The organism is Nocardia sp. NPDC005746 (assembly GCF_040630785.1).
Lineage (GTDB): Bacteria > Actinomycetota > Actinomycetes > Mycobacteriales > Mycobacteriaceae > Nocardia.
This window is the reverse complement of sequence record NZ_JBEXYE010000005.1, coordinates 1-57537: the sequence shown is the minus strand read 5'-3', so window position 1 is coordinate 57537 and position 57537 is coordinate 1. Positions and strand designations below refer to the sequence as shown.

General features: G+C 68.4%; 51 protein-coding genes, 1 pseudogene and 1 riboswitch. Of the genes and pseudogenes, 28 read left to right on the top strand and 24 right to left on the bottom strand.

The window, feature by feature from the left end; all coding sequences use genetic code 11:
• Positions 1-161: 161 nt before the first annotated feature.
• Both ABZ412_RS11195 and ABZ412_RS11190 read right to left on the bottom strand, forming a co-directional pair.
• Complete coding sequence (locus tag ABZ412_RS11195; protein WP_357279160.1) at positions 162-1583, bottom strand: short-chain fatty acyl-CoA regulator family protein; 1422 nt, start codon at positions 1581-1583, stop codon at positions 162-164.
• 217 nt (positions 1584-1800) lie between these two features.
• Positions 1801-3015: a DUF445 family protein gene (locus ABZ412_RS11190; RefSeq protein WP_357279157.1), complete on the bottom strand. Its 1215-nt coding sequence runs from the start codon at positions 3013-3015 to the stop codon at positions 1801-1803.
• 107 nt (positions 3016-3122) lie between these two features.
• Here ABZ412_RS11190 and ABZ412_RS11185 point away from each other — a divergent pair, with 107 nt between their 5' ends.
• Positions 3123-4031, top strand: a complete 909-nt coding sequence (locus ABZ412_RS11185; RefSeq protein WP_357279155.1) for a helix-turn-helix domain-containing protein — start codon at positions 3123-3125, stop codon at positions 4029-4031.
• Between the two features lie 12 nt (positions 4032-4043).
• Here ABZ412_RS11185 and ABZ412_RS11180 read toward each other — a convergent pair whose 3' ends face one another.
• The 6 genes from ABZ412_RS11180 to ABZ412_RS11155 form a co-directional block, all read right to left on the bottom strand.
• Positions 4044-4220, bottom strand: coding sequence for a DUF1737 domain-containing protein (locus ABZ412_RS11180; protein WP_357279153.1), 177 nt, complete (start codon positions 4218-4220; stop codon positions 4044-4046).
• A gap of 33 nt (positions 4221-4253) precedes the next feature.
• Positions 4254-4793 carry a hypothetical protein gene (locus ABZ412_RS11175; protein ID WP_357279151.1) on the bottom strand — a complete coding sequence of 180 codons (540 nt, stop codon included), beginning with the start codon at positions 4791-4793 and terminating at the stop codon, positions 4254-4256.
• A gap of 147 nt (positions 4794-4940) precedes the next feature.
• The gene (locus ABZ412_RS11170; RefSeq protein ID WP_357279148.1) at positions 4941-6464 is read right to left on the bottom strand and encodes a serine/threonine-protein kinase; all 1524 of its coding nucleotides are present in this window, start codon (positions 6462-6464) and stop codon (positions 4941-4943) included.
• 186 nt (positions 6465-6650) lie between these two features.
• The gene (locus ABZ412_RS11165; protein ID WP_357279146.1) at positions 6651-7841 is read right to left on the bottom strand and encodes a hypothetical protein; all 1191 of its coding nucleotides are present in this window, start codon (positions 7839-7841) and stop codon (positions 6651-6653) included.
• Positions 7838-9088 carry a hypothetical protein gene (locus ABZ412_RS11160; RefSeq protein ID WP_357279143.1) on the bottom strand — a complete coding sequence of 417 codons (1251 nt, stop codon included), beginning with the start codon at positions 9086-9088 and terminating at the stop codon, positions 7838-7840. The genes ABZ412_RS11165 and ABZ412_RS11160 overlap by 4 nt, the downstream gene beginning before the upstream one ends.
• A gap of 4 nt (positions 9089-9092) precedes the next feature.
• Positions 9093-10280, bottom strand: a complete 1188-nt coding sequence (locus tag ABZ412_RS11155) for a hypothetical protein (RefSeq protein WP_357279141.1) — start codon at positions 10278-10280, stop codon at positions 9093-9095.
• 345 nt (positions 10281-10625) lie between these two features.
• Here ABZ412_RS11155 and ABZ412_RS11150 point away from each other — a divergent pair, with 345 nt between their 5' ends.
• From ABZ412_RS11150 to coaD, 7 genes are all read left to right on the top strand, one after another.
• Positions 10626-14030: a pyruvate carboxylase gene (locus tag ABZ412_RS11150; RefSeq protein ID WP_357279138.1), complete on the top strand. Its 3405-nt coding sequence runs from the start codon at positions 10626-10628 to the stop codon at positions 14028-14030.
• Positions 14027-14590: a 16S rRNA (guanine(966)-N(2))-methyltransferase RsmD gene (gene rsmD / locus ABZ412_RS11145; RefSeq protein ID WP_357279135.1), complete on the top strand. Its 564-nt coding sequence runs from the start codon at positions 14027-14029 to the stop codon at positions 14588-14590. The genes ABZ412_RS11150 and rsmD overlap by 4 nt, the downstream gene beginning before the upstream one ends.
• A gap of 92 nt (positions 14591-14682) precedes the next feature.
• Positions 14683-15807: an FAD-dependent oxidoreductase gene (locus ABZ412_RS11140; protein ID WP_357279132.1), complete on the top strand. Its 1125-nt coding sequence runs from the start codon at positions 14683-14685 to the stop codon at positions 15805-15807.
• Complete coding sequence (locus tag ABZ412_RS11135; protein WP_357279129.1) at positions 15804-16709, top strand: hypothetical protein; 906 nt, start codon at positions 15804-15806, stop codon at positions 16707-16709. The genes ABZ412_RS11140 and ABZ412_RS11135 overlap by 4 nt, the downstream gene beginning before the upstream one ends.
• A gap of 104 nt (positions 16710-16813) precedes the next feature.
• A complete protein-coding gene (locus ABZ412_RS11130) occupies positions 16814-17554 on the top strand; it encodes an SDR family oxidoreductase (protein WP_357279127.1) in 741 nt (246 codons plus the stop codon).
• 45 nt (positions 17555-17599) lie between these two features.
• A complete protein-coding gene (locus ABZ412_RS11125) occupies positions 17600-18724 on the top strand; it encodes an RNA polymerase subunit sigma-70 (RefSeq protein ID WP_357279125.1) in 1125 nt (374 codons plus the stop codon).
• Between the two features lie 144 nt (positions 18725-18868).
• Positions 18869-19360: a pantetheine-phosphate adenylyltransferase gene (gene coaD / locus ABZ412_RS11120; protein WP_357279122.1), complete on the top strand. Its 492-nt coding sequence runs from the start codon at positions 18869-18871 to the stop codon at positions 19358-19360.
• Between the two features lie 342 nt (positions 19361-19702).
• On the opposite strand, the gene ABZ412_RS11115 is transcribed toward coaD, so the two are convergent.
• Entirely contained in the window at positions 19703-20800 is a 1098-nt protein-coding gene (locus tag ABZ412_RS11115; protein WP_357279120.1) for a hypothetical protein, read from the bottom strand.
• A 222-nt stretch (positions 20801-21022) separates the two neighbouring features.
• Positions 21023-21580, bottom strand: coding sequence for a GtrA family protein (locus tag ABZ412_RS11110; RefSeq protein WP_357279117.1), 558 nt, complete (start codon positions 21578-21580; stop codon positions 21023-21025).
• Between the two features lie 222 nt (positions 21581-21802).
• Here ABZ412_RS11110 and ABZ412_RS11105 point away from each other — a divergent pair, with 222 nt between their 5' ends.
• The 6 genes from ABZ412_RS11105 to ABZ412_RS11080 all read left to right on the top strand — a co-directional run bounded on the left by ABZ412_RS11105 (position 21803) and on the right by ABZ412_RS11080 (position 26123).
• Positions 21803-22570 (top strand): DivIVA domain-containing protein, encoded by a 768-nt coding sequence (locus tag ABZ412_RS11105; RefSeq protein ID WP_357279115.1) that lies wholly within the window; start codon positions 21803-21805, stop codon positions 22568-22570.
• A gap of 276 nt (positions 22571-22846) precedes the next feature.
• Entirely contained in the window at positions 22847-23506 is a 660-nt protein-coding gene (locus tag ABZ412_RS11100) for a DUF177 domain-containing protein (protein ID WP_357279113.1), read from the top strand.
• 2 nt (positions 23507-23508) lie between these two features.
• Positions 23509-23691, top strand: a complete 183-nt coding sequence (rpmF, locus tag ABZ412_RS11095; protein WP_033088742.1) for a 50S ribosomal protein L32 — start codon at positions 23509-23511, stop codon at positions 23689-23691.
• Positions 23692-23708: 17 nt separating this feature from the next.
• On the top strand, positions 23709-24482 hold the full coding sequence (gene rnc, locus ABZ412_RS11090) for a ribonuclease III (RefSeq protein WP_357279110.1): 774 nt from the start codon (positions 23709-23711) through the stop codon (positions 24480-24482).
• Complete coding sequence (gene mutM / locus ABZ412_RS11085; protein ID WP_357279108.1) at positions 24483-25340, top strand: bifunctional DNA-formamidopyrimidine glycosylase/DNA-(apurinic or apyrimidinic site) lyase; 858 nt, start codon at positions 24483-24485, stop codon at positions 25338-25340. It begins immediately after the preceding gene.
• A gap of 201 nt (positions 25341-25541) precedes the next feature.
• Complete coding sequence (locus ABZ412_RS11080; RefSeq protein ID WP_357279105.1) at positions 25542-26123, top strand: dihydrofolate reductase family protein; 582 nt, start codon at positions 25542-25544, stop codon at positions 26121-26123.
• Between the two features lie 3 nt (positions 26124-26126).
• Here the strand turns inward: ABZ412_RS11080 and ABZ412_RS11075 are convergent, their stop codons facing one another.
• From ABZ412_RS11075 to ABZ412_RS11050, 6 genes are all read right to left on the bottom strand, one after another.
• A complete protein-coding gene (locus ABZ412_RS11075) occupies positions 26127-26579 on the bottom strand; it encodes a DUF350 domain-containing protein (RefSeq protein WP_357279103.1) in 453 nt (150 codons plus the stop codon).
• Between the two features lie 21 nt (positions 26580-26600).
• Positions 26601-27764 (bottom strand): glutathionylspermidine synthase family protein, encoded by a 1164-nt coding sequence (locus ABZ412_RS11070; protein ID WP_357279100.1) that lies wholly within the window; start codon positions 27762-27764, stop codon positions 26601-26603.
• Positions 27764-28765: a hypothetical protein gene (locus ABZ412_RS11065; RefSeq protein WP_357279098.1), complete on the bottom strand. Its 1002-nt coding sequence runs from the start codon at positions 28763-28765 to the stop codon at positions 27764-27766. The genes ABZ412_RS11070 and ABZ412_RS11065 overlap by 1 nt, the downstream gene beginning before the upstream one ends.
• Positions 28766-28792: 27 nt before the next feature.
• The gene (locus tag ABZ412_RS11060) at positions 28793-29074 is read right to left on the bottom strand and encodes an acylphosphatase (protein WP_357279096.1); all 282 of its coding nucleotides are present in this window, start codon (positions 29072-29074) and stop codon (positions 28793-28795) included.
• A complete protein-coding gene (locus ABZ412_RS11055; protein WP_357279094.1) occupies positions 29071-29535 on the bottom strand; it encodes an OsmC family protein in 465 nt (154 codons plus the stop codon). Before ABZ412_RS11055 ends, ABZ412_RS11060 begins: the two co-directional genes overlap by 4 nt.
• A gap of 71 nt (positions 29536-29606) precedes the next feature.
• Entirely contained in the window at positions 29607-30266 is a 660-nt protein-coding gene (locus ABZ412_RS11050) for an HAD family phosphatase (protein ID WP_357279091.1), read from the bottom strand.
• Positions 30267-30394: 128 nt separating this feature from the next.
• On the opposite strand from ABZ412_RS11050, the gene ABZ412_RS11045 reads away from it, so the two are divergent.
• Positions 30395-31588: a cytochrome P450 gene (locus ABZ412_RS11045; RefSeq protein WP_357279089.1), complete on the top strand. Its 1194-nt coding sequence runs from the start codon at positions 30395-30397 to the stop codon at positions 31586-31588.
• Between the two features lie 219 nt (positions 31589-31807).
• On the opposite strand, the gene ABZ412_RS11040 is transcribed toward ABZ412_RS11045, so the two are convergent.
• Positions 31808-32509: a response regulator gene (locus ABZ412_RS11040; protein ID WP_357279086.1), complete on the bottom strand. Its 702-nt coding sequence runs from the start codon at positions 32507-32509 to the stop codon at positions 31808-31810.
• Positions 32506-35022, bottom strand: coding sequence for a sensor histidine kinase KdpD (locus ABZ412_RS11035; RefSeq protein WP_357279084.1), 2517 nt, complete (start codon positions 35020-35022; stop codon positions 32506-32508). The genes ABZ412_RS11040 and ABZ412_RS11035 overlap by 4 nt, the downstream gene beginning before the upstream one ends.
• Before the next feature lie 88 nt (positions 35023-35110).
• Between ABZ412_RS11035 and ABZ412_RS11030 the strand changes: the two genes are divergently transcribed.
• From ABZ412_RS11030 to ABZ412_RS11015, 4 genes are all read left to right on the top strand, one after another.
• Positions 35111-35299 carry a recombinase family protein gene (locus tag ABZ412_RS11030; RefSeq protein WP_357279081.1) on the top strand — a complete coding sequence of 63 codons (189 nt, stop codon included), beginning with the start codon at positions 35111-35113 and terminating at the stop codon, positions 35297-35299.
• Positions 35300-35761: 462 nt separating this feature from the next.
• Positions 35762-35931, top strand: a riboswitch (M-box (ykoK) riboswitch).
• Between the two features lie 353 nt (positions 35932-36284).
• The gene (locus ABZ412_RS11025; protein ID WP_357279079.1) at positions 36285-37070 is read left to right on the top strand and encodes a hypothetical protein; all 786 of its coding nucleotides are present in this window, start codon (positions 36285-36287) and stop codon (positions 37068-37070) included.
• A 36-nt stretch (positions 37071-37106) separates the two neighbouring features.
• The gene (locus tag ABZ412_RS11020) at positions 37107-38864 is read left to right on the top strand and encodes an ABC transporter permease subunit (RefSeq protein WP_357279077.1); all 1758 of its coding nucleotides are present in this window, start codon (positions 37107-37109) and stop codon (positions 38862-38864) included.
• 26 nt (positions 38865-38890) lie between these two features.
• Positions 38891-40177: a nitrate/sulfonate/bicarbonate ABC transporter ATP-binding protein gene (locus tag ABZ412_RS11015; protein WP_357279074.1), complete on the top strand. Its 1287-nt coding sequence runs from the start codon at positions 38891-38893 to the stop codon at positions 40175-40177.
• A gap of 240 nt (positions 40178-40417) precedes the next feature.
• Here ABZ412_RS11015 and ABZ412_RS11010 read toward each other — a convergent pair whose 3' ends face one another.
• Positions 40418-40570 carry a hypothetical protein gene (locus ABZ412_RS11010; protein ID WP_357279072.1) on the bottom strand — a complete coding sequence of 51 codons (153 nt, stop codon included), beginning with the start codon at positions 40568-40570 and terminating at the stop codon, positions 40418-40420.
• A 266-nt stretch (positions 40571-40836) separates the two neighbouring features.
• Here ABZ412_RS11010 and ABZ412_RS11005 point away from each other — a divergent pair, with 266 nt between their 5' ends.
• The 6 genes from ABZ412_RS11005 to ABZ412_RS10980 all read left to right on the top strand — a co-directional run bounded on the left by ABZ412_RS11005 (position 40837) and on the right by ABZ412_RS10980 (position 48497).
• The gene (locus ABZ412_RS11005; RefSeq protein ID WP_357279069.1) at positions 40837-41490 is read left to right on the top strand and encodes a hypothetical protein; all 654 of its coding nucleotides are present in this window, start codon (positions 40837-40839) and stop codon (positions 41488-41490) included.
• A 100-nt stretch (positions 41491-41590) separates the two neighbouring features.
• On the top strand, positions 41591-43348 hold the full coding sequence (locus ABZ412_RS11000) for a protein kinase (protein WP_357279067.1): 1758 nt from the start codon (positions 41591-41593) through the stop codon (positions 43346-43348).
• A gap of 312 nt (positions 43349-43660) precedes the next feature.
• Complete coding sequence (kdpF, locus tag ABZ412_RS10995) at positions 43661-43747, top strand: K(+)-transporting ATPase subunit F (protein ID WP_357279956.1); 87 nt, start codon at positions 43661-43663, stop codon at positions 43745-43747.
• The gene (kdpA, locus tag ABZ412_RS10990) at positions 43748-45424 is read left to right on the top strand and encodes a potassium-transporting ATPase subunit KdpA (protein WP_357279064.1); all 1677 of its coding nucleotides are present in this window, start codon (positions 43748-43750) and stop codon (positions 45422-45424) included.
• On the top strand, positions 45421-47571 hold the full coding sequence (gene kdpB, locus ABZ412_RS10985; protein ID WP_357279062.1) for a potassium-transporting ATPase subunit KdpB: 2151 nt from the start codon (positions 45421-45423) through the stop codon (positions 47569-47571). The genes kdpA and kdpB overlap by 4 nt, the downstream gene beginning before the upstream one ends.
• Complete coding sequence (locus tag ABZ412_RS10980) at positions 47571-48497, top strand: potassium-transporting ATPase subunit C (protein ID WP_357279059.1); 927 nt, start codon at positions 47571-47573, stop codon at positions 48495-48497. Before kdpB ends, ABZ412_RS10980 begins: the two co-directional genes overlap by 1 nt.
• 66 nt (positions 48498-48563) lie before the next feature.
• Here the strand turns inward: ABZ412_RS10980 and ABZ412_RS10975 are convergent, their stop codons facing one another.
• Positions 48564-50093 (bottom strand): substrate-binding domain-containing protein, encoded by a 1530-nt coding sequence (locus ABZ412_RS10975; protein ID WP_357279056.1) that lies wholly within the window; start codon positions 50091-50093, stop codon positions 48564-48566.
• A 142-nt stretch (positions 50094-50235) separates the two neighbouring features.
• On the opposite strand from ABZ412_RS10975, the gene ABZ412_RS10970 reads away from it, so the two are divergent.
• The 3 genes and pseudogenes from ABZ412_RS10970 to ABZ412_RS10960 all read left to right on the top strand — a co-directional run bounded on the left by ABZ412_RS10970 (position 50236) and on the right by ABZ412_RS10960 (position 53981).
• On the top strand, positions 50236-50571 hold the full coding sequence (locus tag ABZ412_RS10970; protein WP_357279055.1) for a hypothetical protein: 336 nt from the start codon (positions 50236-50238) through the stop codon (positions 50569-50571).
• On the top strand, positions 50568-51920 hold the full coding sequence (locus ABZ412_RS10965; protein ID WP_357279053.1) for a DUF2254 domain-containing protein: 1353 nt from the start codon (positions 50568-50570) through the stop codon (positions 51918-51920). The genes ABZ412_RS10970 and ABZ412_RS10965 overlap by 4 nt, the downstream gene beginning before the upstream one ends.
• Before the next feature lie 190 nt (positions 51921-52110).
• Positions 52111-53981: pseudogene (locus tag ABZ412_RS10960) on the top strand (potassium transporter Kup).
• Positions 53982-53985: 4 nt separating this feature from the next.
• On the opposite strand, the gene ABZ412_RS10955 reads toward ABZ412_RS10960, so the two are convergent.
• The 4 genes from ABZ412_RS10955 to ABZ412_RS10940 all read right to left on the bottom strand — a co-directional run bounded on the left by ABZ412_RS10955 (position 53986) and on the right by ABZ412_RS10940 (position 57089).
• On the bottom strand, positions 53986-54192 hold the full coding sequence (locus ABZ412_RS10955) for a hypothetical protein (protein WP_357279051.1): 207 nt from the start codon (positions 54190-54192) through the stop codon (positions 53986-53988).
• A gap of 144 nt (positions 54193-54336) precedes the next feature.
• Positions 54337-54807: a YbaB/EbfC family nucleoid-associated protein gene (locus ABZ412_RS10950; RefSeq protein ID WP_357279049.1), complete on the bottom strand. Its 471-nt coding sequence runs from the start codon at positions 54805-54807 to the stop codon at positions 54337-54339.
• A gap of 138 nt (positions 54808-54945) precedes the next feature.
• Entirely contained in the window at positions 54946-55155 is a 210-nt protein-coding gene (locus ABZ412_RS10945; RefSeq protein ID WP_357279047.1) for a hypothetical protein, read from the bottom strand.
• A 5-nt stretch (positions 55156-55160) separates the two neighbouring features.
• Positions 55161-57089: a hypothetical protein gene (locus tag ABZ412_RS10940; RefSeq protein ID WP_357279045.1), complete on the bottom strand. Its 1929-nt coding sequence runs from the start codon at positions 57087-57089 to the stop codon at positions 55161-55163.
• Positions 57090-57537 lie beyond the last annotated feature (448 nt).

The window sequence follows — 57537 nt, the reverse complement described above, 5'->3', positions numbered from 1 at the left end:
AAACGCCGGATTAATCCGGGTAACTCATGATTTTCCAGGTGCGCGATCAAGAATACTAGACAGTATTAATACCTTTCGGTATTTGATGAAATCGGGCGAAATGGATATCCAAAATGGATGAGGGCAAGCATGATGCACGCCTCGCTTCCGGCTGTCCGGACTCAGTGGGGCAGACGGGGGTACGGCAGATCCGAACTGGTGTGCTCGTCGATCGCCAGCGGCCGCCCGATCTGCGGGAAGGCGCGCTGGGCGCAGGACGGGCGCTCGCACACCTTGCAGCCCGCTCCGATGGGTACGGCCGCGGCGGGATCCTCGATCTCCAGGCCGCGTGAATAGACCAGGCGGTCCGCGTATTCGATATCGCAGCCCAGTCCGATCGCGAATTCCCCTCCGGCACCGCCGAACCCGCTCGGCGTGGGCGCGGTGGTGCGGGCCACCCACAGGTAGCGCCGCCCGTCGGGCATGGACGCCACCTGCGACAGCATCCGGCCGGGCTGGTCGAACGCCTCGTGCACCACCCACAGCGGGCAGCTGCCGCCGACCCGGGAGAAGTGGAAGGCGGTGGCGGACTGGCGTTTCGAGATATTGCCCGCCCGGTCGCTGCGGATGAGGAAGAACGGCACCCCGCGCTGCCCCTGGCGTTGCAGCGTGGCCAGGCGGTGGCAGACGGTCTCGAAGCCGACCTCGAAGCGCAGGCCCAGCAGGTCGATGTCGTAGTGCAGTTCCTCGGCCGAGCGCAGGAACTTGCCGTAGGGCAGGATCAGCGCCCCCGCGAAGTAGTTGGCCAGCCCGATCCGGGCCAGCGTGCGGGATTCGCCGCTGAGGGCGGGGTTCTCGTCGAGCACCTCGTCGAGCAGCGCGCCGTGCAGCAGGAAGGCCAGGGTGGTGGCGATCTGGAAGGCGCGCTGCCCCGGCCGCAGCCGGCGGGCCAGGGTGAGCGTGCGGGTCTCGGGTTCGTAGTGGCGCTTGGGGATGTTCGGGTCGGCCCCGTCGCCGCGCACCAGGACGGTGACGCCCGCGCGTTCCTCGGCCACCCGCGCCAGCTGGCGGTCCAGGGAGCCGATGGTCAGCCCGCTCTCCTCGAACAGCCGCTCGGCGGCCAGGTCCAGCTGGGCGATGTGATTGTGGTGATCGTAGAAGAAGTCGCGCACGTCCTCGTAGGGCATCGCGACGCCGGGCACGCCGGCGGGGGTGGCCACCTTGGAGGACAACAGATCCAGCTGGTCGGTCGCGGCCCGTAGTCGGCGATGCATGGCCACAACGATTTTCGCGACCTCGGGCATGCGGGTGGCCAGATCCTCGACCTCGGCCACCGGCGCGGCATTGCCGCCCGCGGCCTCCACCAGGATCTCGTGCAGGTCCGAGACCAGCCGCGCGTCGGAGTCCGCCGCGAAGAACTGCACGTCCAGGTCGAAGGTGGAATTCAGTTTGAGCAGCACGGGAATCGTGAGCGGTCGCTGATCACGCTCGAGCTGGTTGAGGTAGCTGGGCGACAGGTCCAGGGATTTGGCCAAGGCCGCCTGGGTCATCCGCCGTTCCTCGCGCAACCGCCGTAGTCGGGCCCCCGCATACATCTTGCGCACGTGGGGGATGGTACCGATTCGAATTCGCAAACATCGCAATTTGAGGAGACTCGCGGCGATTTCGCCGACGCTGCGTGGTACTTCACCGTGCCGTCCAGCATGCGTAGCATGCGAATTCGAGACTACCGGCGGTTTTGCGCGCGAGTGCCCATAGTACGACCAACGCCACGCCGACGGGCTGGAACGGCGGTCGGAAAGTGCCCCGAAATCGGCGGACTCACCCCAGAATCAGGTGAACCTGGAGTTCGCCGACCAGGAATCCGAGCACCGCGCCGATCGCGACCAGCTTCCATTCGTCCTGCTTGAAGGCGGGGCGCAGCAGGCCCTCGTACTCGTCGTCGGACAACTGCTTGGTCTTCTCGATGACCAGACTGCGGACATCGAGGGCCTCGATGGCGTGCTGGTCGAAACCGGAGTGGGCGGCGGCCTTGATGTGGTCGAGGACGAAGGTGACCGCGTCACGTTCGATGGCGGTGTAGCTGTCGCCCGCGACCATCATGACCAGCGGGCGGGCCGGGCCGGTCTGTAGTTCCAGGAACTCGCTGACGTGGCGGCTCAGCAGGGATGCCAACCGGTCGGCTCGTTCGCCATGGAGGACGGCCTCGAGAATGCGTGCGGGGGTGAGGATCTCGGTGGCGATCAGGTCGCCGTAGTCGGTGCAGACCTGCTCGCGCCGCTTGTGGAACAGGCCCTGCCACTTGAACGGTCCGATACCGACCGGACGGATCGGGCGGAAGATCATCTGCAGCGCCAGCCAGTCGGTGAGCAGACCGGTGAAACCGCCGAACGCCGGCATGAGCAACGGGTTGTGGGTCAGCGACCAGGTGAACATCTGCACGAAACCCAGCACGGTGCCGAAGATCAGCCCGGAGCGCACGATGAAGCGCAGCTCGTTGTTGCCGACCCGGCGCACCATCTCCACCAGCAGCGACTTGTCCTCGACCAGGGCGCTGATGGCCATGCCGCGCAGGTCCATCACCTGGTCGAGATTGGTGCGCAGGTCGAAGACGATGTCCTCGATCAGTTGCGGCAGATCCCGTTGCGCGCGTTCGATGATGGCGCGTTGCGCGGCCTCGGGCATGTTCACCCACAGCCGCGGCTCGTGCTTCATCATCATGGTGCGCACCATGTGGTCGACGCCCGCGTCGAGGGGTTCGCGCAGGCGCGTGGTGAGTTCGCCGATGTCGATGCGGGCGATGATGTCCTGCGGATCGATCAGCTTGCCGAACATGAGGTCCACGGCGATGGTGGCCATGCGCGGCGCGGAGCGGGGGATGACGCCCTGCCAGCCCAGCCACGGTGGGATGCCCTTGAACTCGAGCGGTTTCATGAGCATCTGCACGGCGACGATCTTGGTCACCCAGCCGATGAGCGCCGCGACGAGCGGGATGGAACAGTACAGCAGCCAGTGGTCGGCGAAATCCGCGATCACGACCCGCTCGGCCCCTGTGCCCTGGTTGCCATGCCCTGCTCCTCGATGCGACTATTCGTACCCAGCCGTACGGCTATTTGTGCCGCGGCTCAGGCTAGGAGACCGTGGTGCCCACAGGCAAGACCGAGAGTTCGCCCCCCACTCAGCGGGTGGTGGCCATCGTGGAACTGCTCGCCGCCCAACGCGACTCGCTCACCGCCGCCGAGATCGCCGACACCCTCGGCCTGAACCGCTCCACCGCGGGCTCCATCCTGGCGGCCCTGGCCGACCGCGGCTGGGTCCGCCGCCTCCCCGATCTCAGCTACGAACTGGGCGGCCGCCTCGCCGCCATCGGCGCCCGCGCCGCCGCCGGCCGCCACGATCGTGCCTGGTTGGAGCGCGAATTGGAGGAACTGGCCGACCGCGTGAACTGCGGCGCCGCCCTCACCGCGCTCAGCGGCGGCCACCTCAAATTCGTCGCCGTCACCCGCGACCGCCTCACCGTCGGCATGGAATCCGGCGTCCGCATCCCCCTGCTGGCCCCCGCCGGCGCCGCGATCATCGCCCACACCGGCAAGGTCCGCCAACGCGACTGGCTCGACACCCGCGGCACCGAACGACGTGACGAATATCGCGCCGTCCTCGATACCCTGCGCACCGCCGGCTACTGCGCCTGGCGCCTCGAACCCGACAGCCTGCCCGGCCTCCGGGTCCTCTCCGACGTGGCCACCCACCTGGCCGAACACCCCGGTGACAAGGACCTCCGCGGCCGAGTCCTCGCCCAGCTGGCCACTTTCGGCGGCAGCGCCTACGACCAGCCCACCTTCGACTCCGAAGCCACCCTCCCCCTCAGTTACATGAGCGCCCCGGTTTTCGACGACAGCGGCCACGCCGTCATGGAACTCCAGATCGGCCCCCTCCGCCCCGACGTCACCCGCCCCGAACGCCGCCACTACCTGGCCGAACTCTCGGCAGCCGCCCGCCGCATAGGCGACGGCCTCGAATCCATCCCCTCCCGAACCCGCTTCCCCTCCTGACCCGCCCCGCGGTCAGCCTTCGCCCCACACCACCGCCTGCGCGGCAATGACAGAGACCCCATTGAATGTGACGGCGGGCGAGCCGTGCAGGCGATACCCCTGCTCCAGCAACGCACTGATCCGCTCACAGAACGTCGCGTCATCGGGACCGGTGATCAGGCGGTAGCGCAACACAGGCTGGTCGGTCATCACGTCAGCCTAGGACGGCGCCTGTTCGGGCACCTATTGCAGTTCGCGGGTGGTGGCGATCAAGAAGGTGATGGTGTCGCGGACTTTGGCGTCGGTCATCTTCAGGGGGACCGAGCTGGTGGCGGCGATCTTGTCGTCGATCGCGATCATGCCTTCCCAGGTGCCGATTCGGGTGAGGAAGGAGTCGTCGGCGGAACGCCAGACTTCCTCGTCGAAGCCGTCGAGGCGGTGGTAGCGGCCGCCTTCGGGGTCGGTGTGGTCTGGTTTGCGCATATTGCGGAGGGTCAGCCAGGCCACGTAGGGGGCTCGGGGCTTGAGGTTGAGGTAGCAGGAGCCGTTCATGCCGATGGTGGCATTGATGGTGCCTTGGCTGAGCTCGGCCACCTGGGCTTCGGGGACACCCAACGTGGTGTGGAAGAAGTCGAGCATGCGGGTGCACACATCGCGGTTGGAGTGGGCGGAAGGGGTTGAGCCGGGGTCGGATTGGGATGCCGGGGACGAACCGCAACCCGCCAGCACGAATACGACTGCTACCAGCAGGTATCGGAGGATCCCCCACCGTCTTCCGAGCACCACGACCTCCTGTTCGGGCCGGAGCGTAACAGGATGGCGGGGGCGCGCCAACCGCAGTGGCGCAGTTGCGCCTGGCCGCCCAACGCTACGTGAGACGCGGATCACGCTGGCGCGCAGGGACTTCCGGGAAGCGGTGCGGGGGAGGGGTCAGAGGACCTTGGCGATGGCGGGGACGATCTTGGCTATCGCGACATCCGTGGAATTCGGGGTCCAGCTCTGGAAGGCCTGCGCGGTGGCCGGGTCGTCGACGATGACCAGACGAGCGTGGGTGAGGTTGGAGGACAGGAAGGAACTCGGCAGGCCCCGCAGGCCGCCGTTGCCGGCCTGCTTGTCGGTGCGCACGACGATGACCAGATCGACGTCGGGGACCATCTCGCCGGACGCGGACAACGGGCGCGGGGAGGCTTCGTCGGGTTTGGCGCGGAAGTCTGTGGCGTAGCGGAAGCCGATGTCCTGCAGGAACTTCGCCTGCTCGCTCGAATCCAGGTCGACGGACAGGGAGCTGTCGCCGAGGTTGTAGGCGGCCACCGTCTTGTTGAGGAACGACGGATGCGCGGCGCGGACCTGGGCCGGGGAATCGCTGGGGGTGGAGGTGGTCTGGGTGACGGGGTCGCCGCCGGAATCCTGGTGCGTGGCCAGGTAGACCGCGGTGCCGGAAACACCCAGCAGCGCAACGGCCGCCGCCACCGCGAGGGCGCGCCGGCGTGTGGTGCGGGCGCCGCGGGTCGTGGACAGGGTCCCCGAGCCGATCGGCTGTGGCCGGGTGATCCGCTCGGTCGGCCGCTCGGACTCGACGACCGGCGGCGCGGAGGGCATCCGGCCCTGCACGGCGAGCGCGGCGTCCTCGGTGAAGTCCCGGCAGGTGGCGTAGCGGTCGTCGGGATCCTTGGCCAGCACCTTCGCGATCACCGCGTCCAGCGCGGGCGGCAGATCGGCGCGCAGCGTGCCCAGCGCGGGCGGCGGATCCTGGAGGTGACCCAGCGTGGCCTGGGCGATGGAATTCACCGGGAACGGCGTACGCCCGGTGAGCAGCTTCACGAAAGCGCAGCCGAGACTGTAGATATCGCCGCGATGATCCAGTGGCCCGGCGACCAGCCGCTCGGGGGCCGCGTAGGCGAGGGTGGCCATCATGGCGTCGGTGGCGGTGAGTTCGCGGCCGTCGGTCACCGACTTGGCGACGCCGAAATCGGTGAGCAGCACTCGTTCCTCGCCCGGATGCGCGTCCTCGTCACGGGAGAGCAGGAAGTTGGCGGGCTTCACATCCCGGTGCAGCAGCCCGCGCCGATGCGCGTAATCCAGGGCCTTGCCCACCTCGGTCACGATGCGCAGCGCCCGCTGCGGCGTCATCCCCTCGGGGTGCTGCTTCAACTCCACGGAGGCGTCGGTGCCGGGGATGTACTGCATGGCGATCCACAGCCGCCCGTCCTCCTCCCCGCGGGCGTAGACCGTCACGATGTTCGGATGATCCAGCTCCGCAGCGAGATTCGCCTCGCGCGCGAAGCGCGCCCGATACACCTCGTCGTGCGACAGATCGTTGCTGAGCACCTTCAGCGCGTCGAGCCGCCCGGGGAACATGGGATCCTGCACCAGATAGACGGTCCCCATCCCGCCACTGCCCAGCACCCGGATGATCCGGTGGCCGCCCACAACAGTGCCGGGCCGCAACGGCATGCTTATCCGCCTCTCCGGGCCTGCAGTGGCCCGCTCATAGCCGTTGCCGGTTTCGTGTCCGTGCCGGCGGTCGGTGCCGAACCACGTTCGGGCGTACCCGGCGAGTTGCCCCGAACTCGCGAGATCGGTTGTCGCCCTTGTCCAGGCCCTTGGAATGTAGCAACGATTGCCGGACCCGGCCGAGCGTCAGATGTGGCCATAGGCGAGCAGCTGATATTGGGCCGACAGCCGTTGGCGCAGATCCTGGGACTGGTCGGCGTACACCTCGGCCACGTAGCGCTGGTAGGGCAGATAGCACATGAACTTCGCGCCGATGGCGTACTTCACGTCTTTCAACTGCAGGCAGCGTGCCGTCGCCAGGCCGGGCGGCGGGTCGACGGGCTTGTACCGGTCGAGCAGTTCGTCGACGAAGGCGGCGATGAAGCGCTGGGCGGCCCCGTCGTCCTTCGTCCGATAGATATTGCTGAGCGAACTTGCCATCACGTCGATTCCGGCGTCGGCGTACGCGCGGCGGGAGGCGGCCGGTCGATCGTCGTGGGTGAGGGCGGCGTGCGGGCCGTACAGCCCCTCGCTCGCCCGGACCTGGCCCTTGCCCGCGGGCAGCACGCGGCTGAGCAGATCGTCGGGATCGCTGAGCAGGCCCGCCAGCTGGTCGGGCGGGGTGGGGCGATAGCCCCGTATCGATTCGATGGCCTTGTCCAGCATTCGCTTCGCCACGTCGATCAGGAATGCGGGACCGTCGGGAACCGTCAGGTCGTCCTCGACGTGCAGCCAGTACAGGTACTCGCCCTGCGGGTACAGGGCCCGCACCCATTCGAGGGAGGTGAGCGCGGCCCGTGCGGTCGGATAGCCGGGGATCTGCACCGGACCCTTGTCCGGGTATTCCGGATTCGTCTGTGACGCAAGGAAATCCGCGGCGGTCGCGGCCTGCGCGGGTTTGCCGAAGCGCAGCACGGTGAGATGCACGTTCAGTCCGAGCGAGGTGTCGTACCGATGCCGCCCACCGGTCTGCCAGCCCGCGATCAGCCCCGGCGCGCGATCGTTGAACCCGTCGATCCCCATCGGCGGATAGTCCGCGGTGATCGCGCTCCCGGCGGACCCGTAGCCCAGTCGCTCGTCGATCTCCAGCGGCAGCGGGACGTGCTCGCCCAGCCGGATCGCCTCCTGCACCACGTCCCCGACGCTGATGTCGGGCTTCATGGTGGTGATCTGCCGCGGCACCACCGGATAGTTCCCCGGATCCAATTGCGACACATCGACGGTCGCGGCCGGTGACGCGGGCGCGGCGGGGTCGGTCGGGCCGGACCCGCAGCCCCCGGCCAGCACGGCCGCCACCGTGAGCGCCAGCAGCCGGGTTCTCGCTCGTGCGATCCTCATCGCTGTCCGCTCCTGGCCAGCATCGAATACTGCGCCGACACCCGCTGCTCGAACGAGCCGGGCGCGCCGCCGCTGAACCGGGCCTGTGCCCCGATCACCGCCACGTACCGGCCGTAGACCACCGCGCACAGATAGGTGGCGTCGCGGATCGGCTCGGGTTCGTCGAGCCGCACGCAGTGCGCGTCGGTGATACCGCCGGGGTTCGGGACCTCGTCGTCGTCGCGGCCCAGCCGGGTCAGCGCGGTCTGTAAGCCGAAGGCCGCCTGCAGATCCCGGGTGCGGTACACGGTCGCCCCGTTGCGGGCGACCAGATCCACCCCGGCCGCCTCGAACGCGGGCCGCGCCACCGCCGTGTCGCGCTCGAAATGCAGTGCGCCCGCGGGCGTGTAGACCCCACCCTGACCGCGACCCCCGGACCGGTCGGAGTCGGAGCTGTCGTACTGATTGGGCAGCGTGAGATCCAGGATCGTGTCCGGATTGCCGGGCAGGTCCGGAAGATCCTCGAGCGGTGTGGGTTTCAGATCCGCCATCGCGGTGAGCTGGGCGCGCAGCATCTCCCGCAGCCGGGTGCCGAGCGCCGCCGGATCGTTCTGCGGGATCACGGCATGGCCGATGATCACGTACACGCCGCGCGCCGCGACCACCTCGCCCTTCTCGTCGGTCCGGGAGGAGGCTCGCACACTGTCGTGGGTGTCGGCGGGCAGCTCGGCGGTGTCGATCGGAATCGGGTGCCGCCCAGGGGCGTTCAACGCCTCCCAGTACCCGTCGACGGCCGCGCGGGCGGCCTGCTCGGTCGGGAAGCGCTGGATCGCGAGGGTGATGTGCTTGCGCGCCCGCACGCTGTCGTTGTTGCGCCAGATGTAGGCGCCCGCGATGAGCCGATTGCGTTCCGCGACCGGCTGCCAGTTCTTCGGGAACGGCCCGTTGTCGTCGTCGAAATCGGCGCCGGAGCTGCTCAGCAGCCGGGCCCCGCCCAGATACCGGACGTCGGGATCGATGCGGTCGGGCCCGGCCAGATACGTCATCATGCGCCGCGATTCGATCGCGTACGCGTCGGCGACCGTGCCGTAGAACGGCACGAATTCCGCCGGGGCCGACGGATAGGGTCCGACCTTCAGTTTCGGCAGATCGGCCGCGGTCATGCCGGGTACCGCGTGTCCGGACACCGGCCACGACCCGACCGCGTACCCCGCGCCGAGCACCGCCACGGCTGCTGCCGCCAACGCCACCGTCCGCAGTCGTCTCATCCGCTCACCTGCTCGTCAACAGGACGTACTGGGCGGCCGTCTTCTGATAGAGCTCGGCCAGGTTGGACGCGCCGACCTGCACGGTGTACTTGTCCACGTGGAAGGTGCACTGGTGGAACATGACCCGCCCGTTCTCCAGATCCGCGAAGCAGCCGACATCTCCGGGGAAGCGTGGCGGCGGGTCGACGGCTCGATGCTTGTCGGAGGATTCCTTGGCCGGATTCCACTTGTCCCACAGGGCGCGTGCCGCCGCGCCGGTGCGGCTGTGGAACACCAGCGCGTCGCCGTAGCCGACCAGATCGACATCGCCGATGGTGAGGAACTCCAGGTCCGTGCCGTCGAGACTCTGCAACGAGCCGCGACCGGTGTACACCCCGTCCGGGTCCGGGCGCAGCGGCAGTTCCGGATTCGTCGGCAGGGTGCGGCCGAGAATGCCGTCCGGATCGAGCGGAATGTGTTCGAACTGGTCGGCCGGCGTGGGCTGGAACTTGTCGAGCAGCGGCAGCGCCACGTCGAGCATGCGTTCGGTGCGCGCGCTCAGATCCGCCAGATCCGGCGCGGCGGCCAGCTCGTCCACCAGCTTGATGTACACCACGTAGCGGTCGCGCACCGTCCACGAGCCCAGCGACGCCACGGTCGGCCGCCAATGCGCTGTGCTCGCAGGATATTTGGCCAGCCGCACCGGCTGATTGCCGGTGTTGTAGGTGAAGTCGTCGTGCTCGAGCACCGGCCCCACCGCCGCGGCGCGCCCGGCGTCGGGCAGTTCCAGCACCGCGATGCTGAGCCTGCGGTGCTTCTCCTCCCTGCCCGCGCCGGTGCACCAGGTGGTCACCCAGCCGCCGCGCAGATCGTGGGCGACCTCGTCGAAGGTGTCGTTGATGACGATGTCGCCCAGGCCCTTGTGGTTGGTCACGACGTGCGGGCGGACATTGTTGGAGCATTCGTAGGCGTAGTCGTGGTCGGCCTCGAACGGCAGCGCCACGTAGTCCGACAGCCGCTGTGACTCCCGGATCCGGGATTGCTTGCCGGTCTTCGCATTTCCCACCGTGCGCGGCGTGGTCTGGTAGTTGCCGACCTCCAGGCTCGCCGGATCGGTCGGCTGCCGCACCGGGTGGCCGGGAACATTGCTCGCGCAGCCGGTTCCGGCCGCGAGCGCCATCGTGAGGCCCATCAACGCCGCGAACAGTCGCACGTCCCCTCCTCCCGGGGCGGATTTTACCGTCGCTCAAGACTTCTCGCGCACCTTCGGCCCCGACTGCTCGCGCACCTTCGGACGCGCCGGGTGTGGTCTCGGACACGATCGCGCGGCAATCCGGGCACCGTGACGTCTCGGTCCGCGCGCCCCGCCCGGCCGCTGCCGGACCGGTCTCCGTTAGCACGGCGGCGAATTCCGTGGTCGGAGGCGCGTAACCCTCACCGGCAGGCATGTATCGCGGTGATTAACACAAATTCGCAAGCGGAGAGTCCGGCCTGTGAAGATTGCACCGAACGGGACTTCGATGCCCGATCCGTATCCCCGGGCAGGTACCTTCTACGCATGTTCTCCAAAGTCCTGGTCGCCAACCGCGGCGAGATCGCCATTCGCGCCTTCCGCGCGGCCTACGAACTCGGCATCGGTACCGTCGCGGTTTTTCCGTACGAGGACCGCAACTCCGTGCACCGGCTCAAGGCCGACGAGGCGTACCAGATCGGTGAGCCCGGTCACCCCGTCCGCGCGTATCTGTCGGTCGAGGGCATCATCGAGGCCGCCAAGAGCGCGGGCGCGGACGCCATCTACCCCGGCTACGGCTTCCTGTCGGAGAACCCGGACCTGGCCGCCGCCTGTGCCCGCGAGGGCATCACCTTCATCGGCCCGGCCGCCTCGGTGCTCGAACTGACCGGCAACAAGGCCCGCGCCATCGCCGCGGCCAAGGCCGCCGGACTGCCGGTCCTGAAGTCCAGCGAGCCGTCCGCCGACGTGGACGCGCTGATGACGGCCTCGGAGTCGATGGAGTTCCCGCTGTTCGTGAAGGCCGTCGCCGGTGGCGGCGGTCGCGGTATGCGCCGCGTCGCGGACCCGGCCCAGCTGCGCGAGTCCATCGAGGCCGCCGCGCGCGAGGCCGAATCTGCCTTCGGCGACGCGACCGTGTTCCTCGAGCAGGCGGTGGTCAACCCCCGCCACATCGAGGTGCAGATCCTCGCCGACCAGCACGGCAATGTCATCCACCTCTACGAGCGCGACTGCTCGCTGCAGCGCCGCCACCAGAAGGTGATCGAGCTCGCGCCCGCCCCGAACCTGGATCCCGCACTGCGCGACCGCATTTGCGCGGACGCCGTGGCCTTCGCCGAGCAGATCGGCTACTCCTGCGCGGGCACCGTGGAATTCCTGCTCGACGAGCGCGGCAACCACGTGTTCATCGAGATGAACCCGCGCATCCAGGTCGAGCACACCGTGACCGAGGAGATCACCGACGTCGACCTGGTGCAGTCACAGCTGCGCATCGCGGCGGGGGAGAGCCTCGCGGACCTCGGCCTGAGCCAGGACGCCATCCACATTCGCGGCGCCGCCCTGCAGTGCCGCATCACCACCGAGGACCCGGCCAACGGCTTCCGCCCCGACACCGGCCGCATCACCGGCTACCGCTCCCCGGGCGGCGCGGGCGTGCGCCTCGACGGTGGCGCGAACGTCGGCGCGGAGGTCGGCGCCTACTTCGACTCCATGCTGGTCAAGCTGACCTGCCGGGGCCGCGACTTCACCGCCGCGGTGGCGCGGGCCCGGCGCGCGGTCGCCGAGTTCCGCATCCGCGGCGTGACGACCAACATCCCGTTCCTGATGGCGGTGCTCGACGACCCGGACTTCCGGGCCGGCCGGGTCACCACGTCGTTCATCGACGAGCGGCCGCAGCTGCTCACGTTGAAGAGCTCCGCGGACCGCGGCACCAAGATCCTCAACTACCTGGCCGACATCACCGTGAACAAGCCGCACGGCTCACGGCCGACCAAGGTGTACCCGCACGACAAGCTGCCCGCCCTCGACCTGACCGTGCCGCCGCCGGCGGGCTCGCGGCAACGGCTGCTCGAGCTCGGCCCCGAAGGCTTCTCGCAGTGGCTGCGCAACCGGGAGGGCGTGGCCGTCACCGACACCACCTTCCGTGACGCGCACCAGTCGCTGCTCGCCACCCGGGTACGCACCAACGGCCTGCTCGACGTGGCCGGGCACGTGGCGCGCATGACGCCCGAACTGCTGTCCATCGAATGCTGGGGCGGCGCGACCTACGACGTGGCGCTGCGCTTCCTCTACGAGGACCCGTGGGAGCGGCTCGCCGCGCTGCGCGAAGCCGTGCCGAACATCAACCTGCAGATGCTGCTGCGCGGCCGCAACACCGTCGGCTACACGCCGTACCCCGAGAAGGTCACGCGCGCTTTCGTTTCCGAGGCCACCGCCACCGGCATCGACATCTTCCGCATCTTCGACGCGCTCAACAATGTCGACCAGATGCGCCCGGCCATCGACGCCGTCCGCGAAACCGGCACGGCCCTGGCCGAAGTCGCGCTGTCCTACACCGGCGACCTGTCCAACCCGAACGAGGACCTCTACACCCTCGACTACTACCTCAAGCTCGCCGAGCAGATCGTCGAGGCAGGGGCGCACGTCATCGGCATCAAGGACATGGCCGGTCTGCTGCGCGCGCCCGCCGCGTCCACCCTGGTCACGGCGCTGCGGCGGGAGTTCGACCTGCCGGTGCACGTGCACACCCACGACACCCCGGGCGGCCAGCTGGCCACCTACCTCGCCGCCTGGCAGGCCGGGGCCGACGCCGTGGACGGCGCGTCCGCGCCCATGGCGGGCACCACCTCGCAGCCCGCGCTCTCGGCCATCGTCGCCGCGGCCGCGAACTCGCCCTACGACACCGGGCTGAACCTGCAGAACGTGTGCGACCTCGAGCCGTACTGGGAAGCGCTGCGAAAGGTGTACGCGCCCTTCGAGTCCGGGCTGCCGGGCCCGACGGGCCGCGTCTACCACCACGAGATCCCCGGCGGGCAGCTGTCGAACCTGCGCCAGCAGGCCATCGCGCTGGGTCTGGGCGACCAGTTTGAGGAGGTCGAGGCGAAATACGCCGCGGCGGACCGGATGCTGGGCCGCCTGGTCAAGGTCACCCCGTCCTCCAAGGTGGTCGGCGACCTGGCGCTGGCGCTGGTCGGCAGCGGCGTCGACGTCGACGACTTCGCCGCCGACCCCGCCCGCTACGACATCCCGGACTCGGTGATCGGCTTCCTGCGTGGCGAACTCGGCACCCCGGCCGGTGGCTGGCCCGAGCCGTTCCGCAGCCGCGCCCTCGAAGGCCGCGGTCCCGCCAAGCCGGAAACCCAGCTCACCGCCGCCGACGAGGCCGGACTGAACGGCACCTCCGCCGAACGCCGCGCCACCCTCAACCGGCTGCTGTTCCCCGGACCCACCGCCGAATTCATCGCTCACCGCGAGAAGTACGGCGACACCACCGGGCTGTCGGCCAACCAGTTCTTCTACGGCCTGCGCCACGACGAGGAACACCACGTCCAGCTGGACAAGGGCGTCACCCTGCTCATCGGCCTGGAAGCCATCTCCGAGCCCGACGAGCGCGGCATGCGCTCGGTCATGTGCATCCTCAACGGGCAGCTGCGCCCCATCCAGGTGCGCGACCGCTCCATCGCCAGCGAGATCCCGGCGGCGGAGAAGGCCGACCGGAACAACGCCGGTCACATCGCCGCCCCGTTCGCCGGTGTGGTGACCCTGGCCGTCTCCGAAGGCGATTCGGTGTCCGCGGGTGACACCATCGGCACCATCGAGGCCATGAAGATGGAAGCCGCCATCACCGCCCCGCGCGGCGGTGTGGTGCGCCGCGTCGCCATCGCCAAGGTCCAGCAGGTGGAGGGCGGCGACCTGCTCGTCGACGTGAACCTGAACGAGACCGCCGCCGAATGACCCGCATCGTGGCAGGTACCGCCGGGGGCCGACGCCTACGCGTCCCCCCGGCGGGCACCCGCCCCACCTCCGACCGCGTGCGCGAGGCCCTGTTCAGCTTCCTGCACGCCCGCATGGATTTCGACGGCCTGCACGTCCTCGACCTCTATGCGGGCTCGGGGGCCCTGGCCCTGGAAGCCCTGTCCCGCGGCGCTTCCCATGCCCTCCTGATCGAGGCGGACCGCAAGGCCGCCGCCATCATCCGCGGCAATATCGGCGACCTCGGCCTCCCCGGGGCGGAACTCCGCCAGAACAGCGTCGCCTCCGTTCTCTCGGGCGCTGCCCCCGAACGCTACGACCTGGTCTTCTCGGATCCGCCCTACGACCTCGACGTCGCCGACGTGCAATCCGACCTGCGCTCGCTGGCCGAGCACGGCTGGCTCCACGACGACGCCCTCATCGTCGTCGAACGCTCTACCCGCTCACCCGAAGTGGTCTGGCCCGACGGCTTCGTACCCCTGAAGTCCCGCACCTACGGCGAGACCCGCCTCGACTTCGCAGAATTCGCCGAAGCCTACTGACACAAGGGCTTTCGCAGTTTCGGCGGGTGTACCCCGGCCGCGATCGATAGAATCACCTCGGGGTGAGCGATCGCGGTGAGGGGGTTCCAGCGGTGCACACAGGACGCGTTGCCGTCATCGGCCTGGGGGCCGCGGGGCTGTCCGCGTGCCTGGCGGCCGCGGAACTCGGGTGGTCGGTCATCGGATTCGATCGGAGCGCCATCGGCGCCGACTCCGCGGCCTCCGCGGGACGGTCGAAGATCATCAGGTTCGGTTACACGGACCCGTTCTACGCCGAGCTGATGCGCGATACCCGGCCACGCTGGGAGCGGCTCGAGCACGACACCGGAACGTCGTTGATCGATCTGTGCGGGATGCTGCACTTCGGGATCGGCGGGGAATCGGGGACCGCCGCGGTCATCGCATCGCTCGAACGGTCGGGGCAGGACTGCGAAATCCTCACCGGCGGTGCGTCGGCCACGCGGACCGGATTGCGTCTGCGCGCCGGGGAAATCGGCGTCTACGAACGCAGTGCCGGGATGATGACTCCGGCATCGGTGCTGCCCGCGCTCGCGATACGGGCGCGGGCGCTCGGCGTGACCCTCCGCGAGCATGCCGCCGTCTCGGCGATCGACGAGACGGGCGGCGCCGTTACGGTGGTGACGTCGGACGGGCCGGTGCGCGTGGATCGCGTGATCATCGCCGCCGGTGGACAATTCGGGCGATTCGCACCGGCTGCCGCCGCCAGTATCACCGTCACCCGCCAATATCAGATCGTCTGCGAATCGACCGAGCCCATCGCGGACGGCCGCGGGTGCAGCTGGATGGACGTCACGGCCGACGAGTGGTACGGGATGGTCAACGCGGGCAACGGTGTACAGATCATGGGCGTCCACGAGCCCGCGACCATCGTGGACGCCGACCAGCCGATCGAGGACGCCGAACTGAAGGCGTCGGTCGACGCGCAACTCGAGTATCTGCGCGAACGGCTGGCCCTGAACTCCCGGCAACTCACCCTCCGCGAAGTCCGGACCTGCCACTACACGAACACGGCAGCAAAGGATTTCGTGATCGACCGCCTGCCGGGCGGCGCGGCGGTGCTGCTGAGCGCCTGCTCCGGGCACGGCTTCAAATTCACCATCACCAGCGGCCACCTGGCCGCGCAGCTCGCCTGCACCGACGCGGCGCCGGTACCCCGATTCCAGCTGTCCGCCGCCTCCACCGAGGCGCGGCCATGACCACCCCGACCCCGCCGCCCGAGCCGCCGGTGAGCAGCAATACCGCCGCCAAAGTCACGCTGATCATCGGAATCCTCGTCACCGTCCTGGGCTCGATGTGGGGCATCATCTCGAGTTCCGGCGGCAAGGTCGTCGCCCCGATCGACACCATCATCGCCGGAGCGCTGACCGCGGTGGGCGGCGGCATTGTCGGCGCGTCGATGCAGGATCTCTTCTCCCGCACCAACGTCGAACGCGGCCTCAGCGCGGTCTCGCGCATGATGTCCGATGTCGTCGCCGAGAACTCGCGGGTCCTGACGGCCGTGACCGAGCGGCTGACCGATGTCGCCGACGGGATCGGCGGTTCCGCCCGGGCATCCCACGACAGCATCCGGAATACCCTGGCCGGTTCCCTGTCCGCGCGGTTCATCTCCGACGAGCAACAGCTCGCCCCGCTGCGAAAAGTGTGGCATCACTATCACGTCACCCAGGCCGGTCGTGAATTGCGCTGGCTGTATTCGATATTCCCCTTGGACGCGGGCACCAGCCCCTCGACGATCACCACGCCCATCGTCCTGGTCGATCTCGCGCGCGTAGGCCACGTCTACAACGCCGAGGTCGGCATGCGCACGAATCGGCTGTTCGTCAACTTCACCCGCGCCGACGGCACCGAGCCGAGCTGCTCGGAGATCTTCCCGCACATGCAGACCTTCCGCGACACCCACGCGGGCTTCGGCATCCGCCAGACCTGGGACGGCTCCCACCTGCTCGGCCGCGCCATCATGAGCGAACGCCCCGTCATCCCCGACGCCGAACCCGGCATGATCGACGCCGAACACAACCCCACCCTCGACGACGTCTGGCTCACCGGCTTCCTCCAGAACCGCATCCACCTCGACGACCTCCCCGCACGCCGGTCCTGAGGGCCGACCGGTCCTCGCGAAATTCTTGGGCGGCACCCGACGGATTCCTCACCTTCCGCTGGTCTCAATACCTGACAGGAACAGACCGGAGTTGGGAGTGCGTGATGACGGAGCCGAAGCAGACCGCGGTGGTCACGGGTGCGAGCCGGGGATTCGGGCGGGGAATCGCCGCCGCGCTCGTCGCCTCGGGGATGAAGGTCGTCGGTATAGCCCGCGACGGGCAGGCGCTGGGACAGGTGGCGGACGAGCTCGGGGCGGCGTTCGTACCCGTCACCGCCGATGCCACCGACGAAGCGGTGGCGCAGCGCGTGATTCACGAATTCCGGCCGGCGGTGCTGGTGCTCAACGCGGGGGCCACGCCGCCGCTGGCGCCGATCCACGAGCAGAGCTGGGAGAGCTTCACCCGCAACTGGCAGACCGACACGAAGCACGCGTTCGTGTGGACCGGGGCCGCGCTGCGCGAACCCTTGACGCCGGGCAGCGTGGTGATCGCCATGTCGAGCGGGGCCGCATTGAACGGGTCGCCGCTGAGCGGCGGATACGCCGGGGCCAAGTCGGCGATCCGGTTCATCCGGACCTATGCGGCGGACGAGTCGGAGCGGGCCGGCCTCGGGATTCGGTTCGTGGCCCTGCTGCCCCGGCTGACCCCGGCCACCGGGCTCGGGGCGACGGCGGTCGCGGGGTATGCCGCCCGGCAGGGCATCGACGTCGACACCTACGTCGCGGAGATGGGGCCCGCGCTCACACCCGAACAGGTCGGCAAAGCGGTGCTGGAACTTGCCGGGGATCCGGGGAGCGCGGCGGAATACTTGGTGAGCGGCGCCGGGCTGCGGCTGATCGGCTGAGGCGGCGCGACCATGACCATCAGCGCACCCACAGGAGCATGGGATATGTCCCCCGGCATCGAACGCCACCGCGGCACCGAACGGTCGTCGGACGTCGAGCCGACGTCCGGCACGGGGCGGATGTCCGGCACGGAGCGGCCGGCCGGCGGCGAGCGGATGTCGGCCACCGAGCGGGTGTCCGGCGGTGTCGGAGCGGCTGCCGTCGAGCGGCCCTCCGAACGCGAATTCGCCGGTCTCACCGAGCGATTCCGGCCCGAACTACTCGCGCACTGCTATCGGATGCTGGGGTCGATCCACGATGCCGAGGATCTGGTGCAGGAGACCTACCTGCGGGCCTGGCGGGGATTCGGGGGGTTCGAGGGGCGCGCGTCGGTACGGAACTGGCTGTACAAGATCGCGACCATGGCGTGTCTGACCGCGTTGGAAGGACGGGCACGCAGGCCGCTGCCGTCGGGGCTGGGGGCGCCCGAGGACGATCACCGGGTGGCCGTCGCGGCGCGCGAACCCACCGTGCCCTGGCTGCAGCCCGCGCCGGACGCGTTGTTCGGTTTCGACGACCCGGCCGCGATCGTCGCGGACCGGACCGGGGTGCGGCTGGCTTTCCTTGCGGCACTGCAACTTCTGCCCGCCCGGCAGCGCGCCGTCCTCACGCTGCGCGACGTGCTCGCCTTCCGTTCCGCCGAGGTCGCCGCCATCCTCGACACGACCCCCACCGCCGTGGACAGCGCGCTGCGGCGGGCCAGATCCCGGCTGGCGCAGGCGGGCCCGGTACAGACCGATCTGGCGGAACCCGATGAACGGATGCAGCGTCGCCTGCTCGACGACTACGTCACCGCGTTCACCACCGCCGACCACGCCGCGCTGGTCGCCCTGCTGCGCGCCGACGTCGAGATGGAGATGCCGCCCACCCCAACCTGGTTCACCGGCCGCGACGCCGTCGCCGGATTCCTCACCGCTCGAATCCTCAGCCGCGGCCTGTGGCGCATGCTCCCGGTCCGCGCGAACGGGCAGCCCGCGTTCGTCGTGTACAAACGCTCGGCCGAGGGGCGTTACGAGGCGTACGGAATTCAGGTGCTGACGCTGATCGGCTCCCGCGTCGCCCGCATCACCGCGTTCAACGACCCGGCCCTGGTCCCGGCCTTCGGGTTCCCGGTCGTGGCCGAAGCCTGAATCGGGAGCGGCCGACGGAGTCGTTCTCGAACGACACCACGTTCCGCGGTTTCCGGGTTGCAAACCATAGCTGACCAGGCATATCAGCTTTGTGAAGTTTGGGGCGGACGCGGATGGCGCCCCGGAGTGCGGTAGCGTGCGGCCATGGCTGGAGCACTGTGCCCCGGGTCCTTCGACCCGGTGACCAACGGACATCTCGACGTGATCGCCCGCGCCGCCGAGCAATTCGACGAGGTGGTGGTGACCGTGGTGGTGAACCCCAACAAGCAGGGGATGTTCACCGTCGAGGAACGCATGGAGCTGATCCGCGAGGTGACCGCCCACCTGCCCAACGTGCGCGTGGAATCCTGGCGCGGACTGCTGGTGGACTTCGCCAAGCAGCAGGGCATCACCGCGATCGTCAAGGGCCTGCGCGACGCCACCGACTACGGCTACGAAGTCCAGATGGCGCAGATGAACCGCAAGCTCACCGGCGTCGACACCTACTTCATCGCCACCAACCCCGCCTACAGCTTCGTCTCCAGCTCGTTGGTCAAGGAGGTCGCGACGCTCGGCGGCGACATCGCCGACCTGCTGCCCCCGGCCGTCCACAAGCGCCTCATGGCCCGCATCGCCGAACGCAAGGCCAACGCCTGACCGACCGGAACCCGCTGGGCCGCAACCCCATACGGCCCAGCGAGGACCCGGATTCGAGCCGCCTGCCCCCGCCGCCGTCTTCCCGGTGACCCCATTTGGTCAGGCCGCCTCGAGGTCCCCGTGCCGGGACTGCCTCGTCGCCCCCGCTGTGAGTGCGTTGCCGCCCCCCGCGCCGGGACTGCCTTGTCGCCCCGCGCCGTGAGTGCGTTGTCGCCCCTCGCCGATGAAGTTGACCGGGGAGACCCCTCGTCGCTGAAGTTCACGTGTGGGAGGCCCCACGTCGTTGTTGATCCGGGCCCGGCCGTATCCGAGGTGCCGTGTACCTCGGCCGCCGCCGCTGTGTCACAGCGCGCGGATCAGGGCCGGGTGGGCGGGTAAGGCCGGGGCAGGTTCGATCCGGCCGTCGGGTCGCGGGCGGGATCGGGAGAGCGCGGCGCGCAGGCGGCGGGCGGCGCGGTCGCGGATCACGTCGTCCCAGGTCCAGCGGACCACCTCGAAACCCAGGGCGCGCAGGTAGGTTTCGCGGATTCGCTCACGATGGATGGCTGCGGCGACGTCTTGGCCCGGGCGGAGCAGGCGGCCGTATTCGGTGGGGCCGTCGAACTCGCACAGCACGCCCTCGGACTCGTAATAGAAGTCGACGCGCGCCACGAAGCGGCCGTCCGGGGTCAGCACATTGCCCTGGGAGCTCGGCAGCGGCAGCGCGTGCCGCTCGATCATGGTGCGGCTGAGCGATTCCCCGATGCTCTGGCTGCGGCCGTCGAGCAGGGCGATCACCTCCTTCGCCTGGCCGATGCCGTAGCGGCCCTTGGCCTGCGCGATCTCCTCGCCCAGTTCGGCCGGAGTCAGTCCGAACCTGCCCGCCAGCGCGTCACCGGCGACGACCGCCGCCTCGAACGGCAGCGTCAGCGCCAGATCCACCACGGTCCGCGCCGGGGTGGTGACCGGCAGCCCGTCGACCTCGACCGCGCGATCCACCGGCGAGCCATGGACTTTCGCGAACGGGCGGGTCCGCCCGCCGCCCTTGCGATTGCGGGTCACGCACACCCGGTCCAACGGCGTCCGCCACAGCGTGGTCCCGTACAGCACCGCCGCCGACTGATGACTCACCACACTGCCCGCGGCCATCTCCGGCAGCAGAGCCCCGACCAATTGGCGATGCTGTTCCCGCCGGTCCAGCGCGGTCGGCATCGGTTCGTGCACCCGCTGCCCGGATCTGCTCCGCGGTCCGGCACCCGAATGCCGTCCCGGGCCACGCTGCGCGCCACACCCCGCGAGCAGCGCCGTCCGGGATTCCCGTGCCCCGCAATGCCGTCCACCGTCCGCGGTTCTCACCGGTGCCCGGCTGGTCGTCGTGGGCTCGGTTGCGTCGGTCACCGGGGATTCGGCCGAGCCGGTCGCCGCTGCTCCGGTGGCGGTGGTCGTCGCCACGGTGGTCATCAGCCCTCCTGCCGGGGCGGCCGCGGACGCCGGTGCCGCACGCACGATCCACACCCCCGCCCCGGGGGTCGCTGGGGTCGTGGTCCGCTCGTATCCCGCCGTCCCCCAAGGCATCCGCGCCCGCGGTCCATGTCGGAACCCCTTTCGTCGTCGATACTGGCTTGGACGTCGACGCGCCGAAAGGGGTTCCCGCGTTCGCGGAGAACATGTGGGGGAGTGGGCTCAGAACACCCAGAGCCGCAGGGTGAGGAAGCGCATGGTGCCCACCACGGCCGTAATGCCCAGGACGGCAACGGCTTCGGCGATATCGCCCATGCCCGGTGCGGTGACCTCGAGAATCGCCAGACCCGCCGAGGTGATGGCGAGCCCGGCCAGCGCCAGCGCCCCGCCCTCGATCTGCGCGGTGTACCAGCGCACCCGGTCCGCGGCCTGGAAGGTGAGCCGCCGGTGCATCTCGTTGGCGAGCGCGGTGCTCACGATGGATCCGGCCAGATTGGCCACCTGCGCGCCGCCGCCGTAGAGGGCGAGGAACAGCAGGATGTATCCGACATTGCTGAGGCCGCCGACGAGGGCGAAGCGGATCAATTGCGCGAGGGCGGCATCGCCGCGCAGCCAGGCCCCGATCCGGGCCGACCAGCGGACGCCGGTCGCGCGCAGGGCGTCGGTGCTCCGGTCGAACGCCTCGGAGCCGTAGGCGAAGGCTTCGGAACCGAGGGTGTAGGTGTGCACCAGACCGGGCACGGGCATCGTCGCCCGCTCCGGAATCTCGTGGACAGCCATCGTCTACCCCATCCGAACACACCGTTACTTGTCTTGCTCATCAACGGTAAACCAAGTGGAGCTATTTCCTCCACTTGTTTTCGGGTCACGATCTGTGAACTAGGCCATGTTGCGGAAAACCCGCGACACGCCGTGTCGGACCTTGTTGACAGCGCGGAGATTGGCAGACTGGCGGAAGCGGAGAGTCTCGCCGTGAGTCCTGGCAGGAGAGTGGGGTAGCACATGTACCGGGTATTCGAAGCGCTCGACGAACTGGTGGCCATCATCGAAGAGGCCCGCGGCATCCCGCCGACCCGAAACTGCATCGTGCCGCGCGGCGAGGTGCTGGAGCTACTCGACGACGTCCGCGAGGCGCTGCCCGGCGAGCTCGACGACGCCCAGGACGTGCTCGATCACCGCGACAAGATCGTCACCGACGCCCGCACCGGTGCCGAGACCACGGTCAAGACCGCCAACGACCAGGCCCACCACACCGTGTCCTCGGCCCGCGAGGAGGCCGACCGCATCCTGGCCGACGCCAAGGCCCACGCCGACCGCATGGTCGCCGAGGCCCGCGCCCACGCCGACCACCTGGTCGCCTCGGCCGAGGAGGAGGCCGAGCGCACAGTGTCCGACGGTAAGAAGGAGTACGACTCCCTCACCGGCCGTGCCCGCGACGAGGCCGACCGTCTCGCCGCCGCCGGCCAGGCCTCCTATGACCGCTCGGTCGCCGAGGGCAAGGCCGAACAGGATCGCCTGGTCTCCCAGACCGAAGTCGTCCGGGCCGCCCACACCGAGTCCGCCCGGCTCATCGACACCGCCCAGGCCAACTCCGACCGCCTGCGCTCCGAATGCGACGACTACGTCGACGGCAAGCTCGCCGACTTCGAGGAGACCCTGCACACCACCCTGCGCATCATCGGCCGCGGCCGCCACCAGGTGCGTTCGGGCTCGTCCGTGCCGGACTACGCCTCCGAGTTCCGCACCGACTCTCCCGGCTTCCGCCGCTGATCGACAACCCGGTTCCGCACCAAGTCTCTTCCATTGCTGAACATCACCCGAAGTTCGCGGCCGTCCCGATTCTGGACTGCGGCTCGATAGACCTCCGCCTTGGAGCGGGGGAGCGAAGCGGAGGAGCGGAGGAGGGAAGAATCGGGACCAGGGGCCGCGAACCCGCCCGGAGCGAAGCGAAGGGCAATTGAATTCTGCCCATTTGGGTCGCGAGCGGGGCTTTCGGTATTGTTGGGTGGTTGCCCATCCCCAGCCAGCGCAAAGGTGAGTTCAGAGATGTCCGCCGATTCCGGTAATGCCTCGCGTCATCGTCACAAGATGACCGACGCGGGTTTCGTGCTGGATGTACGCAGTCTCGGACGCGCCCCGGGATCCATCAAAGAGCTGCGTCGCACCGTGACGACCGCGGAGAAGATCGGCCTCGATCTCGTCGCGATCCCGGCCGGTGCCGATGTCGAGCTGGATCTCACGCTGCAGTCGGTCTCCGAGGGTGTCCTCGTCACCGGCACGGTCACCGCTCCCATCGAGGGCGAATGCTCGCGCTGCCTGGACTCGTTCACCGACGAGCTCGAGTTGCAGCTGACCGAGCTGTTCGCCTACCCGGACAGCGCGACCGAGCAGACCACCGAGGAAGACGAGATCCCGCGTCTGGTGGACGATTTCATCGACCTCGAACCGGTGATCGTCGACGGCGTCGGCATGGAGCTGCCGCTGCAGCCGCTGTGCGAGCCGGACTGTGCGGGTTTGTGCCCGGAATGCGGCGTCAAGATGGCGATTGCGGGTTCCGGCCACGGTCATGAGATACTTGACCCTCGCTGGGCCGGGCTCGCGAATTTCACCGCTGAGTCCACCGATGCAGACACTGCGTCGGACCCATCAACCGATTCCACCCTTGCGGGACACAACGGTGCCGCAAGTAAGACAGAGGAGAGCTAGTCGTGGCCGTTCCGAAGCGCCGGATGTCCCGTGCCAACACCCACGCGCGTCGCAGCCAGTGGAAGGCCACCGCGCCGACCCTGATCACCTGCCCGAACCGCGCCTGCGGTCAGCAGACCCTGCCGCACATCGCGTGCCCGAGCTGCGGCACCTACAAGGGCCGTCAGGTCACCTCCGCGATCTGATTCGCGTATAGCCCACCGTGACCGCCAGCAAGGACGCGGCGGATATTCCCGCCGTAGGTGACGCCGCCGACCATGCCAGCCTGCTCGAGGCGCTCGGCGTAGACGTACAGCCGGAGCTGTTGCGCCTCGCGCTCACGCACCGGTCGTACGCCTACGAGAACGGTGGCCTGCCGACCAACGAGCGCCTGGAATTCCTGGGCGATTCGGTGCTCGGCCTGAGCATTACCGAGCGCCTGTATCTGGAGCACCCGGACAAGTCCGAGGGCGAACTGGCGAAGCTGCGTGCGAGCGTTGTCAACATGCACGCGCTCGCCGAGGTCGCTCGCGGGCTCGGGGCCGGCGGTCTCGGCCGCCATCTCCTGCTCGGTAAGGGCGAGGAGCTCACCGGCGGCCGGGACAAGCCCAGCATTCTCGCCGATGGCATGGAGTCGTTGCTGGGTGCGGTGCACCTGCAGCACGGCATCGATGTCGCGCGGGAAGTGGTGCTGCGCCTGTTCGCCGCTCTGCTCGAGCGCGGTCCCCGGATGGGGGCCGGGCTCGACTGGAAGACGAGCCTGCAGGAGCTGACCGCCGAGCGCGGCATCGGCGTGCCCAGTTACGAGATCACCTCCACCGGACCCGACCACGACAAGGAGTTCACCGCCACCGCGGTGATCGGCGGGAAGGGTTACGGCCAGGGGGTGGGCCGCTCCAAGAAGGAAGCGGAGCAGAAGGCCGCGGGCGCGGCCTACCGGTCGTTGAACGCCGATAACGCGCCCGAGGGCACCGTGGCCGACGGCTCGCAGAGCTAGATGCCCGAACTTCCCGAGGTCGAAGTCGTCCGGCGCGGACTCACCGAGCATGTGGTGGGCCGCGTCCTGGACAGCGTGACCGTCAAGCACCCGCGTTCGGTGCGGCGGCACGCGTTCGGCGGGGACGACCTCGCCGCCCGGCTGACCGGTCTGCGCGTCGACGCCGCGCACCGGCGGGGCAAATTCCTGTGGCTCACCTTCGACGAGCCCGACACCTCCCTGGTCGTGCACCTCGGCATGTCCGGGCAGATGCTGGTCCAGCCCACGTCCGCGCCGCTCGAGAAGCACGCGCACATCATCGCCACCCTCGACGACGGCAATGAACTCCGTTTCGTCGACCAGCGCACCTTCGGCGGCTGGCAGCTCTCCGACCTGGTCGAGGTGAACGGCACCTGGATCCCGGAATCCGCGGCCCACATCGCCCGCGACCCCCTCGACGAGCGTTTCGACGCCGACGCCGTGGTGAAGACCTTGCGCGGCAAGCAATCCGAGATCAAGCGCCTCCTGCTCGACCAGACCGTTGTCTCCGGCGTCGGCAACATCTACGCCGATGAGGCGTTGTGGCGAGCGAAGATCCACGGCGAGCGCCCCGCCGCCAAGCTGACCCGCCCCGCCCTGCACACCCTGCTCGCCGAGACCCGCACCGTCATGGACGAGGCCCTCCGCGCGGGCGGCACCTCCTTCGACGCCCTCTACGTCAATGTGAACGGCCAATCCGGCTACTTCGAACGCTCCCTCAACGCGTACGGCCGTGAGGATGAGCCCTGCCGCCGCTGCGGCGCCCTCATGCGCCGCGAGAAGTTCATGAACCGCTCCTCCTTCTCCTGCCCCCGCTGCCAGCCCCGCCCCCGCGGCTGAGGATCGTGGAGCGCACGAACGGGGAAAGTTCATGAAGCGTTCGATTAACGCGAGACTGCGTCGTCAAGGGCGGTTCCGCGCCCGAGACCAGCAGGTTTTCTTCCGAGCCGGGCGATCCGACTATCTCGGACCCGGCCTGTCGTTCAGGTTCAGGCGCTACCTTTTCAGTAGCGGCACGCGTGGTGCCGGCTGGAGGAACACATGCGCAAACTGACTTACTACGTCGCGGCCACCATCGACGGATACATCGCCACCGATGACGGCTCGGTCGACTTCTTCCCGGTCGGGGGTGATCACGGGCCCGCGATCATGGCGCAGTATCCCGAGACGCTGCCGACCAAGGTTCGTCAGGTGCTCGGCGTCGACAGACCGTGCCAGAACTTCGACACCGTGATCATGGGGCGCAAGACCCACGACTTCGGTGTGCGGACCGGCACGTCCAGCCCGTACTCGCATCTGCGGCAGTTCGTGGTGTCCACGACGCTGCCGGAGAGCCCCGCGGCCGGGGTGGACCTGATCTCGGAGGATCCGCTCGCGCGGGTGCGGGAACTCAAGCGGGAGAAGGGGCTCGGCATCTGGCTGTGCGGCGGCGGTGAGCTCGCCCAGACCCTGCTGCCGGAGATCGATCAGGTGTTCCTGAAGCTGTACCCGATCGTGCTGGGGCACGGGCGGCCGCTGTTCGGAGCCGCCGGACGGCTGCCCGAACCGGCGAAGTTCCGGGTGCTCACCAGCCGGATCTTCGAGGACGGCGTGGCCTTCATCAAGTACAGCCGGGTCCGCTAGCGGTCAGAGGATCGCGAACGCGACCACCAGGCCGATCGAGAACTGAGCGGCCGCCACCACCAGGGACTCGGTGCTGAATTCCGGCTTCCTCAGCAGTTCGCCGATATCGATGCCGATCACGAATTCGAGCACGCGCACCGAGATCACCTGGGCCACAATGCCGACCAGGCCGTAGACGGTGGCGGCCAGCAGCCCCTCGGACAGCTTGCCCGCCTGGGCGTAGATGGCCAGGACCACGATCAGCGCCATGCTGATCATGGCCGACGCGCTGACGACGACGGCGTTGGGCAGGCCGCGCGCCACCATGGCGCGCAGCGGGCCGGGGGTGGTCACGTCCACAGCCTGGAAGCCGATCAGCATGAGCGCCAGTCCGAGCAGGGCGTAGGCCAGGATGGCGCCTACGCCGCGGCCGAGTGAATGCCAATACCCGGCTTCGAGGGCGAGAGCGGTGGTCATCGGTGGTCCTCCGAGGTGTGGTTACTGCGGGATGCGGTGCGGGACGAAGGTGGAGCTGTCATCGGTGATCAGGCCGACGGTCTCCCGGATGCCCAGTCCCGCGGACGTGTCGCCCACGATCCAAGCACCGAGTACCGGTCGCATACCGTCGAATTCGGGCAGCGGGTCCAGCAATTGGTAGACGTAGCCCTCCTCGCCGTAGACGCCGCCGGTCGCGGTTTCCAGGCCGGCGCCGACGATGGTCATGTTCGCGCCCTCGCGGCCCAGTTTGGGCTTGCGGATGTACTCGGTGAGCTCGTGCGGGTCGTCGAGGTAGGTGGGCAGCAGATTGGGGTGGCCGGGGTACATCTCCCACAGCACCGCCAGGATCGCCTTGTTCGACAGCAGCGTCTTCCACAGCGGTTCGATCCACATGGTTTCCGGCAGCGACTCCACCACGCGGCGGCCGAAGTCGTCGTCCAGCGCCCATTCCCACGGGTACAGCTTGAAGATCGCCTCGATCGGAGCCTCGGCCAGATCCACGAAACGGTCCAGCTCCGTGTCGAATCCAACCTCCTCGATGGGCAGGGCGATGGTGTCGAACCCGGCCTCGGCGGCGGTCTCCTGCATGTACGCGGTGGTGACGTTGTCCTCGCCGGAACCGTCCGAACCCGACCAGGTGAAGTGCAGCTGACTGCCCGGCAGGTTCTCGCGCAGTTCACCCCAGCGCTCGACCAGCTTCTCGTGCAGGGAATTCCACTGATCGTCGTCGGGGTGGGTGTCGGTCAGCCAGTGCCACTGCACGATCGCCGCCTCCAGCAGGGAGGTGGGCGTATCGGCGTTGTACTCCAGCAGTTTCGCCGGGCCGCGGCCGTCGTAGCGCAGGTCGAAGCGGCCGTAGACGTGCGGGTCGGAGCGGTGCCAGGACTTGGTGATGTGCTCCCAGCTCCATTGCGGCAGACCGAAATCGGCGAAACGCTCCATCAGGACGACCTGTTCGACCGCGTGCAGGCACATCGAGTGCAGCACCTCGACCTGCGCCTCCATGGCGAGGATCTCGTCCATGTCGAACTCGTAGTGCACCGATTCGTCCCAGTAGGGCCGCGGCCGGCCGTCGGGGTACTGCCCGGGCGAGCCGTAGACCAGACCCTGCCCCTCGATGATCCGCTGCCAGCCCGGCCGCGGAGTGCTGCGAACCCGCCGCACTAGGAACCTCCACCGATCTTCGCTCCGAGGCCGCCGCGCTGAATCGTGCTGCCGCTCTTGGTCTTCACTGTCGCGCCCTTGGGGGCCACCGTGGTGCCACCGGTGGGCGCGCGCCCGATGGTGGTGTTGCCGCCGTAGTAGTAGCGGTAGGAGTGGCCCAGGTAGATGAACGTACTGGTGTGCGTTCCGGGATGCCCGCCGGATGTGGCGCTCGAGCAGTAGTTGTCCGGGACCACGATCTCCTGGTTGTCGCGGTCGGCGGTCACGGTCTGCCCATTGCCGATCGGCACGATCTCGCCCTTGTCGGCGACCACCGTGCAGGACGCGGTGACGTCGGGTCCGCTCCACGCCGAGGCCACCAGGTAGCCGCCGCCGACCAGCGCCGCGATGCCTGCCACGGCGGCCCCGCCGATCAGGACCCGCTTCTTCTTGCGCTGCTTGGCTTCCGCGGCCTCCGCCTCCGCCTGCTGCTGCTCCTCGGCCCGTTTGCGCGCCTTGTCCCGGGCTCGCACCTCGGCCACCGTCGGCGGGCGCGGCTGCGTGATCCCGGCTTCCTGCGAGATGATGCTCCCGCGCCGCGGCGGCTGCGGAACCGCGGGCACCGGCGGTGCGTCGGGTTCCAGCGAGGGCATCGGCAGGGTGAACGGCGGCTCGACCCCGGGCGGCGGGGCGACCGCGCCGAGCGGGGCTGCGCCGGGGCTGCCGAAAGTGCCCGCGCCGCCGTGGGATTCACCGGCGAGCGGATGGGTCGGGTGAGGTCCGCCCGCATCCGGCGGGGTCGCGGATGCTCCGGATGGTGGCGGCGTCGGATGGCTCCCGCCACCGGGGTCCCCGGCGGGGAACCGGAGCGTCGGCGTGGGACCCGAAGGCTCGGAACCGGATTCGCCGGGTGAATCGGACGTGGCGGATTCGCTGGGAGGACTGGGGGGTTCGGACGGATGCGCGGGGTCGGGGGTGGGACGGTCCGGGTTGTCCGGACCGCCGGGACGGTCAGTGGCCATTCGTCGACTCCGTGGGCTCGCCGCGCGTTAGCGTTCTTCGAATCCTGTCATTCCGCCCGCGGCGGTACCCCAGTCTTCCACCACCAGGCTTACCCGTCCCGGTGTTGTACCGGAACGTAGCAGGCCGAGCAGCGATTCGCAGGCATCGCGGGGGCCTTCGGCGATGACGTGTACGCGCCCGTCGCGATGATTGCGGGCGTAACCGGTCAGGCCGAGCTCCAGGGCGCGGGCGCGGGTCCACCAGCGGAAGCCGACGCCCTGGACCATGCCGTGCACCCAGGCGCTGAGCCGGACCGGATCGTCGCTCATTCGTCGACGCGGAAGGTCAGGTTGACCGTGGTGCCCGTCTTGAGAGTGCGGCCCACGGTGCACACTTTGTCGATGGCGCGCTGCGCGGCGACCAGCAGCCGCTGCCGAGACTCCTCGTCGAGTTCGCTCAGGTCCAGCTCGACTTCCTCGTTGAGCTCGGGGTAGAGCTCGTTCTCGCGGTCGGCGTCGCCGGAGACGTGGACGGTGGCGTCGAAGGCGTCGCCCAGGCGGCGCGCGAGGGTGAAGTCGGCGCTCAGGCCGGTGCAGCCGGCGAGCGCGATCTTCAGCAGCTCACCCGGGGTGAACGCGCCCGGCACGCCCGCGGACGCGATCAGCACTTCGCCGCCGCGGTTGTTGCGGCCGGTGTAAGCGCGGGTGCCGGTGCGTTCGGCCCACAGCTTGACCGGCTCGGCCGCCGGGTCGATGGCGGGGGTCTGCGGTGCGGCGATCTGTTCGGACATGGGTCAAATCCTCCCATTTTGGTCACCCGGGACGACCATCCGGTCGCCGATCGTTCGGAACACCGAGGTGGTCAGCCGAATTCCGCCACCAGCTCCGATGTGACCTGGGTCAGGTTGTCGGCCACGTAGGCGGCCGCGGCGAGGGCGTCGGCGGCGGGCGGATAAGTGGGGTGCGGGACGGCGATCACCGTCATCCCGGCGGCGTGCGCGGCGCGCAGGCCATTGCTGGAATCCTCGATCGCCACGCAGACGCCCGGGGCCAGGCCGAGGCGGGCGGCGGCCTCGAGGTAGCCGTCGGGGGCGGGCTTGCCGCGCTCGACTTCCTCGGTGGACACCGTGGCCGCGAACAGGTCGGTGACGCCCATGTGGTCGAGCACCACGTCGATGAGCCGGCGCGGGGAGGAACTGGCCAGGCCGAGGGTGTAGCTCGCGGCCAGCCGGCGCACGGTGGCGACCGCGTCGGGCATGAGCGGGAGGTGGTCGGCGTAGCGGGCGGCCATGCGCGAGATGACGTCCTCGGCGACCTCGTCGGGGGTGCGGCGGCCGTCGAGCAGGTCCTCGCTCAGGTACCGCGACCATTCCGCGGTGCTCATCCCCATGAACCGGTCCTGGGTGTCGGGCAGCCAGCGTCCGCGCATCTCGTCGATGTACTCGCGCCGCACCTCCTCCCAGATGGGTTCGGTGTCGATGAGCACACCGTCCATGTCGAACACGATCGCGGCAACAGACATGGCGTCCATGGTGGTTCATGGCGGTCCACTGACTGGGACCGCCCTCCGGAACCGCGCCGCCGGATCGCGTCCGGGATTAGCGTCCGAAGCGAAACAGGCATACCCGCAAGTGAATACCGAGGTGGACCGTGGGCACGGTCAGCGACATCTATGACCCCGAGCTGTATGTGGCGGGACCGATCCACGAGATCTTCGCCGAGCTGCGGCGCACCGATCCCGTGCACTGGCAGGAGATGCCGGGCGAGCCCGGGTACTGGGCGGTCCTCAAGCACGCGGACGTGGCGCACGTGGCCCGCCATCCGGAGTTGTTCTCCGCCGAGGTCGAGGGCGTGATCCTGGAGAACCAGCCGCCCGAACGGCTCGAGCAGACCCGCAACATGCTGCTCATGATGGACCCGCCGCGGCACACCGAATACCGCAAGCCGCTGGCCGAGCATTTCAAGGCGCGGGTGGTCGGCGATATGGAGGACCGCGTCCGCGAGCTCACCGTCGCCCTGCTCGACAGTGTCGACGGCGATGTGGAATTCGTGCACGACGTGGCGGGCGTGCTGCCCAGCCAGGTGGTCGGCGGCCTGTTCGGGATTCCGGCGGAGGACTGGCCGAGCCTGCGCCGCTGGGCCGAACAGTCGGTCAGCCAACAGGATCCGGATCTGGTCGGCGATTTCGATGTCACGGCCGAGCTCACCAATATGGCCATCTACGCCATCCAGTTCTCCATGGCGCGGCGCACCGAGCCGCCGAAGGAGGATCTGACCTCGCTCATCCTGGCCGGTTCCTTCGGCGGAGCCGCCATGTCGGATCTGGAGTTCGGCAGCTTCTTCACCCAGTTGGTGACCGCGGGCAACGACACCACCAAGACCATGCTGTCGTCGGGACTGCAACTGCTGATGCAGCACCCCGAGCAGCTGGCGGCGATGCGCGAGGACCCGTCGCTGATTCCCGGTGCGGTGGAGGAGATCCTGCGTTTCGCCAACCCGCTGCACTACTTCCGCCGCACCGCCACCGCCGACACCGAGATCCGCGGCGTCCCGATCAAGGCGGGCGACAAGGTGGCCATGTGGTACACCTCCGCCAATCGCGACGAGGACGTGTTCGCCGATTCCGGCCGCTTCGACATCCGCCGCAACCCCAACCCGCACCTGTCCTTCGGCCTGGCCCAGCACTTCTGCCTGGGCGTGCACCTGGCGCGGCTGGAGGGCCGGGTGTTCTTCGAGGAGCTGTTGGCGCGCTTCCCGAAGCTGGAGCAGACCGGCGACGCCCGCCGCATTCGCTCGAACCTCAACAACGGCCTCAAGTCGTTGCCGGTGCGCATGACCCGGTGAGCGCCACGCCGCCGACGCGCTGAGCACGCGGCAGCCGTCGCGAATGCCCGGCTACTGTTCGCGCGCCCATCACCGCGCGGACGCCCGGCCGTCACCCGCTCCGGGCAAATCTGGCCGCACCCCGGGGAATTCGCCGTCGTGACCCGAACCCACGCCGGCCCTGCCGAACCCCGGGGCTGCGAACAGGATCAGGGAGCTCCCGGGGAGTTCCCTGATCTTCTACGACTGGAAGCGGTAGCCCATGCCCGCCTCGGTGAGCAGGTGTTTGGGCTGCGAGGGGTCGTCCTCGAGTTTGCGCCGGAGCTGGGCGAGATAGACGCGCAGATAATGGGTTTCGGTGGCGTAGGACGGGCCCCAGACCTCGCGCAGCAGTTCCCGGCGGCCGACCAGTTTGCCCTGGTGGCGGACCAGCATCTCCAGCACGCCCCACTCGGTGGGGGTCAGGTGGACGTCGCGGCCGTGGCGGGTGACCTTCTTGGCCGCCAGATCGACGGTGAAGGAGGCGGTTTCGATGACCGGTTCCGGGGTGTCGGCGGTGACGGCCGAGCGGCGCACGGCAGCCCGCAGGCGGGCCAGCAGTTCATCCATGCCGAACGGTTTGGTGACGTAATCGTCGGCGCCCGCGTCCAGGGCCTCCACCTTGTCGGAGGAATCCGTGCGGGCCGACAGCACGATGACCGGGGTGGTGGTCCAGCCGCGCAGCCCGCCCAGCACCTCGATGCCGTCCATATCGGGCAGGCCGAGGTCGAGAATGATGACCTCGGGGTGCTTCTCGGCGGCGGCGCGCAGGGCGGCGGCGCCGGTGGAGGCGGTGGTCACCTCGTAGCCGCGGACCGACAGATTGATGCGCAGGGCGCGCAGGATCTGTGGTTCGTCGTCGACCACCAGCACTTTGATCGGCGCTGCCGCCGCGTTGGTCACCTGTTCTCCTCGGTCGTGTCCGCGGGTTCGTCGCCCCCGGGTAGATCTATCACCATGGTCAGGCCGCCACCGGGGGTGGGCTCGGCGTGCACCGCGCCGCCCATGGCGTCCACGAATCCGCGCACCACCGACAGGCCGAGGCCGACGCCGGTGGAGGTGTCGCGATCGCCGAGCCGCTGGAAGGGCTCGAAGAGCTGATCCTCCAGGCCGGTCGGTACCCCGGGCCCGGTGTCCACCACCGTGATCGCGACCCGCTCGCCGACCTGCTCGGCAGCGACCCGCACCATCGAATCCCTGGGGGAGTAGCGGGCGGCGTTGTCGATCAGGTTGGCCAGGACCCGTTCCAGCAGGCCGGAATCCGCGTACACCGCGATGGTGCCGACGTCCACCTTGACCCGGTCCATGGTGGTGCGGCGCATGCCGCGGGTACCCATCCCCATGAGCGCGTGATGCACCACCTCGTCGAGGTAGACCTTGCGCATCTGCGGCTTGATCACCCCGACCGCCAGGCGTGAGGAGTCCAGCAGATTGCCGACCAGGGCGGTCAGCTGATCCACCGATTCCTCGATGGTCTCCAGCAATTCGGCGGTGTCCTCGGGGGAGAACTCCACGTCGTCGCTGCGCAGGCTCGACACCGCCGCCTTGGCCGCGGCCAGCGGGGTGCGCAGGTCGTGGCTGACCGCCGACAGCAGTGCGCGGCGCAGCTTGTCGGCCTCCATGACCGCCTGGGCCGCGCTGGCCTCGGCGCGCAGCTGTTTCTGCTGCACCAGTCCCGCCGCCTGGTTCGCGACCGCGCCCAGCACCAGGCGGTCCCCGGACGTCACGGCTCGTCCTCGCATGAGCAGCCAATGCATGTCATCGCCCGCCTCCACAGCGGTCTCGGCGTCGCCGGCCTTGGTCGGCGGCTGATCTCCCACCGACGCGATCACCTCGTCGTCGGTGACGAGGCTGACCGCGTCCTGGCCGTAGGTCTCCCGGGCGCGTTCGAGCAGATCCTGCAGGTTCGCGCCGTGCAGCACCGAGCCCGCGAACAAGGTCAGCAGCTCGGCCTGGCGAGAAGCCTTGCGCGCCTCGAAGGTTCGCTTGGCCGCCACATCCACCAGCGCCGCCACCGCGACCGCCACCACCAGTAGCACCACGATGGTGAGGAAGTTGTCGAGCTGGTCGATCGTGAGGCTGTAGCGCGGATCGGTGAAGAACCAGTTCAGCAGCACCCCGGACAGCAAGGCGGACAGCGCCGCCGGGGCGACACCGCCCAGCAGCGCCACCGCGATGACACCGATGAAGAACAGGGCGCTCTCGCCGCTGAGGTCGAGCAGCCGGTCGAACCAGAAGTAGATGACCGCGCAGATCAGCGACGGCACCAGGACAGCCGCGGACCAGGAGCCCAGGTTGCGTTCCCGGCGGGTCAGCGCGGACCACCGGAAGCCGCCCTTGTTGGATTCCTCGTGGGTCACCATGTGGACGTCGATCTTGCCGGACTGCTGCACCACGGTGGCGCCGATGCCCTCGTCGATCATGCGCGCCCAGCGCGATCGCCGGGAGGTGCCCAGCACCAGCTGGGTGGCATTGACCTGCCTCGCGAAATCCAGCAGCGCGGTGGGGACGTCTTCGCCGGTGACGGTGTGCAATTCGGCGTCGAGGCCGGTGGCCAGGTCGCGCAGGCGGGTGAGGCGCTGGGTGGAGACTCCGGCGAGGCCGTCGCCGCGCACGATGTGCAGCACGATCAGTTCGGCGCTGGACTTGGCGGCGATGCGGCTGGCGCGCCGCACGATGGTCTCCGATTCCGGACCTCCGGTGACCGCCACCACGACGCGTTCGCGCGCCTCCCAGGTAGTGGTGATCTGGTGGTCGGCCCGGTATTTGGCGAGCGCGGCGTCGACCTGGTCGGCGAGCCACAGCAGCGCGAGTTCGCGCAGCGCGGTCAGGTTGCCGGGCCGGAAGTAGTTGCGCAGCGCGGCGTCGACCTTCTCGGCGGCGTACACATTGCCGTGGGACATTCTGCGCCGCAGCGCTTCCGGCGTGATGTCGACCAGTTCGACCTGGTCGGCGGCGCGTACCACCCAGTCCGGGACGGTTTCCCGCTGCACGACGCCGGTGATCTGCTCGACCACGTCGTTGAGGCTCTCGAGGTGCTGCACATTGACCGTGGACACCACGTCGATGCCCGCGTCGAGCAGGTCCTGCACGTCCTGCCAGCGCTTCTCGTGCTTACCGCCGGGAATGTTGGTGTGCGCCAGCTCGTCCACCAGCACGACGGCGGGGTGCCGCCGCAGCACCGCCTCGACATCGAGTTCGGGCAGTGTCGCGCCGCGGTACTCGACCAGCTTGGGCGGAATGCGCTCGATTCCGGCGAGCAGATCGGCGGTCTTGCTGCGGCCGTGGGTCTCCACGACGGCGGCCACGACGTCGCGACCGCGCTCGAGCCGCCGATGGGCTTCGGCGAGCATCGAGTAGGTCTTGCCTACGCCGGGGGCGGCACCCAGATAGATCCGCAGTTGACCGCGCTTCAACCTAAATAACCTTTCGTGTCCACCGTGACAGTTCGTTCAGTGATCTACCTCCGGGTCAGCCTGGACACATCTGGCGAAGGCCTGGCGGTTGGAACGCCAACTCGAGGACTGTAGGCGGATCGCCGAAGCTCGAGGCTGGTCCATATGTGAAATTTATACCGAGAAGCCCGTCTCAGCCTTCGCCGAGACCAAGAAACGCCCAGCGTATGACCGGATGGTCGAGGACTACCGTGCCGGCCGTCTTAACGCTCTCATTACATGGACCTCGACCGGTTGAACTCGCCGGCCACGCCCGCTCCCCTGCACCATTGGTTCCGGTACTTGGGGTTCCTGCGTACCGTATGCGCGAGTCCGGGGCCCGAAGTCCGGACGGGGTCCTCCCCGTCGTGAGTCAGTCAATGGAACACCAGAAAGCCGCGGCTGCTCCAGAGCCTTCCAGCCCCTGGCTGACCACTGCTGCCGCTTCAACATTGGGTAGGTAAGCCGACATCGGCGGTCTTGGCGGGGGCGCCCATGTTGGTCCAGTAACACATGGCCGCGGGATTGGTCGACGACGCTCCCGGCGGGCCTGTCATCGGGTCCTGAGATCAGAGCCCGCACCCGGGTGGCCTCCGACGACGCGACCACCCTCGGACTGCACCTCCTCGGCGCGCCGGTGCTCTATCAGCGGTGTCGGCCGCGGTCGAAGAATGAGCGAATAGCGGTTTTGACTTTTAGCGAGTCTTTTACTAGGTTCCCTGTTGCACCTCGATAGGCGAGGCTCCTGCACGAACATAGGCCACTGATCTGACGACGTCGAGAGACGCCCAAGGTTAGGACAGATTTCTCCGGCTCAAGGGGTAATCCAAAGTGGCTTTCCGATTCGGAACACGTCGTGCAGTGCCAAAACTCTGACGAGAGGGGTGTGCGTCCGCCCCGAGAGTTCCGGGCGACCTCCCCAGTGCGTTGACGAATCGCGTTCTACCAGTGAGGAGGTCGGGTAGCACAATGGCACCCGATGATGACCCGGGATCTCCGGGCCGGCCCCTCCGCCTCGGTCCGGGCCGCTAGCCAGCACACCAAAATCGCGTCGATATCTCGACGCACGTAATTCTCCGATATCACGATGCCGCCAGCGCGGCACCGGACTATTCGCATGCACATTTTGCGAATGAATTCGGAGATTCGCATATATCCGACCCGTCGGCGCCACCATGCTCGACGGTATTCGACGCTGCCCGGAAACCGATGCGGGCAGCGGTATCCCGAGGGGAAACATCCCGATGAGAATTCGCTTGCTCGCATTCGCCACCGCAGCGCTGACCGCCGCCGGACTGGTCGCCCCGGCCGCCGCTTCGGCCACGGCACCCGGACCGGACGTCCGGCTCGCCGACGCTGTGAACATTCAGGCCGTGTCCGGCGACGCCCGGATCGTGGACCGATCGGTGGTGCTGCGCACCGACCTCGGCACGTTCCGAACCACCACCGACCAGCTGCAGATCCTCGACCCGCAGGGCGTGGTGGTGGGGGCGATCCCGCTGACCATCACCAAGCAGGACACGACGTACCCGATCGACGCCCGCATCGACGGCGACAGCGCCACCCTCACCCCGAGCCCGGATCGGGCCCGACCGGTCAGCGCCGAGGAACGACGCATCGCCGCGGAGCTGCACGCCGCCACCGAGGCGCAGGCCGAAGGCCCTGCGGCACAGCAGATTGCCGATCCCGACAGCTTCGAGGATCGGATGAATACCGTCTTCCAGAATGTCAACAACGAACTCACCGTCGCCCTGGCGGTGGGCACGCTGCTGGGTGCCGTCATCGGCGCGCCGCTAGGCTGCGTCCTGCTGGGCGCGGGCCAAGGTCTCGCGGTCGGCGCATTGACGTTGGGCACGTTGGCGATTCCCGGCGCCATCACCGGCTGTCTGGAGGGCGCGGTGGCCGGGGCCGGGATAGGCGTCGTGGTTTTCAACCTGCTCGTCGGCGCACCGGCGGTGCTGGCCTCGGCCGTGCATGCCTTCAACGTCATGACCGCACCGCCCGCGGTCGCCGCCGAATCGACCAACTGAGTTGCGACGAAGCCGCTCGGAGCGAGGTGAACAGCAATGACTCTTGAATTGGCAATTCCGGACCGCCCCAAGACGACTCCCGAGGTACCGCGGGCGCGCGGCCGGCTCCGAGCGGTGGACTACCTGATCATCGGCGTGGGCGTGCTGCTGATCCTGGTGGTGCTGCGGCTGTTTCGGGACATGGCGGTGCCCTGGACGCCGGATATCGGAACCGAGACCGTGTCAACCGATCCCGCGAATCTGCCCTATTACGCGGCCCGCACCACGCTGCGCATGTTCATCGGCCTGGCGGCGTCCATCCTCTTCACGCTGATCGTCGGCCAGTGGGCGGCGCGCTCGCGACGAGCTGAGAAGGTGCTCATCCCGGCGCTCGACGTACTGCAGTCGGTGCCGGTGCTGGCGCTGGTCTCGATCACGGTCACCGCGTTCGTGGGCCTGTTCCACGGCTCGTATCTGGGCGCGGAGGCGGCGTGCATCTTCGCCATCTTCACCGCGCAGGCCTGGAACATGACCTTCGCCTACTACCAGGCGCTGCGCAATATGCCCCGGGAGCTGGATGATTCGGCCCGCATGATGCGGCTCACCCGCTGGCAGCGGCTGTGGCAGCTGGAGGTGCCGACGGCGATGGTGCCGATGATCTGGAACGGCATGATGAGCTTCGGCGGCGCGTGGTTCATGCTCGCGGCCTCGGAGGTCATCACGGTATCCGGCCGGGACGAAGCGTTGCCCGGCATGGGTAGCTTCATCGCGGCGGCCACCTCCGAGGCCCAGGTCGGCAATCTCGTCGTGGGTGCGCTGGTCATGGTGCTCACCATCGTCCTGGTGAACGTGGTGTTCTGGCGGCCGCTCACGGCGTGGTCGGAGCGATTCCGGGTGGAGCACACCGAAAGTGCGCAGGCCCCACGGAGTCTGGTGCTCGACCTGCTGCGCCGCAGCACGGTGCCGGGCCGGCTGGCACGGGTGCTACGACCGGTCGGTGAGCACGTCGATCGCCTCATGCGGGTCTTCGGGCGCAGCACCCGTTCCGCCTACGACGAGCGCGCGGGCAGCCGCATCGGCGATGTGCTCTTCTTCGGACTGCTCTTCGCCGCGCTCGCCTGGGGCACCTGGGCACTCGCCTCCTACTTCGAGCGAACCGTGGGCCTGGCCGAATTCGGGCCGACCTCGCTGATGGGGCTGGCCAGCCTCGGCCGCGTGATCGTGCTGCTGGTGGTCTCCACCATCGTGTGGGTGCCGGTCGGCGTGTGGATCGGGATGAATCCGCGCATCTGCCGGTTCGCTCAGCCGGTGGTGCAGGTGCTGGCCAGTTTCCCGGCCCAGTTCCTGTTCATCTTCGTCATCGCGGCGCTCACCTACACCGGTATCTCACTGAATATCGGCGGCATCGCGCTGATGGCGCTGGGTGCGCAGTGGTACGTGCTGTTCAACGTGATCGCGGCGGCCGGGCAGATCCCGACGGACCTGCGCGAGGCCATGGACGATCTCGGCGTGCACGGCGTGCAGCGCTGGAAGTCGTTGATATTGCCCGCGATCGCGCCCGGCTACGTGGTCGGTGCGATCACCGCGTTCGGCGGTGCGTGGAACGCCACGCTGGTCGGCGAGGTCGTGGAGGCCGGGAACACGCATATGGAGGCCTACGGCCTGGGCGCGTACATCACCAACGCCACCACCGACGACGTCTTCGCCAGGGTGCTGCTCGGCACCGTGGTGATGAGCGTGGTCACGGTGACGATCAACCGCCTGTTGTGGCGACGCCTGCAGCGCACCGCCGAACGGCGATTCTCGCTGAGCTGAAACACTTTTCGAAAGGAGGACCCATCGTGTCCGCCCCCATCATCACCGTCGATCGTGTCACCAAGAACTTCGCCAACCCCTCCGGCGAGCAGCTGCCTGTGCTCTCGGATGTCTGCCTCGAGCTGTGCGAGGGCGAAATCGTCGCGCTGCTGGGCAAATCCGGATCCGGCAAGTCCACGCTGCTGCGGATCATCGCGGGCCTGACGCCCCCCTCCGCGGGGTCCGCGCGCATCCGGGAGACCGAGATCACCGAGCCGAATGCCAATACCGCCATGGTGTTCCAGACCTTCGCGTTGCTGCCGTGGCTGACCGTGCGGCAGAACGTCGAACTCGGCCTGCGCGCCCGAGGGATTTCGGCCTGGGAGCGCGGCGAGCGGGTCACCGACGCCATCGACATGATCGGCCTGGACGGTTTCGAGAACGCCTATCCCAAGGAGCTTTCCGGCGGCATGCGCCAGCGAGTGGGATTCGCCCGCGCCCTGGTGGTGCAGCCGGAGGTATTGCTCATGGACGAGCCGTTCTCGGCGCTGGACGTCTTGACCGCCGAGAACCTGCGCGGCGAGCTCATGCGACTGCGGGCGGAGACTGCCTTCCCGACCAAGACCATGCTGATGGTCACCCACAATATCGAGGAGGCCGTGCAGCTGGCCGATCGAATCCTGGTGCTGGACAACAATCCCGGGCGAATCAAGGGTGAGATCCAGGTGCGTCTCCCGCAGCCGCGAGACCCGCGCGGCGCGGGGTTCCAGGCGCTGGTGGACCAGGCCTATCGGATGCTCACCGACGCCACCTTCGATGGCAGCTGGCCGAGCATCACCCCCACCCCCACCACCCGGCCGCTGCCCGATGCCGGGGTGGACGGAATCGCCGGCATGCTGGATTTTGTCGCCGCCCGGGGCGGGCAGGCCGACCTGCCGGATCTGGCGGGCGGGTTGCGCTTCGAGGTCGACGATCTGATGCCGCTGGTCGACGCCGCCACCATGCTGGGGTTGGCCACCACCGCCGACGGGGATATCGAGCTCACCCTCGACGGCACCCTGTTCACCGAGGCCGATATCGACAGTGCCAAGGCCATTTTCGCGCGGCAGGCGCGGGCCAAGGCGCCGCTGGTCGCGGCGATCGACCACGCGCTGGCCAGTGCACGCAACCAGCGGCTGCGTGACGGCTTCTTCCTCGACCTGCTGCGGCGGGGCTTCACCGAGCACGCAGCGCGGCGACAACTGCGGATCGCCATCGACTGGGGACGCTATGCCGAACTCTACGAGTACGACGCCACCGAGCGGCTGCTCACCCGGCATTCGGACGAGGCCTGAGGCGTCCGCCGTCGCGGCGAACCCGGGCACGGCGCTCGCCCTCGCGCATGGCCCGCAAGCGGGCCACCGGGATGGTCGTCATGACTGTCCCGGGCCGAGGCGGGCGCGGGTCACCATCGCCCTGGCGAGGGTCGCAAGACCCATTTCCAGGTCTGGCTGATACCTCCGGACTCACCGGGGCGATTCAGTCCGGGATTCGATTCTCCAACACAGTTGTTGGCGTTGAAGTCACACCGCGCTTCACTCGTCCATCATCGCGCGAGGTGCGCGGATGCCCTGCGGTGCCATGCGGACGGGTTCGCGGCGGGCTTCGGCGTTGGCCATCACGCGCAGTATGAGCGCGCAGCCGATGAACCCGAAGATCACCATCAAGGTGACGGCGACGTGCGGCACGGTTTCTCCTTGTGTATGCGCGGGTATCGCCTCGGCCGCGGCCGGGCTCCCCACTTCATACCTCCGATGCTGGTCACGTAGCCGTTCCTGACGGTTTCTTTGCGGCCGTGTCCGGTGTTGTTGACAGGATTCTCGCACGGGATCGGAGACAGGCCACGCCCTTGAGCCGGAAATAGCTACTTATCAGCTATCGTTCGTGACGCACATGCCCATCACCGGTAGCCAGGGGAGTATTTCCAAGTCGAATCCAGCGAGAGGGTTGTCGAATGACTCGTCGGTATGGAGGATCCCGGACCAGCGCGTCGCGACGCGCCCTGTTGCCGATCGTCGGCGCGATACCACTGGCCGTCGCCGTGACCTGCTCCATCGCCACCGCCGAGGCAGCGGCGCAACCCGGCGACCCGGCCCCGGTGCTTTTCGAGCAGCTTCAGAACGGTCTGGCGCAGCCCGGCGTGCCGGCCATTCCCGCCGCCGTCCTCGATCAGGCGAAGAACGCCGCGGCCGCCGCTCAGGCCGCAGTCGGCGATGGACTGCACCCGGTCCCCGTCGCCGCCGGCTACTCGGACAACGCCACCAACCTGAACGTGAACAGTGGCGCCGCCGGTCTCATCATCGGCGCGGTCGTGGGGACGGTATCGGGCGCGGTGATCGGGGCGGTGCCGGGAGCGCTCATCGGGGCCGCGGCCGGTGCCGCCATCGGCGGGGTCGCGGGTGGTCTCGCCATGGGTATTCCGACCCTGGGAGTGGGTGCGCCCATCGGGATCGGGGGTGGCGCCCTCGCGGGGGCCGGCATCGGCGCCGTGATCGGTGCGGTGCTCAGTGCGATCGTGGCCGGTGTCTCCGTCGGCGCCATCAGCGCGGCCGTCGGTTACGAGCTCGGCGCGGCCACCGGGATCGGCAACGCTTTGCAGGGCGGCTGAGAGAGCCACCGGCCGCGGTGCCGGCGGGATCCGGGCGGGGGGAAAGGCCAACCGGTACCAGATCTCGCGTAGGCAGTGGGGGAACCCTAAGCTGACGTCCGTGAATTCCGGGCGGTCAATGGTCGACGGGCGTTTCGAGTTGATCGAACCACTCGGCAGCGGTGGCATGGGCACGGTGTGGCGCGCGTACGACGTGGCCCTGCACCGCGAGGTGGCGCTGAAGGAAGTGAAGGCCGAGGGCGAGGCCACCGCCGCCGAGGTCCAGCGCGAACGCGTACTGCGCGAAGCCCGCGCCCTGGCCCGCATCACCCACCCCAATGTGGTGGCCATCCACCACATCGTGGACACGCCCGCCGAGCAGCATCCGTGGATCGTCATGGAACTGGTCGCGGGCGGCTCGCTCGCGGACCGGCTCGACGACGGGCCCATGACGCCCGCGCACGCCGCCTTGGTCGGGCGCGGCATCCTCGCGGGTCTGCGCGCCGCCCACGCTGTCGGCGTCCTGCACCGCGACGTGAAACCGCCGAACGTGCTGCTGCGCACCGACGGTTCGCCCGTCCTCACCGATTTCGGCATCGCCGCCGTCAACGACCTGACGGGGCTCACCTCCACCGGCAGCGTCGTCGGCTCCCTGCCCTATGTCGCCCCCGAACGCCTTCAGGGCCACGAGGGCAACCCCGCCTCCGACCTCTGGTCCCTCGGCCTGGTGATGTTCGCCGCGGTCGAGGGCTACCAGCCCATGCGCCGCGACACCGACGTCGCGACCCTCGCCGCCGTCCTCATGGGCTCGGTCCCGCCCCCGCGTCAGGCCGGACCGCTGACCCCGGTCCTGCAGGCCCTCCTGGTCCCCAATCCGGGCCACCGCCCGCCCGCCGACCAGATCGACCGCATGCTCTCCCAGGTGATCGCCACCGGCGACACCGCCCCGGAACAGCTTGCGCACCAACAGTTCTCGGGCTCGCACGGCGTGGTCACCTCCCCCCAGGACCTGACCCCGCAACCCCAGGCGTTCCAGGCATTTCCGTCGACCCCGCAGCCCCAGGCGTACGCGACGGTGGCCCAGCCTCAGCCGTTCGCGACGGCGGCCCACTCGCAGCCGTTCCCGACGACCCCTCCGGGATTCGCGACGACCATCCCGCACCCGGGCGGCTTCACCGCTCCGCAGGCGTTCGTGCCGATGCCGCCGAACCCCACACCCGCTGCGCCGCAACGCAATGCGCGTCCGTGGATCTTCGCCGGTGTCGCCGTGGGCCTGGCGGTCGCCGTGGCCGCCGCCATCGCCCTGTGGCCCTCGCCCGACAGCCAGGGCGGGTCGAGCCTGCCGACCGGCCAAGCCGACCCCACGGACATCATCCTGAGCAGCGGGGCCGCGCTGCCCACGATGATCGCGCCCACCACCGCCAAGGGCGCCCCCGCCGTCGATCTGCTGACTCCGGACGGGGTCCGCAAGGCCATCGCGGCACTGGAGAAGGTCAGCGGCGGAAAGCAATTCACCGAAACCACCATCTATCCCGAACACGTGTCCTCCGGTGCCCCAGTCGCGAACGAGCCCAACCATTACGACACGTTCAGCTACAGCAACGGCGCCGCCAAGCGCGAGGGCGTGGGCGGTCAACTCACCGGCAGCACCATCGACTTGAGCTCCATCAACTGGGATATCCTCCCCGGCCTGCTGGCCGAGGCCGCCCAGAAACTGAAGGTCCCCAACCCCACGACTCGCTACATCATCGTCGACGCCGACGGGACTTTCAGCGACGGTCGGCAGGTCCTTCGCGTCTATATCTCCAACGCGTACAACGACGGCGGCTACGTCTCCGCGAGCCTGGACGGGACCATCCTCAGGGTGCTGGGGCGCTAGCCCCCCGGGTCGGTCAGTTGGCCTGAGACCGCAGGTCCTGACGGTTTTTTGACGGATTCGGGCGACTTGTCGACGACATCTGTGCGACGCGCGGGGCGACGCTGTAAGCGGAGCGTCAATGCGACCCCGTGGGACGCTAAGAAGGCGTAAAGGTCCTCGAATATGGCCTTATCGGGCGCTTGACTCACTCCGGCGCGTCTTGGGACGTGCCGTTCAGAGAGAGGTTCGAGAGATGTCCGTCGTGGTGTTCACGGTGCTGACTGTGGCGATTTTCGCCCTGTTCGGCTTGATCCAACGCGGGGTGGAACGGCTGTGACTCAGAACATTGTCGGTCTGGTCCTGGCCATCGGTATCGCCATCTATCTGGTGGCGGCGCTGCTGTATCCGGAGAGGTTCTAAGTGAGCACGACGACAGCGGGGATCCTGTTCGCGGTATCCCTGATCATCGCGCTGGCCGCGGTGCATGTGCCGCTGGGCGACTACATGTACCGGGTCTACAGCAGCGAGAAGCACAACAAGGCTGAGCGGGGCATCTATCGGCTGATCGGCGTGCAGCCGGGCGTGGAGATGACCTGGGCCGTCTACGCGCGCAGCGTGCTGGCTTTCTCGGCCATCAGTGTGCTGTTCCTGTTCTTCCTACAGCTGATCCAGGGCAAACTGCCGTTGCACCTGAGCGATCCGGGCACCGAGATGACCGCGGATCTTGCGTGGAACACCGCCATCAGCTTCGTCACCAACACCAACTGGCAGAACTACGCCGGTGAATCGACGATGGGCCATGTGGTTCAGGCCGTGGGCCTGAGCGTGCAGAACTTCGTCTCCGCCGCCGTCGGCATGGCCGTGGCGGTCGCGCTGGTGCGCGGGTTCGCCCGTCGCCACAGCGGCGAGCTCGGCAACTTCTGGGTGGATCTTGTGAGGGGAACCATCCGGATCCTGTTGCCGATGGCCGTCGTTTTCGCGATCGTGCTGGTCGCGGGTGGCGTCATCCAGAACCTGCACGTCTATGACCAGGTCGCGCAGACCGTGGGCAACACCGGTTCGCAGAATCTGCCGGGCGGTCTGGTCGCGAGTCAGGAGGTCATCAAGGAGCTGGGCACCAACGGTGGCGGCTTCTTCAACGCGAACTCAGCGCACCCGTTCGAGAATCCGACCGCATGGACCAACTGGATCGAGATCTTCCTGCTGCTGGTGATCAGCTTCTCGCTGCCGCGCACCCTCGGGCGCATGGTCGGCTCGCCGAAGCAGGGCGTGGCGATCGCCGCCGTCATGGCGACCCTCGCGATTCTCAGCGTGACGCTGATGAACCTCTTCCAGCTGCAGCACCACGGCACCGTTCCCAGTGCCATCGGCGCGTCGATGGAAGGCGTGGAATCCCGCTTCGGCGTCTCGAATTCGGCGACCTTCGCCGCCGCGACGACGCTCACCTCCACCGGTGCGGTGGACTCGGCGCACGACTCGTACACCAGCCTCGGCGGCATGATGACCATGTTCAACATGCAGCTCGGTGAGGTCGCGCCCGGCGGTACCGGGTCGGGTCTGTACGGGATGCTGATCCTCGCGGTCATCACCGTGTTCGTGGCGGGCCTGATGGTCGGCCGCACGCCGGAGTACCTGGGCAAGAAGATCACTCCGAAGGAGATCAAGCTCGCCGCCGCCTACTTCCTGGTGACGCCGCTGATCGTGCTGACCGGAACCGCTGTCGCGATGGCCCTGCCGGGGGAACGCGCGAGCATGGCGAACTCGGGTCCGCACGGGCTGTCGGAAGTGTTGTACGCCTTCACTTCCGCGGCCAACAACAATGGTTCGGCCTTCGCCGGTCTGTCCGGCAATACCGTGTGGTGGAACACCGCGCTGGGCCTGGCCATGGTGTTCGGCCGCTTCATCCCCATGATCTTCGTGCTGGCGCTGGCCGGCTCGCTGGCGGCGCAGGGTCACACCCCGGCCTCCGAGGGCACGCTGCCGACGCATCGGCCGCAGTTCGTCGGCATGGTCGCGGGCGTCACCCTCATTCTGGTCGCGCTCACCTTCCTGCCGATGCTGGCGCTCGGCCCGCTCGCTGAAGGAATCCACTCATGAGCACTCCCACCATCGATTCCGTGCCCGTGCAGACGGCGCACAGCAACCCGAAACGCGGTGTGTCAGCGGGATTGTTCGACCCGAAGATGCTGATCAAGTCGCTGCCGGACGCGTTGAAGAAGCTGGATCCGCGCATCATGTGGCGCAATCCGGTGATGTTGATCGTCGAGATCGGCGCGGTCTGGACCACCGTCCTGGCCATCGCGAACCCGACGTTCTTCGCCTGGGCGATCGTCGTCTGGCTGTGGCTGACGGTGATTTTCGCCAACCTGGCCGAGGCGGTGGCCGAGGGCCGCGGCAAGGCGCAGGCCGACACGCTGCGAAAGGCCAAGACCGATACGGTCGCTCGTCGTCTGGCGAACTGGTCGCCGGGAGCGCGCGTCGTCGAGGAGCGGGTAGCCGCTCCGGAGCTGCAGCGCGGCGACTACGTGGTCGTCGAGGCGGGCCAGGTCATCCCCGGTGACGGTGACGTCGTGGAAGGCATTGCCTCCGTGGACGAGTCGGCCATCACCGGTGAATCCGCTCCCGTCATCCGCGAATCCGGCGGTGACCGGTCGGCGGTGACCGGCGGCACCACGGTGCTGTCGGACCGTATCGTCGTCCAGATCACCCAGGAGCCGGGCGGCTCGTTCATCGACAAGATGATCGCGCTCGTCGAGGGCGCGTCGCGGCAGAAGACGCCGAACGAGATCGCGCTCAACATCCTGCTGGCCGCGTTGACGATCATCTTCGTGTTCGCGGTGGCGACGCTGCAGCCGCCCGCCATCTTCTCCAAGGCCAACAACCCTGGCGTGCTGGACAATCTGGCGCTGGACGGCAATGGCGTCACCGGCATCGTGCTGGTCTCGCTGCTCGTCTGCCTGATTCCGACGACCATCGGCGCGCTGCTGTCGGCCATCGGCATCGCGGGCATGGACCGCCTGGTGCAGCGCAATGTGCTGGCCATGTCCGGTCGTGCCGTGGAGGCCGCGGGCGATGTGAACACCTTGCTGCTGGACAAGACCGGCACCATCACCCTGGGCAACCGCCAGGCCTCGGATTTCGTGCCGATGCCGGGCGTGACCGCCGACGAATTGGCCGACGCCGCACAGCTTTCCAGCCTCGCGGACGAGACCCCCGAGGGCCGCTCGATCGTCGTGTACGCCAAGGTGGCGTACAACAAGCGCGAGCGCACCCCCGGTGAGCTCACCGGCGCGACCTGGGTGGAGTTCACCGCCCAGACCCGCATGTCGGGTGTGGACCTGTCCGACGGACACCGATTGCGCAAGGGCGCGGCCAGCGCGGTCACCGAATGGGTGCGCGCCCACGGCGGCGAGATCCCGAGCCAGGTCGGCGAGACCGTCGACGGCATCTCGGCCTCCGGCGGCACCCCGCTGGTGGTCGCGGAGATCAAGCGGGACACCGCCAAGCTGCTCGGCGTCATCCATCTCAAGGATGTGGTGAAGCAGGGTATGCGGGAGCGCTTCGACGAGATGCGCCGCATGGGCATCCGCACGGTCATGATCACCGGCGACAATCCGTTGACCGCCAAGGCCATCGCCGACGAGGCGGGCGTGGACGACTTCCTCGCGGAGGCCACTCCGGAGGACAAGCTCGCGCTCATCAAGAAGGAGCAGGCCGGCGGCCGCATGGTCGCCATGACCGGTGACGGCACCAATGACGCGCCCGCGCTCGCGCAGGCCGACGTGGGTGTCGCCATGAACACCGGAACGTCCGCCGCGAAAGAGGCGGGCAATATGGTGGACCTGGATTCCGACCCGACCAAGCTGATCGAGATCGTCGAGATCGGCAAGCAGTTGCTGATCACGCGGGGCGCGTTGACCACGTTCTCGATCGCCAACGACATCGCCAAGTACTTCGCGATCATTCCCGCGTTGTTCGTGTCGATCTTCCCGGGTCTGGATCTGCTGAACGTGATGCGGCTGCATTCGCCGCAGTCGGCGATCCTGTCCGCGGTCATCTTCAACGCCGTGGTCATCGTGGCGCTGATCCCGCTGTCGCTGCGCGGCGTGAACTACCGGCCGTCCAGCGCGTCGAAACTGTTGAGCCGCAACCTCTACATCTACGGACTCGGTGGCATCATCGCGCCGTTCATCGGGATCAAGCTCATCGACCTTGTCATTCAATTCTTCCCGGGGATGTCCTAATGCGTATGTCAGCCTGGATCAGGCAGCACATCGCGGCGCTGCGAGCGCTGCTGGTGCTCACCGTGATCACCGGAATCATCTATCCCGCCGTCGTTCTCGGTGTCTCGCAGCTGCCGGGCCTGAAGGACAAGGCGAACGGCTCGCTGCTCGAGCGGGACGGCAAGGTCGTCGGGTCCAGCCTGATCGGCCAGGCCTTCACCGACGCCAAGGGCAACGCGCTGGTGCAGTACTTCCAGACGCGGCCGTCCAATGCGGCGTGGTCCGAGGAGAGCACCGACGGCTACAACGCGCTGAACTCCGCTTTCGGCAATATGGGCCCGGAGTCCACCGTGGACACCCTGGACGCGGAGGATCCGAGCAAGGACAAGCTCAGCCTGCTGAGCACGGTCTGCGCGCGCAGCGCGGCGGTCGGCACACTGGAGGGCGTGGACGGCAGCCGTCCGTACTGCACCTCCGGCGGCCTCGGCGCGGTGCTGGCGGTCATGGGCGAGCGTGACGCGCACGGCCTGGTCACCCACCCGACCCGGGTGATCAGCGTCAACGAGGCGTGCTCGGCCGATCCGAAGCACGAGACCACCCCGTTCCAGGAGGCGTACGAGGGCGTGAAGGTGGAGTGCGCCAAGCGCGGCGAGGACTACTCCGCCGGGCAGATCGTCCCGATCCGCGGTGACGCGTCCTCCGACACCCCGGTGCCGACCGACGCGGTGACCGCCTCGGCCTCCGGCCTGGATCCGCAGATCTCCCCGGAGTACGCGGCCATCCAGGTGGCGAGGGTCGCGAAGGCGCGCAACGTGTCCGCCGACCAGATCAAGGCCGTCGTGGATGCCCACAAGAGCGGCCGGACCCTGGGCTTCCTGGGGGAGCCCACGGTCAATGTCGTCGAGCTGAACTACGACTTGGACAGCAAGTACCCGTTCAAGGGCTGATCAGCCGATACCTGGGGTCCGGTCGCCTCGCTCACAAAGGCGACCGGGCCCCTCGGTCTTTCACCGCTACGGCGAACAGGTGGTCGGGTTCGGCAGTTCGCCGCACGGGGTATTGCCCCGCGACCGCAGCACGTCCTTGCCGGTCCCACCGGTGAGGAAACGCAGGAACGCCGCGGCCGGTGAGTCAGCGGGGAGTTCACCGTTGCTGTAGGCGTATTCGACGCTCCAGAACGGATAGGCGTGGGCGAGCACCTGTTCCCGGGTGGGCGTGTGACCATCGATGGTCACCGGCTTGACGCCGGTGGCCTTCGCGGCGTCGGAGAATTCGCTGTAGCCGATGGAGCCCGGCAGGTCGGCTACCGTTCTCAGCATGTCATTGGTCACCGGGACCTCGCAGAACGCGGGGCCAGGAGGCTTGGTGGCGGCGATGGTGCGGCAGCTGGTAGCGGCCGGCGCGGGCGGCTGGTCGTCACCGACCACATGCTGGCGGAACGCCTCCCGGGAGCCGGAGCCGAGCATCCGATTCACCACGCGCACCGGCAGATCCGGGCCGCCGAGCAGCTGCCAGTTGTCGATCCGGCCCGCGTAGATATCGCGGATCTGCTGGGTGGTCAGGTCGTGAACTCCCACCGCGGGATTGACGATCATCGTGAACAGCGACAGCGCGAGCGGGCGGGGGAGCAGCGTCGGGTAGCCGACGCCCTTCGGGCCGTCGGTGATCGCGAGCAGCCCCGGCTCGTTCTTGCCCTGCTCGTCCACCCGGCTCAAACCCCGGTCACTGCTGTCGAATTCGAAGTCGAAGGCCAGCGCGGAACAGTTCTGCGTGTATGCCGCCGCGGCTTCGCGGATGGTGGGCTCGAAGGCCGTGGACCCGACCAGCGTGAGCTTGCCGGACACGCAATCCGCCGCGTCCTTCCTTCCCGAGTCATCCGGTCCGACGACGAATTGGACGACGATGACCGCGACCAGGAACCCGATGAGCGCCAGCAGTTTCGGTGAGGCGCCGATGCGGCTGCGGGTCTCCGACACTCGCCCGCCCTTGAGTTTGGCCCGCACCACCGGCGGCGGATAGTCCCCGGCCCCGGCCGTCCGTTGCAGGATGGCCAGGATCTTGTAGTGATCGCCTCGATCCATCGGCACCCTGGGCAGATCGATGATCCCGACCCGATGCTGCGCGTCCTCACGGCTCCCGATCCCCGTTCCCGGCTTCAGGCTGTCACCCATTGCGTCATCGGACAATTCGGTGACCGCCATACCGATGACCCGCCGGTGCGGGAAGTGGATATGCATCCCTACCCGATCACTGTCGGGCGAGGCGTAGTCGGTGCTGTCGACGTCGGTGAGCCCGCTGTTCTCGATCCGGACCAGCACCACCGAGAGGTCCTGCAGATCGGGTGCAGCCCCGTCACCCTCGGGCCGCAACTGCGGTAGCACGCCCGGAAAGACCGATTCGATCTCACCCGTGACCGGCGTGTCCATCTGCACCCGATACCCGAGCCGTTTCCGCCCCACCAGCACCAATTCCCAGACGAATGCCATGATCGGCACCGCTATACCGATGACCGCCAGCACGATCTCGAGGGGAAAACCGTTCACCGAAAACCCCGAATTCTGTTGTCTTTCAGCCCTGCGGCTCGAGATTAGAGCCGTAAGGAATCGGTTAAGAAGCCGGGGCATGGCCAACGGGTGCCGTCAAGGCCGGGTGCCCGGGACGGCCCGCGCGCTTAGCGTCGGTGCAATGGAGAACCTGGCGGACGAGCTGTCCGCTCTGCGTCAGCTGCTGAACCATCGCGGCGTGGTGGAGGTACTCGACCTGCTGGCCCGCGATCCGCGCACGGAATGGGAGCTGCGCTACGAACTGGGGCTGCGCCGGTCTGGGATATCGCGGGTGCTGCGCCTACTCGCCGCCTACGGGGTCGTCGAGGCCGATGTGGTCGGCAGCTGGGACGAGGCGCCCGATCGCGAGAACCTCATCCGATTGACCGGGAGCGGTTGGCGCACTGTCGAATTGTTGTCCAGCTTCGCGGTGTGGGAGGCCCTCTACGAGCTCCCGGATTCGGTGCGCGACCGTTGATCCGCGCTCCCTACCTGGAGTTCGACCGGCGCCGGGAAGGATTGCGGACGAACCTGTGGTTCGTCCCGACGCTCGAGGTGCTGGCGGCGGTTGGACTCTTCGCCGTCACCTATCGGCTCGACCGTGCGGTCTATCGGGGTGCGCTGACGATTCCAGAATGGGTCATCGGCGGCACTCCCGATGCCGCCCGGCAGATCCTCACCGCGATCGCGGCCGCCATCATCACCGTGGTCGGTGTGGTCTTCTCGATCACCATCGTCGCGCTGACGCTGGCCTCGACCCAGTTCGGTCCGCGCATGCTGCGCAACTTCATTCGTGATCGCGGCACTCAGATCACCCTCGGCACCTTCGTGGCCAGCTTCGTGTACGCGATCGCCGCGCTGGTGTCGGTCAGTGCGGATTTCGTCCCCCACATCGCGACGACTGTCGCGATCGCCTCCCTGGTCGTAGACCTGGCGGTGCTGATCTACTTCATCAATCACATCGCCATGGCCATTCAGCTTCCGAATGTGATCGCGGGGATCGCCTCGGAGGTGTCGATCGCGGTGGACACCAACCGCCACGTCGCGTGGTCGGGACCGACGCGCGGACCCTCGCCGGACGAACTCCTGATCCGCTTGACCGAGTCGGGCGGACTGGTGCGCGTGGCGGGCAGCGGATACTTGCAGTACATCCGCCACGAGAAGCTGGTGCGTATGGCCGCCGCCGAGAACGCGGTCATCCATCTGCCTTTCCGGCCCGGCCATTTCCTCACCGCGGGACAGATCGTCGCGCATGTGTGGCCGGCGGAAGCGGCCGATCGGATCGCGGAGAACTTCGCACGAGGCCAGATCGCCGGGCCCACCAGAACCCTCACCCAGGACATCTCGTTCGGCATCGACCAAATCGTCGAAATCGCGCTCCGCGCATTGTCTCCTGCGGTGAACGACACCTTCACAGCGATGACCTGCATCGACTGGCTCGGCGACTGTCTGTCCAGAATTGTCGCCGGCTGGAACCCCGATCCGGTGCGGCGCGACCGCGACGGATATGTGCGGGTCATCGCCAACCAGGTGACCTACGAACGCCTGGTGCAGCGGGCCTTCGAAAAGATCCGGCAGGCGGGCCGCGGCATGCCCGCGGTCATGATCCGACAACTGGACGCCCTCACCGAGATCGCGGACCGCACCGCCGATCCGCAGCGGCTGCGGGTGCTGATCGACCAGGCCGAGATGATCGAAGCTTCGGCCCGGGAATCGATCACCGACGAACCGGACCGAGCCGACGTGCTCCGCCGCTATCGGACGCTACTGTCACGCATCGATCCGGATCCGACTGGCGCCACGACGCATCCGGAGTCCACGGAATAGGAATCGGTTCCGCGTCGTCGTGGGTGCGCCCCGCCACCGTGCAGACGATCGGCCGGTATTGTCCGGACCGATACGCAGGCACTCGGCCGAAGCCGCGTGGAGGAGGTACGACGTGGTGGTTTCCCCGGGCCCGGTGGAGGACAGCGCGTCGGCCTCTGCTTCCGGTGGGCACAGCGGATCACGCGTCGCGCTGACGATCGGGGCGCTCGGAGTCGTGTTCGGCGATATCGGCACCAGCCCGATCTACACCCTCCAGACGGTGTTCAATCCCGATGACCCGCACCCGGTTCCGGTCAGCCGCGACAATATCTTCGGTATCGTGTCGCTGGTGTTCTGGTCGGTCATGATCATCGTGACCGTCACCTACGTGCTGCTGGCCATGCGCGCCGACAATGACGGCGAGGGCGGCATCATGGCGCTCATCACCCTGCTGCGCCGCTGGACCATGCCCGGCGGCCGGCGCACCGCCATGATGCTGACGGCGCTCGGACTCTTCGGCGCGTCACTGTTCCTGGGCGACAGCATGATCACGCCCGCATGTCGGTGCTGTCGGCGGTCGAGGGCATGAAGACCGTCTCCTCCGGGATGGACGACTTCATCGTGCCGATCACCGCGGTGATCATCCTGGTGCTGTTCCTGGTGCAGCGGCGCGGCACGGCCGCGGTCGGGCGGGTGTTCGGGCCGATCATGATCGCCTGGTTCCTGGTGATCGGCGTGTGCGGCGTCTCGGGCATCACCAAGCATCCGGAGATCCTGAAGGCGCTGTCCCCGACCTATGCGCTCGGATTCCTGTTCGGGCACTTCGGTATCGCGTTCTTCGCGCTGGCCGCGGTCGTGCTGGCGGTCACCGGCGCCGAGGCGCTCTACGCGGATATGGGTCATTTCGGGCGTAGTGCGATCACGCGCGCCTGGCTGTTCCTCGTCTTCCCCGCCTGCGTCCTGAGTTACATGGGACAGGGCGCACTCATCCTCGACGATCCCGCCAACCTGAGCGCGCCCTTCTTCCTGCTCGCGCCCGGCTGGGGGCGACTGCCCCTGGTGCTGCTGGCCACCGCGGCCACCGTCATCGCCTCCCAGGCGGTCATCACCGGGGCGTTCTCGGTGGCCGCGCAGGCCGCGCAGCTCGGTTACCTGCCCCGGCTGCGGGTCGCGCACACCTCCGAATCCACCTTCGGGCAGATCTACGTGCCGTGGATCAACTGGCTGCTGCTGGTGTCGGTGCTGACCCTGGTGTTTGCTTTCCGCACGTCCGCGGCGCTGGCCTACGCCTTCGGCACCGCCGTCACCGGCACCATCACCATCACCACAATGCTGTTCTTCTATGTGGCGCGGGCGAAATGGGGGACACCGCTGTGGCTGATCGCGCTCGGCGCGATCCCGCTGCTCACCGTCGATCTGCTGTTCTTCGCCGCGAACCTGACCAAGCTGGTGCACGGCGCGTGGCTGCCGCTGCTGATCGCCGTCATCGCGTTCACCATCATGACCACCTGGCAGCGCGGCCGCGAGCTCGTCACCGCGGAGCGGGAACGGCGGGAAGGGTCGCTGCGCGAGTTCGTGGATCGGCTGCGCACCGGCGGGGCCGAGGTGCTCACCGTCCCCGGCACCGCGGTCTTCCTCAACCGCGGCAAGGAGACGGCCCCGCTGGCCCTGCGCGCCAATGTCGAGCACAACCACGTGCGCCATCGGCAGGTGGTCATCATGACCATCCGCACCGAACCCGTCCCGCGAATCCCGGCGTCGCAACGGATCTCACTGGACCACCTCGGCTACGCCGACGACGGCATCGTGCACGTGACCGCTACCTACGGGTACATGGACGCACCCGACGTCCCCGCCGCGATCGGCCTGCTGGACCCGTCCGACACCGAGGGCGCGCTCGACCTGGACCAGGCGTCCTACTTCCTGTCCAAGATCGAGCTGCGGCGCGGTGACGCACCCACCATGGCGTTGTGGCGCAAACGCCTGTTCATCGCCACGTCCCACATCACCGCCGACGCCGCCGAGTACTTCGCGCTGCCCCGCGACCGCACGGTCACCATGGGCTCGCACATCGAGGTGTAGCGGTTCAGGCCGCGGGTCGCCCGGCCGAATGCCGGTGCCGCCGTTCTCGTTCGATCAGATCGATCAACTCGTCGACGGCGGCCAGCGAGGAGAACTCGTTGCGGGCGACGAGACCGGGATATCGGTCGGACAGGGCGATGAAAGTGGCGTCCGAAGACGACCAGAACACCTGGAAGGACGACAGGCAGACATCCGTGTCGATGATGCCCATGATGGGGGCCTCTCCTGCTGGTTCTTGACTCGAACCTCGATTCAACCGCCGCGAACTTTCCTACCCGGCGGCTCTTACACATCCATAACCGCCGCGCATTCCGGATTTTCGATTCCTTGACGTTGTCGTGCCGCCGGGCGGCGGCTACCAACCCGATTCGCGGAACATGGCGCCCGGATCGCGGTCGCGGGTGTCCTCGGCGCTCGGCTGCCGTGAATCCTGGTGTGGTGGTAGTTCCCCACTCAGGGGCGGCAGCATGGGGCGGATGTCGGGTGCGCCCTCGACAAGGTCGCTCAGCGAGGGCATGCCGGTGCGTCGCTGCTGCAGCGGGGCCATGAGTTCCCGGACTTGACGGGCGGCATCCGCTGCTGCGGCCTCGGACGCCCGCACGATCGCGTCCGCGATTTCCGGATAGCTCAGATCCGCTATCCCCGAACCGAATCGGACCTCGGCGACGACGCCGTTCGCATCGGTCGTCACGGTCACCCGTTTGCGCACGGTTGCCCTGCCGGTGATCTCCGCCCGTGCCCGCTGAATCCGCGCGACTTCCCGCATCTGCCCGCGCATTTCGTCGAGCAGCTGCACCATCTCGGCTTTGACGTGTTCGTTCGACATCCACTCTCTCTTCACTCGATCCGGCGTGCTCATCACGCCGAACCACCGAACAGACGCGCCCGCCGCATCGGATCGGCCACCACATCGCGTACGAAACATCCGATATCGCCGGCCGACAAGGCATTCCGATACGTCAGGTCACACCACAACTGAGGGCCCCGATACACGGCCAGCCGGGCCCATCCGCCGTCCACCGGGCACCACTCGACCCACACCCCGGGGGTCGTCCAGATACACGACCGCGCCGTCCAGTCGCAGCGCCAATCCGGCCTGGTCGCGGTAGAACACGGCGGTCACCGCGTCCAGGTGGCCGAAAACCCCACCCAGACCCGCCGACTCGGACGGCATGCCACTCACCGGCCGCAATTCGCCGGTCCGTGGATCCAGCTCCGCGAACGACCCGAACCCGGCCAGCGACCGCACCAGCAACCGGCCACCGCCCGCGTCAGCACCGGCGCCACCGTGCGCCGCGGCCCGCGGCCACAATGCGGAACTCCGTCCTGCCGCGCGTGATCCGCCTGCCGCGAATGGCATTCCACCTGGAATCGACCCGCCCATAACCGGGCCACCCTGACCAGGCCCACCCTGAACCGGGGCCCGGCTCCCGGACTCCGCGCACCATCGTCGTCGCGCGCGGCGAAATCGGCCGACATGGCATGCACGCCGACCCCGCCCTCGCGGATCGCGAGATCACCCGCACCCGAACCGTCTTCGCCGCTTCCACTGGACCTGGTCGGAACAGACGCCGAAGGATCGGGCGTGGGTGACGGCCGAGTCGGCTCAGGCGTCGGCTCGGGTGTGGGCGGTCCAGGTGTGGGTGTGGGCGGTTTCGGCGGTTCTGGAGTTGGTGTTGGTGTGGGTGGTTCAGGTGTCGGAGTTGGTGTTGGTGTGGGCAGTTCGGGTGTTGGCGTTGGGGTAGGTGGTTCCGGGGCAGGGGCAGGGGCAGGGGGCGTCGGGTCCGGTGTAGGCGTCGGATCGGGTGTAGGCGGCTGGGGCGCGGGGGTCGGCTCCGGTTCCGGCTGGGGCTGAGGTTCGGGCTGGGGCTGAGGTTCGGGCTGGGGCTGAGGTTCGGGCTGGGGCTGGGGCTGAGGTTCCGGCTCGGGCTGAGGCTGGGGTTCGGGCGTGGGCTCGGGCTCCCACACGGAATCGGGGGGAGGGTTCGCCGCGTCGAACTTGGGGATCGGTGGCAGGGTGAAATACCTTGGTGTGTAGGGAATCTTCGACGTCGTGTCGGGGAACTCCTCCTTCGGCGCGGGCGCCTCCGGCGACTGCTCACCGCGGCTGGTCTCCGGCTGCTCGGGTGACTCCGTGTTCGCGCGATCATCCGAACCCGCGCCGGCCTCGGCCTCCGGTTCGCCCTCCTCCGGGCGCGGGGTCTCCGGTTCCTGTGTGCCCGAGGGCTTCTGCGTGCCTTCCGGTTGCTCCGTGTTCGTCTGCTGGCCTGTCTTGGACGGTTGCTCCGGACTCGTCGGCTGCTCGGCGGTCTTCGGCTCCTGGCGTTCGCCGTTCCCGGCATGCGCCAGGTCGTCCCGCAAGTCCCGCCGCACACCGAGGAATTCGTCGATCTGCTTCTGCAACTCCATCCGCTGCACCCGGAATTCGCCGGGCCGCAGCCCCGCTCCTTCGAGTGCCGCCGTCCGGTCCGCGAACTCATCGGCTTTCCGCGCGAACGCCTCCTCCGCGGCCTGCCGCAGCTGTTCGGGACTCATTCCGTCCGGATCAACCCCGAGCCGCCGCAACTTCTCCCGCGCCGAGTCGAGCCCGTCCCCGCCCTCGGTCCGGCGCCCTTCGGGCTTCGATTCCGCTTCAGCCTTGGGTTCCTCGCCGGGCGTGGCCCGGCCCTCGACCTGCGGCTCGGCCACCGATTCGGATCCGGCTTTCGGCTCGGCGGGCTCGGGCTTCGGTCCGGCGGGCTCGGTCTTCGGCGTGGAGGGTGAGTGCGAGCCAGTCTGTGCGGCCGGTGGGTGCGCGGGAGCCGCCGCGGCGGCGGGCGTTGGTGGTGTCGTGCCCGCGCGGTGCTGCTCGAACAGCGAACGCATTTCGCCACGCAGCGCCATGGTTTCGGAGATCCGCTGCTGAATGGCATCGCGGCGGGCGAAATACTCGGCCGGGCCCAGACCCTGGTTGGCGAGATCGTCGGAGGCGGAGGTGAGTTCGCTCAGGCGGCGCATGATGGCGTCGGCGGAGGCCCGCTCCAATTCACGCGGGCTCATCCCGTCCGGGTCGACGCCGAGCGGGCGCAGCGAATCGCGCACCTGGGTGAGGGGGTCCGGTGCGTGCACTGGAGCCGGTGAGCCGTGCCTGCCCGAGCTACCCGCCCCCGCCTCAGCGACACCCTCTTGCTTCGGCTGTGCCGCAGGCGATTCCGGCTGCACGGTGCGGGACTCAGGGTGCGCCGTCCGGGACTCGGGTTGCGTTGTCCGGGACTCTGGTCGGGCGGTGTGGGACTCGGGTTGCGCGGCGTATGGCTCGGGTTGTGCAGCACGGGGTTCCGGTTGTGCGGCAGCGGGCGCGGCCTCCTGCCTCCCGCCGCTGACCTTCGAGTCGCCTGTGTGACCGGCGGGGCGGGATTCGGCCGCACCCGCGCGCGATTCGCCCTCGGGCCGACGGCTCTCGCGCGTCCCAGCCCGATGACTGAGCCTTTTTCATCCTCGTGCGGATTGAATCTCGTGGTTTTGCAGGACGTGGATGGCCTTGGTCAGGGAGCCGGCCTTGTGCGGGCAGCAGCGT

What these genes read in the sequence shown, in the direction of transcription:
- ABZ412_RS11180 (WP_357279153.1), bottom strand. Translation starts at nt 4,220, where the DNA reads ATGACCGACCAGCCTGTGTTGCGCTACCGCCTGATCACCGGTCCCGAT.
- ABZ412_RS11170 (WP_357279148.1), bottom strand. Translation starts at nt 6,464, where the DNA reads ATGCCGTTGCGGCCCGGCACTGTTGTGGGCGGCCACCGGATCATCCGG.
- ABZ412_RS11165 (WP_357279146.1), bottom strand. Translation starts at nt 7,841, where the DNA reads ATGAGGATCGCACGAGCGAGAACCCGGCTGCTGGCGCTCACGGTGGCG.
- ABZ412_RS11160 (WP_357279143.1), bottom strand. Translation starts at nt 9,088, where the DNA reads ATGAGACGACTGCGGACGGTGGCGTTGGCGGCAGCAGCCGTGGCGGTG.
- ABZ412_RS11150 (WP_357279138.1), top strand. Translation starts at nt 10,626, where the DNA reads ATGTTCTCCAAAGTCCTGGTCGCCAACCGCGGCGAGATCGCCATTCGC.
- rsmD (WP_357279135.1), top strand. Translation starts at nt 14,027, where the DNA reads ATGACCCGCATCGTGGCAGGTACCGCCGGGGGCCGACGCCTACGCGTC.
- ABZ412_RS11135 (WP_357279129.1), top strand. Translation starts at nt 15,804, where the DNA reads ATGACCACCCCGACCCCGCCGCCCGAGCCGCCGGTGAGCAGCAATACC.
- ABZ412_RS11130 (WP_357279127.1), top strand. Translation starts at nt 16,814, where the DNA reads ATGACGGAGCCGAAGCAGACCGCGGTGGTCACGGGTGCGAGCCGGGGA.
- ABZ412_RS11125 (WP_357279125.1), top strand. Translation starts at nt 17,600, where the DNA reads ATGTCCCCCGGCATCGAACGCCACCGCGGCACCGAACGGTCGTCGGAC.
- coaD (WP_357279122.1), top strand. Translation starts at nt 18,869, where the DNA reads ATGGCTGGAGCACTGTGCCCCGGGTCCTTCGACCCGGTGACCAACGGA.
- ABZ412_RS11115 (WP_357279120.1), bottom strand. Translation starts at nt 20,800, where the DNA reads ATGACCACCGTGGCGACGACCACCGCCACCGGAGCAGCGGCGACCGGC.
- ABZ412_RS11110 (WP_357279117.1), bottom strand. Translation starts at nt 21,580, where the DNA reads ATGGCTGTCCACGAGATTCCGGAGCGGGCGACGATGCCCGTGCCCGGT.
- ABZ412_RS11105 (WP_357279115.1), top strand. Translation starts at nt 21,803, where the DNA reads ATGTACCGGGTATTCGAAGCGCTCGACGAACTGGTGGCCATCATCGAA.
- ABZ412_RS11100 (WP_357279113.1), top strand. Translation starts at nt 22,847, where the DNA reads ATGTCCGCCGATTCCGGTAATGCCTCGCGTCATCGTCACAAGATGACC.
- mutM (WP_357279108.1), top strand. Translation starts at nt 24,483, where the DNA reads ATGCCCGAACTTCCCGAGGTCGAAGTCGTCCGGCGCGGACTCACCGAG.
- ABZ412_RS11080 (WP_357279105.1), top strand. Translation starts at nt 25,542, where the DNA reads ATGCGCAAACTGACTTACTACGTCGCGGCCACCATCGACGGATACATC.
- ABZ412_RS11075 (WP_357279103.1), bottom strand. Translation starts at nt 26,579, where the DNA reads ATGACCACCGCTCTCGCCCTCGAAGCCGGGTATTGGCATTCACTCGGC.
- ABZ412_RS11065 (WP_357279098.1), bottom strand. Translation starts at nt 28,765, where the DNA reads ATGGCCACTGACCGTCCCGGCGGTCCGGACAACCCGGACCGTCCCACC.
- ABZ412_RS11060 (WP_357279096.1), bottom strand. Translation starts at nt 29,074, where the DNA reads ATGAGCGACGATCCGGTCCGGCTCAGCGCCTGGGTGCACGGCATGGTC.
- ABZ412_RS11055 (WP_357279094.1), bottom strand. Translation starts at nt 29,535, where the DNA reads ATGTCCGAACAGATCGCCGCACCGCAGACCCCCGCCATCGACCCGGCG.
- ABZ412_RS11050 (WP_357279091.1), bottom strand. Translation starts at nt 30,266, where the DNA reads ATGTCTGTTGCCGCGATCGTGTTCGACATGGACGGTGTGCTCATCGAC.
- ABZ412_RS11025 (WP_357279079.1), top strand. Translation starts at nt 36,285, where the DNA reads ATGAGAATTCGCTTGCTCGCATTCGCCACCGCAGCGCTGACCGCCGCC.
- ABZ412_RS11020 (WP_357279077.1), top strand. Translation starts at nt 37,107, where the DNA reads ATGACTCTTGAATTGGCAATTCCGGACCGCCCCAAGACGACTCCCGAG.
- ABZ412_RS11005 (WP_357279069.1), top strand. Translation starts at nt 40,837, where the DNA reads ATGACTCGTCGGTATGGAGGATCCCGGACCAGCGCGTCGCGACGCGCC.
- kdpB (WP_357279062.1), top strand. Translation starts at nt 45,421, where the DNA reads ATGAGCACTCCCACCATCGATTCCGTGCCCGTGCAGACGGCGCACAGC.
- ABZ412_RS10980 (WP_357279059.1), top strand. Translation starts at nt 47,571, where the DNA reads ATGCGTATGTCAGCCTGGATCAGGCAGCACATCGCGGCGCTGCGAGCG.
- ABZ412_RS10970 (WP_357279055.1), top strand. Translation starts at nt 50,236, where the DNA reads ATGGAGAACCTGGCGGACGAGCTGTCCGCTCTGCGTCAGCTGCTGAAC.
- ABZ412_RS10955 (WP_357279051.1), bottom strand. Translation starts at nt 54,192, where the DNA reads ATGGGCATCATCGACACGGATGTCTGCCTGTCGTCCTTCCAGGTGTTC.
- ABZ412_RS10950 (WP_357279049.1), bottom strand. Translation starts at nt 54,807, where the DNA reads ATGTCGAACGAACACGTCAAAGCCGAGATGGTGCAGCTGCTCGACGAA.
- ABZ412_RS10945 (WP_357279047.1), bottom strand. Translation starts at nt 55,155, where the DNA reads ATGCCGTCCGAGTCGGCGGGTCTGGGTGGGGTTTTCGGCCACCTGGAC.